This window comes from Rothia sp. HMSC069C03 (assembly GCF_001811075.1).
Lineage (GTDB): Bacteria > Actinomycetota > Actinomycetes > Actinomycetales > Micrococcaceae > Rothia > Rothia mucilaginosa.
Map to the genome: position 1 here is coordinate 132811 of NZ_KZ627137.1, position 57671 is coordinate 190481.

The 57671-nt window shown below is 58.7% G+C and carries 45 protein-coding genes and 1 tRNA gene (2 of these 46 only partly in view); 32 read left to right on the top strand and 14 right to left on the bottom strand.

Annotated features, from left to right (window positions below):
- Nucleotides 1–191 carry the 3' end of a PGPGW domain-containing protein gene (locus tag HMPREF2779_RS04720; protein WP_105360962.1) on the top strand. It extends 199 nt beyond the left edge of the window, so only the last 191 of its 390 coding nucleotides appear in the window; its start codon lies beyond the left edge, outside the window; the stop codon is at nt 189–191.
- Between the two features lie 107 nt (nt 192–298).
- Here the strand turns inward: HMPREF2779_RS04720 and asd are convergent, their stop codons facing one another.
- The 7 genes from asd to HMPREF2779_RS04755 all read right to left on the bottom strand — a co-directional run bounded on the left by asd (nt 299) and on the right by HMPREF2779_RS04755 (nt 8892).
- The gene (gene asd, locus HMPREF2779_RS04725; protein WP_049338058.1) at nt 299–1438 is read right to left on the bottom strand and encodes an aspartate-semialdehyde dehydrogenase; all 1140 of its coding nucleotides are present in this window, start codon (nt 1436–1438) and stop codon (nt 299–301) included.
- 222 nt (nt 1439–1660) lie between these two features.
- Nucleotides 1661–2314: a dihydrofolate reductase gene (locus tag HMPREF2779_RS04730; protein ID WP_105360963.1), complete on the bottom strand. Its 654-nt coding sequence runs from the start codon at nt 2312–2314 to the stop codon at nt 1661–1663.
- Between the two features lie 22 nt (nt 2315–2336).
- Nucleotides 2337–3218: a thymidylate synthase gene (locus tag HMPREF2779_RS04735; RefSeq protein ID WP_105360964.1), complete on the bottom strand. Its 882-nt coding sequence runs from the start codon at nt 3216–3218 to the stop codon at nt 2337–2339.
- A gap of 153 nt (nt 3219–3371) precedes the next feature.
- Nucleotides 3372–4379: an NUDIX hydrolase gene (locus HMPREF2779_RS04740; protein WP_105360965.1), complete on the bottom strand. Its 1008-nt coding sequence runs from the start codon at nt 4377–4379 to the stop codon at nt 3372–3374.
- A gap of 251 nt (nt 4380–4630) precedes the next feature.
- Nucleotides 4631–6904: an RNA degradosome polyphosphate kinase gene (locus tag HMPREF2779_RS04745; protein ID WP_105360966.1), complete on the bottom strand. Its 2274-nt coding sequence runs from the start codon at nt 6902–6904 to the stop codon at nt 4631–4633.
- A 66-nt stretch (nt 6905–6970) separates the two neighbouring features.
- Entirely contained in the window at nt 6971–8035 is a 1065-nt protein-coding gene (gene mshD / locus HMPREF2779_RS04750) for a mycothiol synthase (RefSeq protein WP_070685726.1), read from the bottom strand.
- A gap of 179 nt (nt 8036–8214) precedes the next feature.
- Nucleotides 8215–8892 carry a winged helix-turn-helix transcriptional regulator gene (locus HMPREF2779_RS04755; protein ID WP_083311166.1) on the bottom strand — a complete coding sequence of 226 codons (678 nt, stop codon included), beginning with the start codon at nt 8890–8892 and terminating at the stop codon, nt 8215–8217.
- 557 nt (nt 8893–9449) lie between these two features.
- Between HMPREF2779_RS04755 and HMPREF2779_RS04760 the strand changes: the two genes are divergently transcribed.
- A complete protein-coding gene (locus HMPREF2779_RS04760; protein WP_070685724.1) occupies nt 9450–10139 on the top strand; it encodes a nitrobindin family protein in 690 nt (229 codons plus the stop codon).
- A gap of 65 nt (nt 10140–10204) precedes the next feature.
- On the top strand, nt 10205–11440 hold the full coding sequence (locus HMPREF2779_RS04765; protein WP_070685721.1) for a CAF17-like 4Fe-4S cluster assembly/insertion protein YgfZ: 1236 nt from the start codon (nt 10205–10207) through the stop codon (nt 11438–11440).
- Nucleotides 11441–11564: 124 nt separating this feature from the next.
- Here HMPREF2779_RS04765 and HMPREF2779_RS04770 read toward each other — a convergent pair whose 3' ends face one another.
- Nucleotides 11565–12596: a 6-phosphofructokinase gene (locus HMPREF2779_RS04770; protein WP_005504866.1), complete on the bottom strand. Its 1032-nt coding sequence runs from the start codon at nt 12594–12596 to the stop codon at nt 11565–11567.
- 472 nt (nt 12597–13068) lie between these two features.
- The gene (locus HMPREF2779_RS04775; RefSeq protein WP_070685718.1) at nt 13069–14271 is read right to left on the bottom strand and encodes a pyridoxal phosphate-dependent aminotransferase; all 1203 of its coding nucleotides are present in this window, start codon (nt 14269–14271) and stop codon (nt 13069–13071) included.
- Between the two features lie 353 nt (nt 14272–14624).
- On the opposite strand from HMPREF2779_RS04775, the gene HMPREF2779_RS04780 reads away from it, so the two are divergent.
- The 12 genes from HMPREF2779_RS04780 (at nt 14625) to HMPREF2779_RS04835 (ending at nt 26489) form a co-directional block, all read left to right on the top strand.
- Nucleotides 14625–14697, top strand: a tRNA-Trp gene (locus tag HMPREF2779_RS04780).
- 77 nt (nt 14698–14774) lie between these two features.
- Nucleotides 14775–15053 (top strand): preprotein translocase subunit SecE, encoded by a 279-nt coding sequence (secE, locus tag HMPREF2779_RS04785; RefSeq protein WP_070685715.1) that lies wholly within the window; start codon nt 14775–14777, stop codon nt 15051–15053.
- Between the two features lie 105 nt (nt 15054–15158).
- On the top strand, nt 15159–15905 hold the full coding sequence (gene nusG, locus HMPREF2779_RS04790; RefSeq protein ID WP_070685712.1) for a transcription termination/antitermination protein NusG: 747 nt from the start codon (nt 15159–15161) through the stop codon (nt 15903–15905).
- A 266-nt stretch (nt 15906–16171) separates the two neighbouring features.
- Nucleotides 16172–16600: a 50S ribosomal protein L11 gene (gene rplK, locus HMPREF2779_RS04795; RefSeq protein ID WP_005504870.1), complete on the top strand. Its 429-nt coding sequence runs from the start codon at nt 16172–16174 to the stop codon at nt 16598–16600.
- Nucleotides 16601–16737: 137 nt separating this feature from the next.
- Nucleotides 16738–17433, top strand: coding sequence for a 50S ribosomal protein L1 (gene rplA, locus HMPREF2779_RS04800; protein WP_070685709.1), 696 nt, complete (start codon nt 16738–16740; stop codon nt 17431–17433).
- A gap of 218 nt (nt 17434–17651) precedes the next feature.
- Nucleotides 17652–18641: a TDT family transporter gene (locus tag HMPREF2779_RS04805; protein ID WP_070685706.1), complete on the top strand. Its 990-nt coding sequence runs from the start codon at nt 17652–17654 to the stop codon at nt 18639–18641.
- Nucleotides 18642–18853: 212 nt separating this feature from the next.
- Entirely contained in the window at nt 18854–19996 is a 1143-nt protein-coding gene (locus HMPREF2779_RS04810; RefSeq protein ID WP_070685703.1) for an ABC transporter ATP-binding protein, read from the top strand.
- A 399-nt stretch (nt 19997–20395) separates the two neighbouring features.
- Nucleotides 20396–20926: a 50S ribosomal protein L10 gene (gene rplJ, locus HMPREF2779_RS04815; RefSeq protein WP_005504882.1), complete on the top strand. Its 531-nt coding sequence runs from the start codon at nt 20396–20398 to the stop codon at nt 20924–20926.
- A 155-nt stretch (nt 20927–21081) separates the two neighbouring features.
- Nucleotides 21082–21456, top strand: a complete 375-nt coding sequence (gene rplL, locus HMPREF2779_RS04820; protein WP_070685701.1) for a 50S ribosomal protein L7/L12 — start codon at nt 21082–21084, stop codon at nt 21454–21456.
- Between the two features lie 324 nt (nt 21457–21780).
- Nucleotides 21781–23322 (top strand): glycoside hydrolase family 32 protein, encoded by a 1542-nt coding sequence (locus tag HMPREF2779_RS04825; RefSeq protein ID WP_070685698.1) that lies wholly within the window; start codon nt 21781–21783, stop codon nt 23320–23322.
- Nucleotides 23323–23563: 241 nt separating this feature from the next.
- Nucleotides 23564–25561, top strand: coding sequence for a PTS sucrose transporter subunit IIABC (locus HMPREF2779_RS04830; protein ID WP_105360967.1), 1998 nt, complete (start codon nt 23564–23566; stop codon nt 25559–25561).
- Nucleotides 25562–25835: 274 nt separating this feature from the next.
- Entirely contained in the window at nt 25836–26489 is a 654-nt protein-coding gene (locus tag HMPREF2779_RS04835; protein ID WP_105360968.1) for a GNAT family N-acetyltransferase, read from the top strand.
- Between the two features lie 103 nt (nt 26490–26592).
- Here the strand turns inward: HMPREF2779_RS04835 and HMPREF2779_RS04840 are convergent, their stop codons facing one another.
- The 5 genes from HMPREF2779_RS04840 to moaA form a co-directional block, all read right to left on the bottom strand.
- The gene (locus tag HMPREF2779_RS04840; RefSeq protein WP_070685690.1) at nt 26593–27669 is read right to left on the bottom strand and encodes a LacI family DNA-binding transcriptional regulator; all 1077 of its coding nucleotides are present in this window, start codon (nt 27667–27669) and stop codon (nt 26593–26595) included.
- A gap of 168 nt (nt 27670–27837) precedes the next feature.
- Nucleotides 27838–29151, bottom strand: a complete 1314-nt coding sequence (locus HMPREF2779_RS04845; RefSeq protein WP_070685688.1) for a molybdopterin molybdotransferase MoeA — start codon at nt 29149–29151, stop codon at nt 27838–27840.
- A 138-nt stretch (nt 29152–29289) separates the two neighbouring features.
- Nucleotides 29290–29967, bottom strand: a complete 678-nt coding sequence (locus HMPREF2779_RS04850; protein ID WP_369825415.1) for a molybdenum cofactor guanylyltransferase — start codon at nt 29965–29967, stop codon at nt 29290–29292.
- Between the two features lie 14 nt (nt 29968–29981).
- On the bottom strand, nt 29982–30248 hold the full coding sequence (locus HMPREF2779_RS04855) for a MoaD/ThiS family protein (RefSeq protein WP_070685682.1): 267 nt from the start codon (nt 30246–30248) through the stop codon (nt 29982–29984).
- 127 nt (nt 30249–30375) lie between these two features.
- Nucleotides 30376–31587, bottom strand: coding sequence for a GTP 3',8-cyclase MoaA (gene moaA / locus HMPREF2779_RS04860; RefSeq protein WP_070685679.1), 1212 nt, complete (start codon nt 31585–31587; stop codon nt 30376–30378).
- 228 nt (nt 31588–31815) lie between these two features.
- On the opposite strand from moaA, the gene modA reads away from it, so the two are divergent.
- The 17 genes from modA to HMPREF2779_RS04945 all read left to right on the top strand — a co-directional run.
- Nucleotides 31816–32622, top strand: a complete 807-nt coding sequence (gene modA, locus HMPREF2779_RS04865) for a molybdate ABC transporter substrate-binding protein (protein WP_070685675.1) — start codon at nt 31816–31818, stop codon at nt 32620–32622.
- A 37-nt stretch (nt 32623–32659) separates the two neighbouring features.
- On the top strand, nt 32660–33532 hold the full coding sequence (locus HMPREF2779_RS04870) for an ABC transporter permease (protein WP_105360969.1): 873 nt from the start codon (nt 32660–32662) through the stop codon (nt 33530–33532).
- Between the two features lie 122 nt (nt 33533–33654).
- Entirely contained in the window at nt 33655–35034 is a 1380-nt protein-coding gene (locus HMPREF2779_RS04875) for a molybdopterin molybdotransferase MoeA (protein ID WP_105360970.1), read from the top strand.
- Nucleotides 35035–35142: 108 nt separating this feature from the next.
- Nucleotides 35143–35643 (top strand): cyclic pyranopterin monophosphate synthase MoaC, encoded by a 501-nt coding sequence (gene moaC, locus HMPREF2779_RS04880; RefSeq protein ID WP_049341109.1) that lies wholly within the window; start codon nt 35143–35145, stop codon nt 35641–35643.
- Between the two features lie 66 nt (nt 35644–35709).
- On the top strand, nt 35710–36228 hold the full coding sequence (locus tag HMPREF2779_RS04885) for a MogA/MoaB family molybdenum cofactor biosynthesis protein (RefSeq protein ID WP_049341111.1): 519 nt from the start codon (nt 35710–35712) through the stop codon (nt 36226–36228).
- Nucleotides 36218–36724, top strand: coding sequence for a molybdenum cofactor biosynthesis protein MoaE (locus HMPREF2779_RS04890; protein ID WP_049341113.1), 507 nt, complete (start codon nt 36218–36220; stop codon nt 36722–36724). The genes HMPREF2779_RS04885 and HMPREF2779_RS04890 overlap by 11 nt, the downstream gene beginning before the upstream one ends.
- 113 nt (nt 36725–36837) lie before the next feature.
- On the top strand, nt 36838–38031 hold the full coding sequence (locus HMPREF2779_RS04895) for a ThiF family adenylyltransferase (protein ID WP_105360971.1): 1194 nt from the start codon (nt 36838–36840) through the stop codon (nt 38029–38031).
- A 78-nt stretch (nt 38032–38109) separates the two neighbouring features.
- Nucleotides 38110–41829, top strand: a complete 3720-nt coding sequence (locus HMPREF2779_RS04900) for a nitrate reductase subunit alpha (protein WP_105360972.1) — start codon at nt 38110–38112, stop codon at nt 41827–41829.
- Nucleotides 41829–43442 carry a nitrate reductase subunit beta gene (gene narH, locus HMPREF2779_RS04905; protein ID WP_005504921.1) on the top strand — a complete coding sequence of 538 codons (1614 nt, stop codon included), beginning with the start codon at nt 41829–41831 and terminating at the stop codon, nt 43440–43442. Before HMPREF2779_RS04900 ends, narH begins: the two co-directional genes overlap by 1 nt.
- 3 nt (nt 43443–43445) lie before the next feature.
- Nucleotides 43446–44186, top strand: a complete 741-nt coding sequence (gene narJ, locus HMPREF2779_RS04910; RefSeq protein WP_005504922.1) for a nitrate reductase molybdenum cofactor assembly chaperone — start codon at nt 43446–43448, stop codon at nt 44184–44186.
- Between the two features lie 26 nt (nt 44187–44212).
- Nucleotides 44213–45046: a respiratory nitrate reductase subunit gamma gene (narI, locus tag HMPREF2779_RS04915; RefSeq protein ID WP_105360973.1), complete on the top strand. Its 834-nt coding sequence runs from the start codon at nt 44213–44215 to the stop codon at nt 45044–45046.
- 30 nt (nt 45047–45076) lie between these two features.
- Nucleotides 45077–46297, top strand: coding sequence for an MFS transporter (locus HMPREF2779_RS04920; protein WP_070690944.1), 1221 nt, complete (start codon nt 45077–45079; stop codon nt 46295–46297).
- Nucleotides 46298–46581: 284 nt separating this feature from the next.
- Complete coding sequence (gene gcvP, locus HMPREF2779_RS04925) at nt 46582–49422, top strand: aminomethyl-transferring glycine dehydrogenase (RefSeq protein ID WP_105360974.1); 2841 nt, start codon at nt 46582–46584, stop codon at nt 49420–49422.
- A 172-nt stretch (nt 49423–49594) separates the two neighbouring features.
- Nucleotides 49595–50713, top strand: coding sequence for a glycine cleavage system aminomethyltransferase GcvT (gene gcvT, locus HMPREF2779_RS04930; protein WP_049353778.1), 1119 nt, complete (start codon nt 49595–49597; stop codon nt 50711–50713).
- Between the two features lie 275 nt (nt 50714–50988).
- The gene (locus HMPREF2779_RS04935; protein ID WP_070685652.1) at nt 50989–52485 is read left to right on the top strand and encodes an L-serine ammonia-lyase; all 1497 of its coding nucleotides are present in this window, start codon (nt 50989–50991) and stop codon (nt 52483–52485) included.
- A 257-nt stretch (nt 52486–52742) separates the two neighbouring features.
- Nucleotides 52743–56249, top strand: coding sequence for a DNA-directed RNA polymerase subunit beta (gene rpoB / locus HMPREF2779_RS04940; RefSeq protein ID WP_105360975.1), 3507 nt, complete (start codon nt 52743–52745; stop codon nt 56247–56249).
- 110 nt (nt 56250–56359) lie between these two features.
- On the top strand, nt 56360–57671 hold the 5' portion of the coding sequence (locus tag HMPREF2779_RS04945) for a DNA-directed RNA polymerase subunit beta' (RefSeq protein WP_105360976.1). 2591 nt of this gene lie beyond the right edge of the window; the window shows 1312 of its 3903 coding nt (coding positions 1–1312); its start codon is at nt 56360–56362; its stop codon lies beyond the right edge, outside the window.

Below are 57671 nucleotides of genomic sequence, written 5' to 3' on the forward strand. Positions count from 1 at the left end.
GCTGGCTGTTCATCTTCATAGGCCTGGGCATTTGGGGTACCGAATTCACCTGGGCACGCCGCGCCAATATTTTCATGAAGCATGTGGTGCTCACCGCCTGGTACCGCTACCGCGCCTGGCGACAGCAACGCAAGGAACGCAAAGCCACACGCAAGGCAGAACGCAAAGCCACCGCCGCAAACCAGCGCTAACCTGGCTTGCACTAAGCCCACACGAGCTATACGCAGACACAAAAAAGCCCTCGCCCCCATCCGATAAGAATGGTAGCGAGGGCTTTCTTATAGCGTGTCAGTGAGCTTTAGAGCTTGCCAACAGCAATCTGCAGCATGCGGCGAATCGGCTCAGCAGCACCCCAGAGCAGCTGGTCACCCACGGTGAACGCGCTAATGTACTCGGGGCCCATCGCAAGCTTACGCACGCGACCAACCGGAATCTCCAGAGAACCGGAAGCAGCCACGGGGGTCAGCTGCTCCATGGACTCCTCACGCTGGTTCGGGACGAAGCGAACCCAGGGGTTGTCCTCAGCGATGATGCGCTCGATCTCCTCGATCGGCAGGTCCTTCTTGAGCTTGATGGTCAGCGCCTGAGAGTGCGAGCGCATCGCAGCGATGCGGACGCACAGACCGTCCATGGTGATCTTGTCATCTTCGGAGCGGCCCAGAATCTTGTTGGTCTCAACCTCAGCCTTCCACTCTTCGCGGGACTGGCCGTTACCCAGGTCAGAGTCAATCCAGGGAATCAGGGAGCCGGCGAGCGGCACACCGAACTGGGAGGAATCCAGCTCACCGGAGCGCTGCTTAGCAAGGATCTTGCGGTCGATGTCCAGAATTGCGGATGCGGGGTCGTTCAGTTCCTCGGAAACCTCGTTGCCCAGGTCGCGGAACTGTGCGAGCACCTCGCGCATGTGGCGGGCACCGCCGCCGGATGCAGCCTGGTAGGTCATGGAGGTAGCCCACTCGACCAGGTCGTTCTTGAAGAGGCCGCCCAGGCCCATCAGCAGGCAGGAGACGGTGCAGTTACCGCCGACGAAGTCCTTCACACCGGATGCCAGGCCGCGGTCGATGACGTCGCGGTTAATGGGGTCCAGCACGATGATGGAGTCATCGTTCATGCGCAGGGTGGAAGCGGCATCAATCCACAGGCCGTCCCAGCCGGCTGCACGCAGCTTCGGGTGCACGGCCTCGGTGTAGCCACCGCCCTGAGCGGTCACAATAATCGAGTGCTTACGCAGCTCATCAATGTCGTATGCGTCCTTCAGCTCGGACGGCTCAATTACGCCGTCGAAGGTGGGCGCAGCGCCACCAACATTAGAGGTGGTGAAGAAGACGGGGGTAATGCCCTCGAAGTCGCCTTCCTCAACCATGCGCTTCATGAGGACGGAGCCCACCATGCCGCGCCAGCCAACAAAACCTACAGAGTCACCGGGATTAAAGTTCATGGTTCCAAGTGTACTCGTAGCTTGGCGGGTGCGGACTAACACCGTACAAAAAATTTGATATTCGGAACGGGACATTCCGCGCAGGCGCTAGGCTCGGTATCCGACTCGGCGCCGGGTACTGCACCTGGGCTACGTTAAACGCTCAAGCCCGCGGCACTCCGGCAGGGGAGTAGCCGCAGGCTTGAACTGTCAGTTTGGGGTTTTATCTATGGGAGGTGCTCTTTAGGAGAGACGTTCCAGGCACTGGAACGAGAAGTACATGGGGTTCTTCGTGCCCGACTCATCGAGCAAGTAGCCGTTCTCGCTATTCTCCCAAGCACTCTCGGAGGTGACCCGCCAGCATCCGTTCGGGGAGCTGACCTCGCAGTTACCCGCAGAATTTGCAAGCTGCAGTTCGGGCGCTCGCGTATCGCCGGTAATCTCGTTGCCTTCCTGGCAGTAGAAGAGGGTCCGCTCCACCGTCTCTACCCGACCGAAAGCGGGCAGGTCAGTGCGGGAGAGCGCCTCCGCGTAGACGGAGCCGCCACCAATAATCCAAGCATCAACCGCGGCCGTATCTGCCGGGGTAGCTTCGACCGGCGCGCCCGCAGCGTCACGAGCCGCGTACAGCGCCGCATCCAGCGAAGGAACCCACAGCGCACCGTCGCGTTCTTCCGCCTCGGTAGCCGAACGACTAATCACAATATTCATACGGCCCGGCAGAGGACGAAAACGCGGCGGGAACGACTCCCAGGTGCGGCGACCCATAATCACCGGAGCGCCCAGCGTCACCTTCTTGAAGTGCGCCAAATCCTCCGGAGCGTACCAGGGCATATCCCCGTCACGACCAATGATGCCAGCATCAGTTTGAGCCCAAATAGCGCCCAGACGAAACATCATTCCTCCTCGTTACCTGCTGTTAGACCGCAATCGGGGCGGCAATACCGGGGTGGTGCTTGTAATCCACCAGCTCAAAGTCTTCATACTCGTAATCAAAAATAGAAGGCTTCTTGGTCTTAATAACCAACTTCGGGTACGGGTACGGTTCGCGCGGCGGGTAGGGGTTGCCGTCCGGGTCGGTGCCGTAGCCCAGCTGCTTCTTCACCTGCTCCAGGTGGTTTGAGTAGATGTGGCAGTCGCCGCCGGTCCACACGAACTCGCCCGGCTCCATGCCCACCTCCTGCGCAATCAGGTAGGTCAGCAGCGCGTACGAGGCGATATTGAAGGGCACGCCCAGGAACATGTCCGCGCTACGCTGGTACAGCTGGCAGGACAGCTCCTTCACACCGTCCGCGCGTTCGTGTACGTAGAACTGGAAGAGTGCGTGGCAGGGCGGAAGCGCCATGTTGTCCACCTCGGCAGGGTTCCACGCCGAAACAATGTGGCGGCGAGAGCTCGGGTTATTCTTCAACGACTCAATGACCTTCGCAATCTGGTCAATCGTGCCACCGTCGGGGGTCGGCCACGAACGCCACTGCACGCCGTACACCGGGCCCAAATCGCCGTTCTCATCAGCCCACTCATCCCAAATGGTCACGCCGCGCTCTTGCAACCAGCGCACATTTGAGGAACCGCGCAAGAACCACAGCAGCTCAATGGCAACAGACTTGAAGTGCACGCGCTTGGTGGTAATCAGCGGGAACGACTCACGCAGGTCAAAACGCATCTGACGGCCAAACACGCCGAAAGTGCCGGTGCCGGTACGGTCGGAACGCTGCGCATCCGCCGCGATGGCATCTTTGTTCTCCTCGAGGATTTCGCGCAGAAGATCTTCATAGGGAGTGGGGATTGCGTGAGTCATAAGAAAAACCTTGAATCCTGTCAGTAGACGTGAGAGACGGTCACAAATCAACCGCCCCTCTATTGTAAAACTCCCGAATGGGCGCAGGTAGAGCAAACGCGCTGAGCATAAAGCCCAGCGCGCTCGCCGTTAGAAGATCAAAGTATATGGATGCTAGTCCAGAGCCGCGCGTACACGCTCTACCGAGACAATACGCGGGTTATCGCCCTCAGTCACCTGCAGAACCAGGGCATCGCCAGGCTCCAGGTACGGGTCCTCGGTCGGAAGAACCTCCGCGGAACTCTCAAACAGGTACTCACACAGAACTTCCATCACCTGGGGCAGAACCGGGCGGTGAGTGCACAGCAACGAGGAAGAATCCTTATCGAACAGCGATGCCACGGTGCGGGCAACACGCGCCGGGTGACGCTGAGCGCCAGCCTCAGACAGGGACTTCTTCTCCTTCACCGACACACCATAATCAACCGAGTACGGGGTCACGGTCTGAACGCAACGCAGCCACGGGGAAGAAATAATACGGCTCGGAGCCCACGCCGCAAAGAGACGGCTAGAAGCCAACGCCTGACGCTTGCCGGTAGCCGCAAGCGGGCGGTCATCCTCAGCGGCAGCCCAGTTCGAACGCGGCTTCGCCTTCGCGTGGCGGGCAATGAGAATCGGGCGGGTACGCAGCGCATCCGCCTCAGCCAGAGCCTCCAGGGATTCCAATGGTGCCAGGTCATCCTGGTTAGTCAGCAGCGCGCGAGCAACCTCGGTGGTCACCCAACGCAGCTCATCCACTTCACCCTCATCCGCCAGGGCGCGGGAACCCTCGGGAAGCTCAGCAGCCCAGTAGAAAACATCCTTCGGACGGCCGCCCACCGGGTAGGAAGTCACCGCCAGGGGCACACCCAGAACAACCTGCAGACCGACCTCTTCGCGAATCTCACGAATAGCGGTCTCAGCCAGGGACTCGCCCGGATCCTGCTTGCCCTTAGGCCAGGACCAGTCATCGTAGCGGGGGCGGTGAATGATGAGGACCTCAAGCGCACCGTCGCGCATGCGCCAAATCAGTGCGCCAGAAGCAACAATATCCGCAGTGTTTGCGGGGGCGCGGTCAATGCTGTTGACCGCGTCAAAACGTCGTGCCGAGTAGTAGATGGAGGGGGAATCCAGCGGTGCCATATCTCTCTCAGATCCTCTTCGCTAGGCTGTGCACAATGCCAGAGGGCACCATGCTCCGCGTCTAATTGTAGGGGAGAGAAGCGTCAAGTTGTAATCTCAACGTAACCTGTTGTTCACTTTTGCTCTAAGTGCACTAGTCCACCGCACGTTTTTGCACGACACGCGGAAAACCCCGCCTGCCCTCACACCAAAAAGCGTGAGAACAGACGGGGTTCACAACCAGAAATCACCGCTAGGTCAACGGCAAATCCTTAGACCTTATCCACTACGTTCTTACGGGAACGCGAGCTCAGGTAGTACGACTGAACATCCTGCAGCGGGTTGCCCTGGTCGTCGGTGTCGTGGCGGGTCCAGTTGCCCTCAGAATCCAGGTGCCAGGTACGCGAAGAATCACTCATGTAGATGGTGAACATGTCACGCAGGTACTTCACGTGGCGCGGATCCTTCACCGGTACCAGAGCCTCAATGCGGCGGTCCAGGTTGCGGTGCATCATATCGGCAGAGCCAATGTAGACAATCGGATTGCCACCATTCTCAAAAGCAAACACGCGCGAATGCTCCAAGAAGCGGCCCAGCACCGAACGGACGCGGATATTCTCACTCAGACCCTTAACACCCGGGCGCAGCGCGCAGATACCGCGAACCACCACATCCACCGGCACGCCAGCCTGCGAAGCGCGGTACAGCGAATCGATGACGGCCTCATCCACCATGGAGTTGCACTTGAACTGAATCTTCGCCGGACGGCCCGCCTTGTGGTTCTCAATCTCCTGGTCGATGCACTCAATCAGGCCGCTACGCAGAGTACGCGGCGCTACCAGCAGCGACTGGTAGTTAGTCTTCGGCGCGTAACCGGACAGCTGGTTGAACAGGCGGGAGACATCCTCACAAACCTGCTCATCGCAGGTAATCAGACCCAAGTCCTCGTAGAAACGAGCGGTCGACGGGTGGTAGTTACCGGTACCAATATGCGCGTAACGACGCAGGTGGTTACCCTCGCGGCGCACTACCAGAGATAGCTTGCAGTGAGTCTTCAGACCCACGATGCCGTACACCACGTGCACGCCCGCGCGCTCCAGCTTACGAGCCCACGAAATGTTGGCTTCCTCATCAAAGCGAGCCTTAATCTCGACCAGCGCCACAACCTGCTTGCCCGCCTCAGCTGCCTCAATCAGCGCATCCACAATGGGGGAGTCACCACTGGTGCGGTACAGGGTCTGCTTAATCGCCTGAACACGCGGGTCAGCGGCAGCCTGCGCCAAGAACGCCTGCACACTGGTCGCAAACGAATCGTACGGGTGGTGCAGCAGCACGTCGTGGTCGCGGGCGGCAGCGAACACATCCGCAGCCTTTGCAGTCTCGGTAGCGTTGAGCCAACGGGAAGTGTGCGCAATGTGCTTGGGGTAGTGCAGCGCCGGACGGTTCGCACGAACAATCGCACTCATACCGCGCAGATCCAGCGGAGCCGGCAGACGGTACACTTCAGACTCGTTGATGTTCAACTCAGAAATCAGCAGATCCAAGATGGTCGGGTTGATGGTGTCCTCAACCTCCAGACGGACCGGCGGACCGAAACGACGGCGCAGAAGCTCCTTCTCCAGAGCCTTCAGCAGGTTCTCTGCATCGTCCTCTTCCACCTCAAGATCCTCATTACGGGTCACGCGGAAGACGTGGTGCTCCACAACCTCCATACCCGGGAAGAGGGTATCCAAGTGCTCAGCAATGATGTCTTCGAGCGCAATGTAGCGGCTCTCACGGCCCGCAGTGTTGGCGGCGCGCGAACCATCCACAGAGACCATACGGTCCAGCTGATCGGGCACCTTCACGCGAGCGAACAGCTCCTTGCCGGTCTGCGGGTTACGCACCAGCACCGCAAGGTTCAGCGACAGACCCGAAATGTACGGGAAGGGGTGCGCCGGGTCAACAGCCAGAGGAGTCAGAATCGGGAAAATATCGCGCATGAACTCCTCGCGCAGACGCTGCTTAGCGTCCGCATCCAGGTCGTTCCAACCCACAATGCGGATGTTCTGCTCCTCCAAAGCCGGAAGAACCTGGTTTTGGAACACATCAGCGTGGCGAGTCTGCAACTGGTGAGCGCGCTCAGCGATCTCTTCCATCTGCTCCTCGGGGCTCAGACCTGCTGCCGAAGGCACCGCCAGACCGGTCGCAATGCGGCGCTTCAGACCCGCCACACGCACCATGAAGAACTCATCCAGGTTAGACGCCACAATCGACAGGAAGTTCAGACGCTCCAGCAGGAATAGGTTCGGGTCCTCCGCCAGCTCCAGCACGCGGGTGTTGAAGTCCAGCCAGCTGCTCTCACGGTCGAAGAAACGCTCCGGGCCGAACTCCTCTTCCAGACTGAAGTAGGAGCGCTTCTCGCCCTTCTCAATGCGGTCGCCGCGAGACTCGGCACGCTCAATCTTCGAAATATCGTGGCCGATATGAATGACACCGGTCATGGGTGCCGGCTCAGACGGCTTAGGCTTAGGCGCCTTATTCAGGCCATTGGGGGCGGGTACCATACTGTACTTGCCTTTCTGATCGGGGATAAGTCGTGAAGAAGCACGCCAACTGTGGCGCACCAAAAGCTAGGCGGCAGGTGCGTCCTGCTGGGCGGGGGCGTACATGCGGTCAACCGTCGCTACGCCGAAACCCAACGAAGTGTAGAGGGAATATGCGGTGGTGTTATCGGCATCCACGTACAGGTCGATGGCGCGCAGCGGCTCGCCATTCTCGTCCTCAGCGCATGCCAGGTATGCCAGCGCGCGCAGGGTGAGGGTTCGGCCCAGGCCGCCTCCCTGCGCCTGCGGGTTCACGCCCACCACGTAAATCTCCCCTGAGGGGGACAGCTCTCCCTGCTCCTGACCGGTCGGGATCTTCGTCCAGGTGAATGCCGCAATGGCGGAGTCATCATCCACCTCGGAGGCGATGAAGAAACCCTCGGGACGGAACCAGGGGGAGCCGGTGCGCTCGCGCAAATCGGCAAGGGTGAGCTTGCCCTGCTCCGGGTGGTGCGCAAAAGCTGCGGCGTTCACGCGCAACCAGGGGAACTCATCCGCGCCGGTGAAGGTGCGCATCCGCAGGTTCTCCGGCAGAGTGCGCGCGTCGGAGCGTTCCACGAGCTCTTCGCGGGTCTGAGCGTCCAGGGGCAGAACCATCTTGTACAGCACGCGCACCGGCTCGAAACCGTGCAGGGTCGCGAACGCGTGGGCGGGGCTTTCAATGCCGGTGTCGGTGGCGCTGCCGTGAACCCAGAGTCGGTATCGTACGGCGTCTTCTCCCAGCTGGCGGACGGCGTGGTCGAAGAATGTGCTGCCGGCGCCTCGTCCGCGGTATTCGGGGGCGACGGCTGCCTCAATCACGCCGGTGTCTTCGTTGCTGGCGGGGGTGAGCGCCACAAAGATAGTGGCGAGGGTGCCGTTATCCTCGGCGACAAAGAAACGCGGAGGAGTGAGGGCGCTTTCGCGCAATGCCTTGCTCAGCTCAACGCGGGTCTGCTCAGAGAACGCCGAGACGCCGTCATGGCGGGCAACCTTCTGCGCAAAGGAATCGAATCGTTCCAGCAGCTCTTCGGTGAGCTGCGGTTCCGCGTAAACAAGGGAGCTTTCAGCGGGCAGGGTGGAGGGATTGGGTGTCTGACTGTGTACCATCATCGCCTTCTTTCGTAGCCTTCTGATTCAACTCTACCGGGGATAGTTGCTCTTTGAAGAGTTTGTTCTTCGTCCTGGGCGAATATGACAAGAACCGGAACATTTACACATTCTGGTACTCGGCTCAGCGGCGAGGCTACTTCATAACGGGTACACCAAAACAGGGGTTGGAACCCCAAAATTTAGCGGGTGCTGTTGAAGGAATAGCCCACGTTACGCACGGTCGAAATCATCTGCTCGTATTCGGTGCCGAGCTTGGAACGCAGACGACGCACGTGCACGTCCACGGTGCGGGTGCCACCGTAGTAGGAGTCGTAACCCCACACCTCGGAGAGCAGCTGGGCGCGGGAGAAGACGCGTCCGGGGTGCTGAGCCATGAACTTGAGCAGTTCAAACTCTTTGAAGGTCAGGTTCAGAGCGGTGCCGGAGAGGTGCGCCGAGTACGCCTGGGTGTCAATGATGAGGTTGCCCGCGCGCACGATGCGCTCTTCGGAGTTCTCTTCTTCTGCGGCTGCGTCGCTCTTGATGGCGAGGCGCAGGCGCGCATCCATTTCGGAGGGGGACGCCTGGTCAGAAACAATATCGTCAACCTGCCAGGAGGCTGCAACCGCCGCCATACCGCCTTCATTCAGGAGCGCGATGAGCGGCAACTGTACGCCGGTGGCGCGCAATAGCTGGGCGCATTGGCGTGCTTTGACGAGTGCGGTGCGGGCGTCGACCATGAGCAGGTCGAAAGTCTCAGATTCGAGGGTGGTGTGGGCAGTGTCGAGGGGGAAGACGTGTACCTTGTGGCTGAGGAGGCTCAGCGAGGGGATCATATCCTGCGCGGCGGTATCGCTCAGAAGCACAATACGGTACACACCCTCTCCTTTCCCGGTAAAATATTAGGCTCTTTCTAGTGTACTCGCCCGCCTATGGTGCAGCTGTGGAGGCGGTAAAGAGCAGATGCAGATATCGTATACCGGACTGTTTACTCGCCCGTCTGCGCAGGTCGCTGCCGATAGCTCTGTCCAGTATGTCTTTAGCACCGATTCTGCACCCTTTTCAGAGGGAGTCTATGGTAGGTTTAAGGCATGGAAAACAATCTTATGGCTCTTGAAGCTCTCTTCATGTCGCTGATGGCTATTATCTCCGTGTGCATCGGTATCGGTGCATTCGCAGTGTTGCGTGGCCTCTTCAGCGGCCAGAAGTAGTCTTCCCGCACAGAGCAGAAGCATCGCCCACACAGGGCTTTAGGCGGTCGTACGGTTCGCACCGCCTCGCCAATGACGGCGTGAACCCCCACCCGGTCCCCTCCGGTTGGGGGTTTTCTTTATGCTGCCCGCCGTACCGTTTACTCGGCAGGAGGCGGCGCTACCCCGTGCCGTGAGCGAACGAACAGGCTACTGTTGTACGCACGGGTACTAAAATAGAAAGTATGGCTATTGAAATCCCTACCAACCTAACCCCTGAACTTGTTCCCTTCGCATGGCTGCTCGGCACCTGGGAAGGCACCGGAACCATGTGGTACGAAGGCCAGGAAAACACCCCCTTCGGCCAGATTGTTACTTTTGAGCAGGATGGTCTGCCCTTCATCGAATACCGCGCTGAGTCTTTCCTGCTCGATGACGAGGGTCAGAAGCTGCGCCCCATCACCGTTGAAACCGGTTTCTGGCAGATTGACCGCCCCCTGACCGACGCCGACGGCGGCTTCGGCATTGTCCCCAAGGACGTTGTACCCGCCTTCCCCAGCGCCGAGAGCGTTGAGACCCTGCGCAACGCGGACGACGGCTTCTCTCTGCTGGCAACCATTGCGCACCCCGGCGGTATTAGCGAAAACTACGTGGGCATGGTCAAGGGCCCGGTTATTCGCATGCAGACCGGCAACCTGCTACGCGATGATATTTCCCACGACTACGCCGGCTCCGTGCGCCTGTGGGGCCTGGTCAACGGCAACCTCATGTGGGACTGGGAGATCGCAGACGCTGAGGGTAAGCTGCACAAGCACGCCTCCGCTGAACTGCGCAAGACCTCCTCGATGACCGGCGATTCCCTGGGCACCTCGATGTTCGGTTCCCTGGATGGCGAAGAGCCCACCGGCGAGCCCGGCTCCGAGCCCACCGCCTAATAAATAACTTGTGTCTGCCCCGCCGGTCGGCGGGGCAGACTCTTTGCGTGAAAGGTGCACCTTCCGTGACTGAATCTTCGCTTGAAGCGCCTCAGGCTGAGGTACCCCAGCCCGATGCCGCCCGCCCGGTGAGCCCCCTGCTGGGCCTGCACGGCGCTTTTGCCGCCTCCGGGCTGGATGCCGGCGTCGCCGCACACTACGGCAACCCCATGCTGGAGCAGCGCACCCTCAGCTTCGACCGCTCCGCCGAGGCAAGCGAACCGCTGGTGCTAGTGGACCGCTCCTCCCTGGGGGTGGTGCGTGTTGAGGGGCCGGACCGCCAGACCTGGCTGACCTCCATTGCCTCGCAGATTCTGACCGGCATGACCGCCGGGGAGAGCCGCGAGTTCCTGCTGCTTTCCCCTCAGGGCCGCGTGGAGTACGCACCCGCCGCAATTGAAGACGGCGAGGCACTCTGGCTGATCGTTGAGGGCAACCAGGCACAGCCGCTGACCGATTACCTAAACCGCATGAAGTTCATGATGCGCGTTGAGGTGCAGAACCTCAGCGACGAGTACGCGGTACTGGAGAGTGCCCGCAACCCGATCCTGCAGAACGGTTCGGTGCATCCGGCGCTCGCTGAGTGCAAGCCGCTGGTGTGGGAGGACCCTTGGCACACTCCGGCACCGGGTAGCTACCGCTACGATGAGGCGGGCGATGCTCACCCGGGTGCGGACTACGTGCGTTTCTTGAGCATCGTGCCGCGCTCTGTTCTGCCCGCCCTGGCTGAGTCTTCGGACGCGCGTTTTGCGGGTCTGTGGGCTGCGGAGGCTCTGCGTATTGAGGCGTGGCGCCCGCGCTACGGCACTGAGGCTGACGATAAGACCATCCCGCAGGAGCTGGATTACACCCGTACGGCTGTGCATTTCGATAAGGGCTGCTACAAGGGCCAGGAGACGGTGGCTCGCGTGCATAACCTGGGCCGCCCGCCGCGCCGCCTGGTGTTCTTGGATATTGACGGTTCGGAGCACACCCTGCCGGCGGCAGGTAGCGAGCTGTTAGTGGAGGGCAAGTCCCGCCCGGTCGGTCGTATTACCTCGGTGGCGTTGCATCATGAGGCGGGCCCGATTGCTCTGGCTGTGATTAAGCGCGGCGTTGACCCGCAGGTGCCTTTGCGTGCGGTTGATGGCGGCGACTTCCTGCCCGATGGTTCGCCGGCACCGGCGACCGAGTACGCGGTGGCTCAGACGACGGTGGTTTCACCGGAGTCCGGTGAGGTGGCGCGTCGTTCTTTGGCGGGTCAGGACTTCCTGAAGCGCTAGAGCATCTGGCTACGCAATAGCATCTGACGACCAATATAAAACCGCGGAGGCGGGCACCCGTTACGAGTGCCCGCCTCCGCGGTTTAAGTATGAGTGCTTAGCGAGCTTGCTGAGCTTGCGGGGTTTAGCGGCCGAAGAGGACGGCTGCTTCTTCCCAGCGTTCCTGAGGTACGGACTTCAGGCCGTCCAGTGCCTCTTCGAGGGGTACGTACTTGATCTCGGTGCCCTGCACGGAGACCATCTTGCCCCACTGCTTCTGAGCGACCATGTCGACTGCGCCCATGCCCAGGCGGGTTGCGAGCACGCGGTCGTAGCCGGTGGGTGCGCCACCGCGCTGGATGTGGCCCAGGATGGTGTTACGGGTCTCGACGCCGGTCATCTTCTCGATCTCGTGGGTGATGTACTCACCAATGCCACCGAGGCGGGGACGACCGTCCTTTTCGGTACCCTTGTTTGCCATGACGTCGTCGAAGCCTTCGGGGATGAAGCCTTCAGCAACGACAACCAGGGGAGAACGGCCGCGGTCGTGTACTTCCTTGACCCATTCAGCGACCTGTTCCATAGAGACCTTAACCTCGGGGATTAGGATTGCGTGTGCGCCTGCTGCCATACCGGAGTGCAGTGCAATCCAGCCGACGTGGCGGCCCATGACCTCTGCAACCATGCAGCGGTGGTGCGATTCACCGGTGGTGCGGATGCGGTCCATAGCCTCGGTTGCGATGGACACTGCGGTGTCGAAGCCGAAGGTGTAGTCGGTTGCGCGCAGGTCGTTGTCAATGGTCTTGGGGACACCGATGACGGGCAGGCCTGCGTCTGCCAGGCGCTTTGCGCCTGCGAGGGTGCCTTCACCGCCGATAGCGACGATTGCGTCGATGCCGTGGCGTTCCATCATGATTTCGATGTTTTCGGGGCCACCGTTGGGGCCGTCGAAGGGGTTGGTGCGGGAGGTACCGATGATGGTGCCGCCCTGGGCTGCCAGGCCGCGGACCTTCTGACGGGGCAGGTCCATGTAGTCGCCTTCAACGACGCCGCGCCAGCCATCACGGAAGCCGACGAACTCGTAGCCGTACTTCTTGACGCCGTTGAGGACAGCGCCGCGGATGACAGCGTTCAGGCCGGGGCAGTCGCCGCCGGAAGTAAGCAGACCGATCTTCATAGTTGGCTCCTAATGTCTGCGCGTTTTAGGTGTTGTGCGCGCGTGTATATAACTATGACCTCCACGAATTCGGCACGCGAATGTTCGCCGGTCGGGAGGTCGTTCTCTTGGTCTCTATTTTAGCGATGTTTGGGTTATGTGGGTAGTGGTGGAAAGCCGTGGGAACGCCCGTTTCGGTGCTGAAAAGTTCAGGTTTTTAGTACCTGTATGTTTGGGTTTGAAACACAAATAGCCGCCCTTTCCCACCTATGGCACCGAAGAAGCGAATGAGGCTTCCTCACATCTGTAAAGATGCGGGAAGCCTCATTCGTTTTAAAAATATTTTTAAATATTTGTGGGATTCTCCGTTTTTAGGACAAAAAACGGTCAATAGTCCTGTGATTGATCGTTTCGCACCGGTTTATCCCACGTCTGAACCGCTTCCCACGGGGTGAGTTGCAGGTTCAGCAGGCGCGCTCAGAGGGGGACGGAACTAGTCGCGTGCCTGACCGAGGAACTTCTGCAGGCGTGCCAGACCCTCCGCCAGGTCCTCGTCGCTCAGGGCGTAGGAGAGGCGCAGGTAGCCACTGGGGCCGAATGCCTCGCCGGGAACTACGGCGACCTCAGCCTTTTCGAGGATGAGCTCAGCCAGCTCTGCGGTGGTCTGCGGGCGTACGCCTTCAATTTCCTTGCCGAGCAGTTCGCGTACGTCCGGGTAGGCGTAGAACGCGCCGGTGGGTATGGGGCAGCGCACGCCTTCAATAGCGTTCAGGCCGTCGACGATGGTGCGGCGGCGGCGGTCGAACGCGGCGTGCATGATTTCCACGTCGTCCTGCGGACCGGTCAGAGCGGCAAGAGCTGCGCGCTGGGCGATGTTGTTGACGTTGGAGGTCATGTGGGACTGCAGGTTGGAGGCTGCGGCGATGACATCGCGCGGGCCAATCATCCAGCCCACACGCCAACCGGTCATGGCGTAGGTCTTTGCCACGCCGTTGAGGATGACGCACAGGTCAGCGAGCTCGGGTACTGCCTTCAGGATGGAGACTGCCTGAACACCGTCATAGGTGAGGTGTTCGTAGATCTCGTCGGTCAGCACGAAAATGCCCTTGGACAGAGCCCATTCGCCGATAGCGCGGGTTTCCTCTTCGGTGTAGACAGCACCGGTCGGGTTGGAAGGGGAGACGAAGATGAGCGCCTTGGTTGCGGGGGTGTAGGCGGCTTCGAGCTGCTCGACGGTGACCTTGTAGTGCTGGTCGCTACCGGCGAACACCTCGATGGGGTTGCCGCCTGCCAGGCGGATGCACTCGGGGTAGGTGGTCCAGTAGGGTGCGGGCAACAGGACGTCGTCGCCTTCGTCAATGACGGTTGCGAATGCCTGGTAGACCGCCTGCTTGCCGCCGTTGGTGATGACAACCTGGGAGGGGTCAATCTCTACGCCGGAGTCGCGCAGGGTCTTTTCCGCGATTGCCTTCTTCAGTTCGGGAAGACCGGACGCGGGGGAGTAGCGGAAGTTCTTGGGGTCGTTGAGCGCTTCGCGTGCTGCGTCCACAATATGCGCGGGGGTGGGGAAGTCCGGTTCGCCTGCGCCGAAACCGATGACGGGGCGTCCCTGAGCCTTGAGTGCTTTTGCCTTTGCGTCGACGGCAAGGGTTGCGGAGGGTGCGATGGCACCGATGCGGCTTGAAATACGCGCCATGGGGCTCTCTTCTCTTTCTTCTTGTGCGCTGCCGGCGTGAAGTCGACAAGGAAATAGGTGATGGGAATGCGCGTGTGGGACCAATCCGCGCGTGATGGGCGCGGGTGTGTGCGGCGTTCCTTGTAATAGGATACGGTCCACTAGTAGCGATACGGAACCCTTCGTCAAGGTATCTCAAGAGGTTTTTCGAAAAATATTACATTTTGAAGTTGCATCGGCCCCGAAAGATGGTTTACAGTTAGTTCTGCACCCGCAAGGGTGTAATTGTTTGCCCCTCTAAAGCCACGGCTTAGGAGGCAATGGAGGAGTAGACACGTGAGAAGCAACTCTCACACCTGAAGTTAACGCTTCAAAGGGTGGTGGCTCAATTGGTAGAGCAGCGGTCTCCAAAACCGCAGGTTGCAGGTTCGAGTCCTGTCCGCCCTGCTTTTATTGCCTCAATAACATCTTTGTACGCCCGTTCCCCGGGCGTACTTTTTTAGACTCAGAAAGGGGCAGAAGAAATGGCATCGTCTGCTACCGCCGAGAAGGTTGTTAAGCCCGGCGCATCGTCGAAGAGCGATAAGAAGCTCGGTTTCTTCGGCCGTATTTTTGCATTCCTCCGTGAAGTTATTGCGGAGTTGAAGAAGGTTACTACTCCCACCGGACGCGAACTGGTTGGCTACTTCTTTGCTGTTCTGTTCTTCGTCGTGGTGATGCTCTTGCTCATTTCTGGTCTGGATTATCTTTTCGGCCAGGGAGCATTCTGGATTTTCGGTAACGGAACGATTCAGCGTAACTAGTACTGGCTGCATCCTAATTCTGGGGTGCCCCATCAGTGATTTCCCTCAGCGCATTGGCGAGTGGGAGTCCCCTCTAGATGATTAACGATAGAAAGTAGGAGCGACGTGTCCGAGCAGGAACTGGTATCCGAGATTGAAGAGGTCGAGGTAGCCGCTGCTGAGGCTACTGAGGAGTCTGCGGCTATTGAGCAGCAGGCTGAGGAAGCTACCGAGGCTGTCGAGGTAGCTGAAGCAGCTGCTGAGGCGGCTGAGGAAGTCGACGCTCTGGAAGAATTCAAGTCCAAGCTGCGCCGTCAGATGGGCGACTGGTACGTGGTGCACACCTACTCCGGTTACGAGAACAAGGTGAAGACCGGTATCGAGACCCGTATCCAGAACCTGGAAGCTGAAGATGAGATCTTCGAGGTTCAGGTTCCCATGGAGACCGTGGTTGAGTTCAAGAACACCGTGAAGAAGACCGTCCGCCGCGTGCGCGTTCCCGGTTACGTTCTGGTGCGTATGGAACTGACCGACCACTCGTGGGGTGTTGTCCGCCACACCCCCGGTGTGACTGGCTTCGTGGGTCAGGATGCGTACAACCCGGTCCCGCTGCGCATGGACGAGGTTTTCGACATGCTCCTGCCGGTCTTCGAAGAGCAGCAGCAGAGCCAGGGCCTGCCTGTTTCCAAGCCCGTTATCGAGTCCGACTACACGGTGGGCGAGAACGTCCGCGTGAAGTCCGGTGCTTTCGAGGGTATGGACGCTACCGTTTCGGAGATTAAGGGCGAGTCCCAGCAGATTGTCGTGATGATTTCCGTCTTCGGCCGCGACACCCCGGTGACCTTGAGCTTCACCGAAATCGAAAAGATTTAACGTTTTTAGCGTGTGAATATGAGCCTCGCACTTCGGTGTGGGGCTCATATTTTGTAGCGGCTGTATAGCCGGCGGCGGCTGTGCAGGTGAGGTTTACTCTTTCTGCTAGCTGGCGCTGGATTAAGTCGCTGATTAACGCTAGAATGTTGGTTTGTGTATGCGCATGTCACGCTTTCATGCGGATGCACGGGTGACCGCGCCACGGTCACCGTCTTGCCGGCGTACGCTCCTGTGCGTCGGTTCCCAGCTAAGAAAAGGACCCTACATTGGCTCCCAAGAAGAAGGTCACTGGCCTCATCAAGCTGCAGATCCAGGCAGGCGCCGCTAACCCGGCTCCCCCCGTTGGCCCCGCACTGGGCTCGCACGGTGTGAATATCATGGAGTTCTGCAAGGCATACAACGCTGCAACCGAGTCGCAGCGCGGTAACATCATCCCCGTTGAGATTACCGTCTACGAGGATCGCTCCTTCACCTTCATCACCAAGACCCCTCCGGCTTCCCAGCTGATCAAGAAGGCTGCTGGCGTTGCTAAGGGCTCCGCTGTTCCTCACACCACCAAGGTTGGTTCGCTGACCGAGGCTCAGGTGCGCGAGATCGCTGAGACCAAGATGCCCGACCTGAACGCAAACGACCTGGATGCTGCTTCCAAGATCATCGCAGGTACCGCTCGTTCCATGGGTATCACCGTCGAGTAATTTCGGTTCGCCGAATAGCCGAGTAATCGGCACCGTAGATTTTTCTACACAGAACTTGTAAATGCCCGTCGTATGGACGGGATGTGGCAGAGCCGAGCGCGGCTCACGAGACCACAACTGCATAAGGAGAAAAGCAGATGGCAAAGCGCAGCAAGGCGTACAAGGCAGCTGTAGCCAAGATTGAAGAGGGTAAGCTCTACACCCCCGCTGAGGCAGTTGCCCTGGCGAAGGAAACCTCTTCCACCAACACCGACGCAACCGTTGAGGTTGCAATGCGTCTGTCCGTTGACCCCCGTAAGGCAGACCAGATGGTTCGCGGTACCGTGAACCTGCCCCACGGCACCGGTAAGACCGCTCGCGTGGTCGTTATCGCAGCAGGCCCCAAGGCTGCTGAGGCTGAGGCAGCTGGCGCTGACTACGTTGGTTCCGACGAGCTGATCGCAAAGATCGCTGGCGGCTGGACTGACTTCGACGCAGCGGTTGCAACCCCCGACATGATGGGCAAGGTCGGCCGCCTGGGTAAGATCCTGGGTCCCCGTAACCTGATGCCGAACCCCAAGACCGGTACCGTGACCATGGATGTTGCAAAGGCTGTTGCAGACATCAAGGGCGGTAAGATCGACTTCCGCGTTGACCGTAACTCCAACCTGCACTTCATCATCGGTAAGGCTTCCTTCACCGCTGAGCAGCTCGAGGAGAACTTCCAGGCAGCTCTGGAAGAGGTTAACCGTCTGAAGCCCTCTTCGGCTAAGGGCCGTTACATCTCCAAGGCAACCGTTGCTACCACCTTCGGCCCCGGCATCCCCGTTGATCCGGCTGCCGTTGCTGCCTAAGGTATGCACCTGTAGCTTCTAGCATGAGCTAGTAGTCGCCCCCGGCGTTTAGGCGTCGGGGGTGATTTTTTATGCCTGCTCTTCTGCATCTCTGTCTGTATGTTCTGGAATATATCTGCGGCGAGCCCGTTAGAATAAACAGCGCACACACTTCGTTCTTATCAGCCTAGTTCAGCTCGCCTGATGCGCGGGCTCAAGCAGACCTCAAGGATTTATCCATGACTCAGCCTTTATCGGCTTCTTCGACTCCCTCGGCGCAGGCTACCGCCCGTCCCTTCCCGATTCCCGTCAACTACTTCGCGATGGCACTGGGTACCGGTGCCCTGGGTGCGGCATGGCGTGCCGCCGCCTCCGCGGATATGGCTTCCGCCTGGGTGGGTGAGGCGATTCTTGCCTTCGCCACTGTGGTGTGGCTGATTCTGATTGCCGCTATGGTTGTTGCGGTGTTGAATTTCCGCCCGTGGTTGCGGGAGCAGTGGGCACATCCGGTACGATGCTGCTTCTTTTCGTTGATTCCGGCGACGACCGCGCAGATGGGCGCGACGGTCTTCCCGTACCTGTCCTACCTGGGTTACGCCCTGGCGGTTCTTGGTGCTCTGGGGCAGCTGTACTTTGCCTCCCACCGCATTGCGGGTATGTGGCGCGGTACCCACGTGGCGGAGGCGACCACCCCGGTACTGTACCTGCCGACGGTTGCGACGAACTTTGCGACGGCAACCGCGATGGGCATGATGGGTTGGAAGGACGCAGCGATGCTTTTCTTCGGCGCGGGCCTGATTTCGTGGTTTAGCGTGGAGTCTGCAATTTTGAATCGTCTGCGTAACCTGGCTCCGATGAACGTTGGTGAGCGCGGCCTGATGGGTGTGCAGCTGGCTCCGCCGTTTGTGGGAGGTAACGCGTACCTGGCGGCTAATGGTGGCACGGTGGACTGGTTCTTCCTCATCATGACCGGTTACGGCATTTTGCAGCTGATTTTCCTGATGCGCCTGCTGCCCTGGATTATGGAGGGCGGCTTCTCCATGAGCCTGTGGGGTTTCTCCTTCGGTATGGGTGCAATGGTTTCTACCGGCGTGCATTTGAGCGCCGCGAACGTGCTGAACCCGCTGGGTATTGTGCTGATGGTGATTGGTACCGGTTTCTTGGTCTTCCTGTGGGGCGGTGTGGCGTATGTGGCGTCACAGGGGCGTCTGCTGGTGGGTCGGCGCTAGGGTCCTCTTGCTGCTTGAGGCATTTTTAGGCATATGGTGTGAGCCCCGGATGCGTGGTCCGGGGCTTTGCCATGCCTAATCTTTCTTGTTGGGGGGGGGCTTTCCTGTGTGGTCTTTCTCCAGACAGGCGGCGTGCAGGCTGAGGCGTTTGTTTATGACGGCGCTTATCTTCTGAACCCGTGCAGGGCACAAGTTTCGGCGATAATGGGGGAATGACTTCTGCATCCTACTCTTCTGCCGCGGCGGAGCCTTTTGAAGACCTGCGTATTCGAGGTGTCGCTAAGACCTTCGGCACCGATACGACGGTTCTGAATGAGATTGACTTGGACGTGCACCCCGGTGAGTTGATTTCTCTGGTTGGTTCTTCGGGCACGGGTAAGTCGACCCTGCTGCGTATTATTGCCGGCCTTGAGGAGCCGAGCGCCGGTCGGGTGACCTACGCCGGTCAGCCTCTGGAACGCGGCTCGGTGGGGGTGGTGTTTCAGCGCCCTATTCTGTACCCGCACCTGAGCGTGAAGGACAATATTCTGTTTCCGACCCGGCTGGGCGCGTTCGCCGGTCGGGTTGATATGGACTACTACCGTGAGCTGCTGGAGGCTTTGAAACTTGAGGGGCTGGAGTCCCGTAAGCCTTCGCAACTGTCGGGTGGTCAGGCTCAGCGTGTGGGTATTGCGCGTGCTTTGATTCGTCGTGCCCCGGTGGTTCTTTTTGATGAGCCGCTGGCGAGTGTGGATGAGCAGATGAGTGCGAGTATTCGTGCCGATATTGTGCGCCTGCATGAGCGTTACGGTTTTACGGGCCTGTACGTGACCCATGATCAGAATGAGGCGCTCATGCTGGGGCAACGGGTGGCGGTCATGGATTCTGGCTACCTGGTGCAGGTAGACACTCCGGAGCGACTGCTGGCGCATCCGCATACTCTGCAGGTGGCGAAGCTTTTGGCGGCACCTGCGCTGAACCTTTTGGCCCTTGAGGATTCGGAGTCGCTTCCTGTTGGGTGCGAGTTGGCGATTCGTGCGACCGCTCTGTGCCCTGTGGCGGCAGACGCTGCTCATGCTCTGCCGGTGCAAGTGCTCGGCAGCCGCCATCTGGTGGGTGGCATGCTGTACCGTGCGCGTCTGGTGGAAGCTGTGTCCCTGCCTCTGGAATCTCGGCGGGCTTCGGCGGATTCTGAGCTGAGTGCCCGAGTGCGTGCCGGTCAGGAGCTTGAGTTCTTTATCTCGGATGCGCAGGGCGGCTCCTTGAGCGGCACCTCCCCGAACAGTACCTTCCTGGGTGCAGGTGAGCGGGTGCACCTGGGGGTGGCGGCGGAGCGCTGCTTCTTGTTCTCGGGCGGAAAGCGCTTTTACCTCTAGAACACGGTTTCTGGGCCTTTCAATCGGGCCTTTTAGGTGGGAGAAAGAGCGGTTATTTGGCTTAAAAGGGGTCTTTAAGTGATTAATCCCGCTTAATCACGTTTTTAACTTGCGACTCGGGCTTTAACCTGAGATGATGAATGAACCAAAGACCGCCGGTCTAGAACTATGTCCTTTATCGCCACCTCGGTGGAGACGAAGAACAGAGTTCTGATAAGAGCAGATTTCACTAGAAATCGCCGCCCGCGTAGGTAACTCGAAGTGAATAGTCGTTGCCCTGATTTAGGGTGCCGTCTATCGTGCCTCGTACGCCTACGCGTCGGGGCATTTTTTATTGCTTGTAATAAATGCTTCGAGGCTCTACCGGCGACCTTACAAGAATCGGAAGAAGGAACTACCATGGCGACTCAGGAAAAGATCGCTGCAGTATCCGAGCTGAAGGAACTCTTCGAAGCTTCGAACGCAGTCATCCTGACCGAATACCGCGGTCTCACTGTTGCACAGCTCAAGGAGCTGCGCCGCGCACTCGGTGCAGAGACCGAATACGCCGTGGTGAAGAACACGCTGGCTGCTATCGCAGCTAAGGAAGCTGGCATCGACGCATTCGAAGGCCACCTCCAGGGTCCCTCCGCACTGGCATTCATCAAGGGCGACCTGATTGATGCTGCTAAGGGCCTGCGTGACTTTGCCAAGGCTAACCCCCAGCTGATTGTGAAGAACGGTTACTACGAAGGTGCCGCTCTGACCGAGGACGACGTCAAGCGCTACGCTGACCTGGAATCCCGCGAGGTTCTGCTGTCCAAGGTTGCAGGTGGTGCAAAGGCTACCATCGCACGCATCGCACAGGTTGTGGACGCACTGCGCGTCAAGCTGGAGGAGCAGGAAGGCGCAGCTCCCGCTGCTGCCGAGGAGGCTTCGGAAGAGGCATAAGCCCCTTTCGTGCTACTGCACCAGCGCTGAGATACTCAGCAGCGTGAACGCGAATAGCGTGTAACGCACCCTAAATTTGACCGACCCTCTCGGGTAGGTACTGAAGATTTACACCGCGGGCGTCAGCCCGCACCAGATAGTGAAGGAGCCAAACAATGGCTAAGCTGTCCATCGAAGAACTCATTGCAGCATTCAAGGAACTGTCCCTCGTTGAGGTTTCCGAGTTCGTCAAGGCATTCGAGGAAGAGTTCGACGTCACCGCAGCTGCTCCCGTTGCAGTTGTAGCAGGCGGCGCAGCAGGCGAGGCTGCTGAAGAGAAGTCCGAGTTCGACGTTGTCCTGGAGTCCGCTGGCGACAAGAAGATCGCAGTGATCAAGGAAGTTCGTGCCCTGACCTCCCTCGGCCTGAAGGAAGCAAAGGACCTGGTTGACAGCGCTCCCAAGACTCTGCTCGAGGGCGTTTCCAAGGAAGACGCTGAGAAGGCTAAGGAGCAGCTCGAGGCTGCTGGCGCAACCATCACCCTCAAGTAATCGACTTCTTCTCGATTCTTACGCGGGCGGTGCATCTTATGGATGCGCCGCCCCGCGGCATTTAACGGCACCCGCCGCCTCGCCCCACTATGCTGGGTGAGGCGGCGGGTTTTGCCGTATCAGCCCTTTTTCTCCTGTAGCAAACGGGGTATGTGCCATATACTCGGCGGACGGCGGTATAAGCCGCTGTGACCGCACTGTGCCCCGGATGAGAGAGGCTGAGAGCATTGTGGTTCCTCTCTCCTAGAGCCCGGCAACGGGTCAGAGGTGCCGTATGATGGGATGAGACAACCCAGACATTCCTTTGCACGAAAGCGGATAGACATGAGCGAGCAGAAGAAAAAGAAGAAGAGCGCGACCGAGCGACCCGCCCGCGATCTGGCGGCTGAAGCACAGCAGATTCTGGACGCTTTCGGCGCCGGTGTTCGTGAAGATCGCGATTACCCGGCACTGCACCTGGCGCCTCCCGTGGGTCGCCTGAACGACCCGAACGGCCTGGTCTTCGACGGTAAGCGCTACCACGCCTTCTACCAGTACTCGCCCCTGCATCCGGAGCGTATGGTCTACTGGCGTCATGCGGTGAGCGAGGACCTGACCCACTGGACTGATGAGGGTACCGCCCTGGTGCCCGATAGCCGCTACGATTCGCACGGCTGCTACTCCGGCTCGGGTATTAAGGTTCCCGGCGGTTTTGAGTTCTTCTACACCGGTAACGTGAAGGACGAAAAGGGCAACCGCGAAACCTACCAGATCCTTGCAACTGCGGGTGAGGACGCGAAGCCGACCCGTCAGCTGCCCCCGCTGATTTCTGGTCCAGAGAAGGGCTACACCGCGCACTACCGTGACCCGCACGTCTTTGAACGTAACGGCGAATGGTGGATGGTTATTGGCGCTCAGCGTGAGGACCTGACCGGCGCTGTGGTCGTGTACACCTCCAAGGATCGCCGCGAGTGGACCTTCCGCGGCGAGCTGGGCATCAAGGACAAGACCCTCAAGGGCACCTACATGTACGAGTGCCCCTCCCTGCTGAGCATGCGCGATGAGCTGACCGGCGAGATCCGCGACGTGCTGATTTTCAGCCCGCAGGGCATGGAGCCCCTCGGCGAGAAGTACAACAACATTTTCCAGAGCGGCTACATTGTTGGTTCGTTGGATAACGAGACCCTCAAGTTCACCGTGGAGACCCCCTTCACCGAGCTAGATGCAGGTTTCGAGTTCTACGCTCCGCAGACTATCTCCGGTACCGGCCTGACTGCTGACCCGAAGGCACCGCACACCGTGAGCGGCGATGCCCCGGTGATGATCGCGTGGCTGGGCAACGCAGCCCAGGACGACCTGCCCTCGTGGACTCACCGCTGGGTGCACATGTTCACCTACCCGCGTGAGCTGCACCTGCGTAACGGCAAGATTTTCCAGCGTCCGGTTCCGCAGCTGAATGACGCGATGGAGATGAAGCCTCTGTACCGTGAGGAGGAGAAGGGCAAGCTCGTGGAGCTGAAGAACGCCCTGACCTTCCGTCTGCGCGGCCGTGTGAACGTCTCTGATGAGCGCGTGAAGCTGAAGATTAAGGACACTCACGGCGTGGCTCTGAGCATTGTCCTGGATAAGGACTTTGTGCAGATGGACCGTGGCGGTACTCGCTACACCGAGGGTGGTAGCCTGCGTCGCCGCACCCTGAAGCGTTCGAAGATTCGCGAGTTTGATCTGCTGGTGGATGGCTCGGCTACCGAACTGTACGTGGGCGGCAAGTTGGTCGCGTCCATGGGTGCTGAGGTTATGACCGCTCGCACCTTCTTCAAGGGTGATAAGCGTCGCGTCCGCCTGACCGGTGGCGAGGTGCTGTCCCTGGAGTATGGTCGTCTCTAAGTCGTTTTCTAAGCGTTAGGAGCCGCCCGCGCGGGTGGTTTCCGGTAATTTCTGAATATGTCTGAGTGCTCACTCTCCGTGTGGAGGGTGAGCCCTCGCTTTTAAGAACTTTCCCGTGATAGGATGTTTTACATCCAATATGTCAAACGTATGACATACACATGACATACACGCACAGACATATGCCCCACCCCATTCACAAAGCATCATACGGTGGTGCTCCAAACAAAGGAGAGCGAGCGTGGACCACAAGTCAGTGGCACAGCGCGTGCTGAAGGACGTCGGTGGCGCCGGCAACATTGTTGCAGCCGCACACTGCGCAACCCGCCTTCGCCTCGTCCTGAAGAACCAGGACAAGGTCGATCAGGCAGCAATCGACAACGACGAAGACCTCAAGGGTAGCTTCCTCAACGCTGGCCAGTTCCAGATCATCGTCGGCCCCGGCGACGTCAACGAGGTGCATAAGCACCTCATCGCTGCTGGCGCACCCGAGGCATCCAAGGACGAGCTCAAGGAAATTGCCTCCAAGCAGGGCAACATTGTCTCCCGCTTCATCAAGACCATTGCTGACATCTTCGTGCCGCTCATCCCGGTGCTGGTTGGTGGCGGTATGCTGATGGCGCTCAATAGCCTCCTGACCTCTAAGGGTATTTTTGGCCCCCAGGCAGTTATTGAACTTTTCCCTGAGTGGGCTGACTTCGCGGATATCGTCAACCTGCTCTCCGCAGCTCCCTTCGCCTTCCTGCCCGTGCTGGTCGGCTTCTCCGCCACCAAGGTCTTCGGCGGTAACCCCTACCTGGGTATGACCATGGGTGCCGCAATGGTATCCCCGGCCCTGATGAATGGCTACAACGTCGCAGCATCCCTGGCGGGTGCTGAAGGCACCGACCCGATGAAGTACTGGAACCTCTTCGGTCTGCAGGTTCAGCAGGCGGGCTACCAGGGCACCGTGCTGCCCATCATGCTGGTTGCCTTCATCCTCTCCCACATTGAGAAGTTCTTCCACAAGGTCCTCAAGGGAACCATCGACTTCATCTTCACCCCGACCCTCACCATCCTTATTACCGGCTTCCTGACCTTCCTGCTGGTTGGTCCGCCGATGTTCCAGCTGGGTACCTGGCTGGGTGAAGGTATTAACTGGCTCTACACCGTTGCTGGCCCGCTCGGCGGTCTGATCTTCGGTACTTTCTACGCATTCATCGTGATGACCGGTATGCACCAGGCATTCCCGCCCATCGAGATGAGCCTGTGGGCAACCGGCGGTTCCTTCATCTTCGTCGTTGCCTCCATGTCTAACGTGGCGCAGGGTGCTGCCGCAGCCGGTGTCGCACTGACCACCAAGAACAAGAAGATCAAGGGTATTGCTTCGGCATCTGCACCCTCCGCATTCCTCGGCATTACCGAGCCCGCAATGTTTGGTGTGAACCTGGCTCTGCGCTGGCCCTTCTACATTGCAATCGTTTCCGCGGGTATTGGTTCGATGGTTACTTCTATTCTTGGAATTAAGGCGGGTAAGCTGGGCGCTGCTGGTTACCTTGGCTTCCCCTCGATTGAACCGACTGTTGGCGCTGGTATTCCTGGCTTCTTCGGCTGCCTCATCCTGACCACCGTCATCGCTTTCGTTGCCTCCTTCATCTGGGGTAAGAAGGTTGAGGCTGGCAACACTGAGGAGGCTGAGGCACCCGCCGCTCCTGTTCCCGCTACTCCCGCAGCAGCAGCTGCAGCTCCCGCTGCCGCTGTAGCAACTGAGGCTGGCGAGAGCGTCGAAATCGGCTCCCATATGGTCGGTTCCGTGGTTCTGCTGGCTGACGTCAAGGATCCCACCTTCTCCTCCGGCGCACTGGGTGCAGGCACCGCAGTGGAGCCCACCGAAGGTAAGCTCTACGCGCCGGCTGACGGCAAGATTACCGTTGCATTCCCCACCGGCCACGCATACGGTCTGCGCACCGAGGATGGCCTGGATCTGCTGATGCACATCGGCATGGACACCGTTGAGCTCGACGGCAAGCACTTCGAGCCCAAGGTTGCTAAGGGCGACACCGTTAAGCGCGGCGACGTCATCGCCGAGTTCGATATTCCCGCCATCAAGGCGGCAGGCTACCCGCTGGCAACCCCCATGGTGATTACCAATGCCAAGAAGGCAGCTGCCTCGGTTGAGGATGTCCAGGCTTCGGGCACATCTGTCACCAGCGCAGATTCACTCCTGAAGGTTGCACTGAAGGCAAAGGCTAACGCATAGTCTGCACTCTTAGTGAGTAGATAACCTCAACGTGATGTACACCCCGTACCGCTCTTCCTAGAGCTGGTGCGGGGTGTTCAAATTTTCCTGCAAAGTAATGCAAAAATAACATGAATAAATATTCGTAAAATTTATGCATATTGGTGCAATATAAGCTGGCACACATTCGATGCATGGCTATGAAAAATGTCTTGATAAGGCAGAATTTATTAGCCAGGAGTGAATAATCCAGCTAATATTTATGTATAGTTTCAAGCTTTTGTAAAGGGTGAATATGACCTCAGCTTCCTATACCGTCCGCACCGCCGAGTCTCATGAATATGCAGATGCGCTCGAGGTGCTGATTGCCGCATTCGACGGAGATCCCGCCATGATGGCAGTCATCGCAGGCGGTAGCCGCCGACAGGAACTTGCCAAGCTCCGCGCAATCATGACCCTGCAGGTCTACGGCAACTTCCAGGGCCGCGGACGTATCGACATTGCTATTGACGACACCACCGGAAAAATCGTGGGTGTCTGCCTCTGGAACACCCCCGAATCCCACGAAGGTTCCTTCGCTAACGAACTCAAGCAGATTGGCGCCTACTACAAGGCGCTCGGCTGCAAGACTCTGCTGAAGGCGACCCTAATGGAGCTGCATCTGCTCAAGTACCGTCCCGCGTACAAGCACTGGTACCTCTTCAACATTGGTGTTCTCGAAGAGTATCGTGGCCGGGGCATTGGCTCCCAGCTACTCGACTACGGTACCGAACGCATCGGCGACTACCCCGCCTACCTCGAAGCATCGACCTACGACAGTGCACGCCTCTACGAGCGCCGCGGATTCTTCTCCCTCGGCCCGCTCCACGGCATCTTCTCCAAGGCGCACGCCGTTGGCATGGTCTACCCCGGAATCGGCCCGACCGAGATTGTGCAGCGCAACTCCTAAAACTTCCGGACGCTCACAAAACCGATAAATGTATATACAAAATCCGCCCCACCGTGAGCACTCGCACGGTGGGGCGGATTTTTATTCTCAGAAGACGAGTTTCTTATTGGAGCTCATCCGGAGCAGACATATCAGGCTGAATCTGATCCAGATCTGGGATGGAACGCACCGTAGCCCCCAGATGGAGCTCAACGGGGAGTACATCCTCAGGTTGGCTCATCGGGGGAGTAGTTTCCTCGGCGGATTCTCCCTGCCGTAGCTCAATCAACTCCAGCAGACGCTGCGCGGTACGCTCTGCCATGCCCTCAATCGGCTGAACCACGGTCGCCAACTCCGGCATGAGCAGCTGAACGCTCTGCGTGCCATCGTAACCAATCACCTGGAAATCCTCCGGAACACGAATAGCGCGTGCGCGCGCCCAGCCCAGCGCCAACGCGGCGTAATTATCGTTGGAGGCAAAGACCGCATCCACCGGCTCCGGACTATCGGCGCGTTCATCAAGGTAGCGGTAGAGCACCTCACGTTTAATACCCAGTGAAGGACGGAAGCCCAGCTCCAGGAACTCCGGCATGAGTCCGGCTTCGAGCATTGCCTCACGGTATCCGCGCTGACGCTCATTGTGCTCACCCAGGGTTGATGTCACGTGCACAATATTCTGCGCACCCGTGGCGATGAGGTGCTCCGTGGCGGCGCGAGCGCCTCCGTAATTATCGGAGCGGACATTCGGGTAAAAGCCGCTTTCGAGGCGGTCCACGGTCACCAGGGGAGCCTGGGCGTGCGGAATATTCACCAGCGCGTCAGAGTGCGCGCCGCTGATAATGCCGTCCACCTGGTTGGAGAAAAGCATCTCCAGGTAGCGCTTCTCTTGTTCGGGGTGGTCATCGCTATTGCAGAGAATGACCCGGTAGCCTGCTTCGGCAAGGTAACTTTCGAGGCGGTACACCATCTCCCCGTAGAAGGGGTTTGCGACCGTGGGGAAGATGAGGCCCACCATCTGCGAGCGCTGGCCCTGCAGGCTGCGGGCGATGGCGTTGGGGCGGTAGCCGAGTTCCCGCATTGCCTCGTGGACCTTGGTGCGGGTGCTTTCGCTCAGGTAGCCGCGGTTGTTGAGCACGCGGGAGACCGTGGTGGGGGAGACTCCCGCCAGGGCTGCAACGTCGCTGAGTTTGGGCTTAGCCACGGGGGCTCCCTTCGGTATGCTAAACGATTGACATATCTCTCTACTATACCTTCTTCACCGGGGCTAACGTGGCCTCAAAAACCAGACGTGGCCTCAAAACCAGAAAAAGCGCTTTTCCCCTGTGCTGTCTCCCCTGCGCTGTCAAACGCACCGATTCGCCGTGCCGGTCTACAGCACCGGAATAATCGGAACGCGAGCCCCCACCTCATGCGCAGAACCCCGCACCGAAGAATCATCCAACACCGCGCAGTGAGTAGCCGCCGCCAACGAGGACAACATATGCGACGCCGACTTCGGCAGAGGATACGCCACACCATCACGCACCGACACCGGAAGCAGACGAGCCCCCGCCGGCTTACGCAAAGCATCCACTGGATCACCCAGAACCGCCGAATCCAGCTCAGGAAGAGGCATATCCCTCATACCAGCCAAAAGCGGCGGCAAATACGAATACAAAGCCGTGTACGCAGCCAAAGGATTACCCGGAAGACCCAACACAAAACGCTCACGACCCGAATTCGGACCCGTCTCCGGAACCGGCAAACGCGCAGCCAACGCAGGATGACCCGGACGCACATCCACCGACTCAAACAGGTACGTCGCACCCATATCGTTGAGCACCTTACGCACCAAATCAACACCCGAAGTGCTCGACCCGCCCGTAAACACCAACACGCGAGCCGTCGACGTAGACAAAAATGTGCGGAACTCAGACTCAACATCCGCCAAGCGAATCGAAGGGCGCGCCTCGCAACCAGCAGAAATAATCGCATGCTCCATAAAGCCGCCAAACGCATCACGCACCTGACCCGGCGCAGGCACACCAAACGTAATGACCTCATTACCCGTAAACGCGCAACGCACCGGAATCGGAGTATACACCGGCAACTCATCAAAACCATTCGTGCCCAAAAACGCCGCCATACGAGCAGACACACGGTCACCGTGGCGCGCCAACAGCTCGCCACGCTCCAGCTCAGCACCAGCATGGCGAATATCAGCACCCGGTGCCGGAGGCTCAAAACCCTCCGCCATATCCAGGTAATGAATGCTCGCCTGAGTCTCCAAATGGGAACCCATGCCCGGACGAGAAGAACCCTCCGCACCCTCATACAGGCGGGAATGCTCCTCACGCACAATCGCCTCGGCACCCTCAGGGAGCAAACCACCCGTCAGAATCGGAGTCGCCTCACCCGGAACAATCGGCACCGTCAGACGGTGAATATTCGCGCGAGAATCCTCCGGATACGCCGGCGTCACCAGACGCCACGGAGGCGCACCCGCCACAGCGTAACCGTCCATCGCGGAAGAGCTGTAATGGGGCACCGGCATCATCGAATAAACATCATCCGCCAAATAGTGGCCAATCGTCGCCAACAGGGGCAAAGACTCTGTCTTCACATGATGCGCAATGTCCAGGCCCTGCTCATGCAGAATCTGGCGGGCCTGCTGCCACGAAACAGAAGGAATATGGTGAGACATCGTACCTCGTAAAAGTGTGTGCGGGACGCGCAACAGCGCGCGAGCTCAAAAATGCTACCGAATGCGGTGCCCAGAGCCCTAACCTACTACCTAGGTTACTCGTAGCTTGGCAACTAGCGCTCCTGGGCGCCTCAGATGCTAATAACTCGACCAGAGCGAAGTCGTATAACCGAGAGACTGCGCCTGCTCCCACGTATCAACATCGGCTGTGTCAGCGGCAGACATCTGAACCGCCACCGGGTTCAAACGGCGCAAAAAAGAACGAACAGAAGCGTCGGTGGTGCCGGTCGAAAAGACCGATCGGATCGCATCAAAACGGTAAATACCCACCAGGGGCTGATAGATGCCCTCAGCAACACCCCAGAAACCTGCAGATGATTCAGAATCGGTGGGGGCTGACTGCCCTACAGAAGCCTGTTCGGCAGCCCGCGCGGTGGCAATCAACTGCTGAACCGCCGGGGCAATACGCGGAGTATCCACACCCAAAATCAGACACCATTCAGGCAGAGGCACCTGCGAGCGCTCGCAATCGGCCGCAATACACTCCAAGCCGGCATGAATCGCCGCAGCAGGACCCGAAAACGGCGGATCCTCACGAGTGCGCAACACCCGGGACGGCAACGGCAAGCTCTCAGGACCCACGACCACGCGCGGGGATGCGGCGGCCACCGCCTCCAGGGCACAACCCAGCAGGGTATTCGTGCCATCAGACAGAGACGCCTTCGGAACGTGGTTCAGGCGGCGAGAAGCGCCTCCGGCAACAATGACCGCGGCGCACGAAAAATCACCCTCAGCGGGAAGCTCAGAACTGGGCATCTTATCCGTCCGCATTATCCACCCGCAAAGGGAGGCAGAACGTCCACACGATCGGTATCCTGCAGCGGAGCCTGCGCATCAGAACGGGCACCGTTGATCAGGAACGAGCACTGCTCCATGACCTGCGCAAGAGTCAGACCTGAAGGGGTCGTACCCTCCAAACTCTGACCCAGATGCTCAATCAGCACGCCAAGAGTTGCAGACGACAGCTCAGCCAGGGGCACCGACAGCTGCGCGGTACCCGCCGCAGAACGCGCGGCAGCGAAAAAATGAACCTGCATAATGCTCCTCAATCCTTGATTAAACTCTGAGCAGGGTAGCCGAAAGCCAGGGGTGTAAGGTGCCAGTAAAAGACCTTGTCCCACGCATATTTGGCTGTATATCCGGCTAATAAATAGGGTAGCTTCTTTAGCCACCAATAGCGCTCATCGAGCGGCTCGCCTTGGCGAACTCCTCAATATCGAAGTCAGCGTCTTCCTTGCCGTGAGCGCGCGGCTTAAACCACATGCCCTCACGCCAACGCAGAGCCAGCTGCTGATCGTCAGCGCCGGAACGTAGAAGCTGCATCAGGTCAGTCTCAGTGTCAGAGAACAGGCACGAGCGAATCTTGCCGTCCGCCGTCAGACGGGTGCGGGTGCACGCATTGCAGAACGACTCGGTCACCGAAGCGATAATGCCCACACGGCCCAGCGACTCGGTGCCGTCAGCCGGGAAGCCCGCCTCATCCAGGGCAGTACCGAGCGGGTACACCTCCCACAGCTGAGCGGGGGAGTCGCCGCGAGCCTCAGCCACCGAACCCAAAACGTACTCAGCCGACAGTTTCTCACGAATCTCAGCGGCAGTAATCGTGCCCTCACGGGTCCAACGGTTATCGGCATCCAGCGGCATCTGCTCAATAAAACGCAGCTGATAGCCACCCGCCAACGCCCAGCGCAGAAGCTCCGGAGCCTGATCATCATTCAGGCCCGGCATCAGCACAGCATTAATCTTGATGGGCCACAGGCCAGCCTCGGCAGCACCGTCAATACCCTTGAGTACGGCATCGAGCTTGTCGCGGCGAGCCAGAGCCGCGAAAGTCTCACGGCAAATCGTATCCAGAGAAACATTGATGCGGGTCAGACCAGCCTCCGCCAGGGCTGCGGCACGCTTCTCCAAGCCAATACCGTTCGTCGTAATAGCAAGCGGAACATCCGGATGCGCCTGATGGATACGGGAAATAATGTCCACCAAATCGGCGCGCACCAGCGGCTCGCCACCGGTAAAGCGGATCTCCTCCACGCCCAGCTCAGTAATCGCAATATCGGCAAGGCGCGCGATCTCCTCGGCGGAGAGCAGATTCTCCTTGGGAAGCCACTGCAAACCATCCGCCGGCATGCAATAAATGCAACGAAGATTACATTTATCGGTCAGAGAGATACGCAGATCCGTCGCCACGCGACCCCAACGGTCCAAGAGCGGACCGCTATTCGTAATATTCGGGAGTTTACGCTGGGTCTTTGCGCTACTTTCAGATTTTTGGGGCGTCACAAAAGCAGCCCCATTACCCTCCGCAGAAGATAAGGTGCTTAACATTGGGCCCGCAATGAGCTCAGAAGAAGCCGAATTTGCCGTGTACGCCATGTAAAACCTATGTGGAAAATTTGCATATTTCAGGTGACAATATGATTATTCCATGTTCCGGTGCCCCGCACATAGTGTGTGCAGGGTAAGTTACAACTGCGCCACCGCAGACCACCATGACGAAAACAACGTGTACAAGCTAGGGACGTACACAAAACGTCACACAAAGCCCGGACAGGGAAACACCTCACCACCGCAAGAGTACGAACCACAAAGGAAACAAATTTCATGAAGAGCCCCCTCGCAGCCCTCAGCGCGCTCGCCGCAGCAACCCTCGCCCTCACCGGTTGTGGCGCCACCCAGAGCTCCTCTTCGTCCACTGCCTCCGCATCGAGTAGTCAGGCTGCCTCCGGCAAGGTCGAAGTCTTCGCTGCAGCCTCCCTGAACAACGCCGGCGCAGACCTCGAAAAGGCATACGAAGCCGCCAACCCCGGCGTGGACGTTACCTTCGTCTACGAAGGCTCCGCAAAGCTCGTCAACCAGATTGAGCAGGGCGCAACCCCCGACCTGCTCATCACCGCAGACACCAAGAACATGGACAAAGCAAAGAAGCTCGACCAGTTCTCGGCTTCTGAAACCAACGTTCTGGTCACCAACAAGCTCGTGCTTGTCACCGCCGAAGGAAACCCCGGCAAAATCAACAGCCTCGACGACCTCAAGACCACCGACGGCGTCGTCGCAGTCTGCAAAGAAGAAGTCCCCTGCGGCACCATCGCCCACCAGGAACTGAAGAAGCACGACATCACCCTCAAGAACGCAACCACCGAAAGCAAGGTCACCGACGTAGCAACCAAGGTCACCACCGGTAACGCCGATGCGGGCTTCATCTACACCACCGACCTCGCCGCCGCCAAGAAAAAGGGCGTCAACCTCGGCTCCGTCGAACTGACCGACGTGGAACGCAACGAATACCCCGCAGCGCTCAGCAAGACCGGCTCCTCCTCCGAGACCGCGAAGAAGTTCAACGAATGGCTGAAGAACTCCGATGAGGCGAAGAAGATTCTCACCGAGTACGGCTTCAGCACCGCAAAGTAATTCAACACAGTAGGGAACAACCCGCGTCTCACCACCCATGACAGACACTACCGCTACCCGCCGCAACGCCGGAACCTCACGCACACCCGGAAACAGACTCTTCGCCTCCGTGCCCGTGCTCTTCTTGGTTCCGGCGTCGCTGGGTATTTTCCTCATTGCCGGACCCCTCCTCGGGCTATTCCTCAACATCCCCTGGAACCAGCTCGGCAGCATCTTCACCCCGCAGGTGCTCGGGGCGGCGAACCTCTCACTCAGCACCGCCACCGTCTCCACCCTCATCTGCGGGCTTCTCGGTGCACCCCTGGCGCTCGTGCTCTCCAAAGTGCTCAACCGCTCGCGGCTACACCGATTCGGGTCAGTTCTCTACGCCATCATCTACACCCCGGTGATTCTCTCCCCGGTTGTCTCCGGCCTCGGGCTGCTCTTCTTCTGGGGACGCAAAGGCATGATCGGCACCTACCTCTACCAGGCAGGAATCTCCATCCCCTTCACCCCCAACGCAGTGATTGTCGCCCAGGTTTTCGTCGCCCTACCCTTCTTCGTTGCCACCGCGGTCACCACCCTGCAGGCTATTCCCCGTGAATACGAAGAAATCGCCCTCGTCGAAGGCGCTAAACCCGCAGAAATCACCTTCAAAGTGCTCCTGCCCCTCGCCGCGCCCGGCCTCGCCACCGCCTTCCTGCTCTCCTTCGCCCGCGCCCTCGGCGAATACGGCGCAACCGTCACCTTCGCCGGCAACGTGCAAGGCAAAACCCAAACCATACCCCTCGCCATCGACCTAGCCATCAACAGCAGCGACATCCCCAGCGCCCTCGGAAGCGCCCTGATACTCATCAGCCTCTACCTAGGAATCTTCGGGGTCCTCGGCCTAATCCGCGCCCTCAAAAAACTACGCGAAAGCACCCGATAAGCTACCCCGCCGCTCACCCCACCCACCCTGGCATGCAGAGAGCCTTAGGACAAGCTCCATTTACCAGCCCACAAACACACACATACACTAGTCATAACCGCCGCCGCACGATTGGAACCGCCATGATTTCCCCCGAATTCAACGGAACCCCCAGCACCGAAGAATACCGCGCCTACCTGGCGCTACTGCTACGCGAAGTCTTTATTGGCACAGCAGAAACGGTTCCCCTCTACCACGCGGCAGGACGCATCCTCGCCCAAGATGTCACCGCACGCATGGACGTACCAAGCTTCGACAACTCCCAAATGGACGGCTACGCCCTCACCGCCGAAGCCGCAGAACGCGAAGACCGCATCTTTACCGTCGGACGTGAAATCCCCGCAGGCCGACCTCTCCAGCGTTCCCGCTCCTCCGACGACCTGACCTACCCCATCATGACCGGCGCGCCCATGCCCAAGGGCTACAACGCCGTCATCCCCGTCGAACAGTCCGAACGCATCGAATACCCTGACCTACCCGAATCCTTCGGCCGTCCCAGCGAAAAGGTCAAACTCGCCCCCGGCAAGCCCGGACAGTTCGTCCGTCGCCGCGGCGAGGACGTCGTCACCGGACAGGTCCTTGCACGTGCTGGTGAACGCATCACCCCCGCCCTGCTTGGTGCGCTCGCCTCCCAGGGCTATGCGCGCCTGACCGTCGCGGCGGGTCCCCGCGTGCTCGTGTGCACCGGCGGCGACGAGATCCTCTCCGGCGTTGAAGAAGACGGAAGCGCCACCACTCAGGAACTCGCTCAGGGCCAGATTTTTGACGCCAACGGCCCCATGCTCACCGCCATGCTCCGAGAAGACGGAGCGGAGGTGCGACGCATCGCTATCGGTGACGATCCTATCGAGCTACTGCACCGCCTCACGGCAGAATACGAGAGCTTCAAACCGGGCATCATCATCACCTCGGGCGGTATCAGCCACGGTAAATACGAGGTGGTCCGCAACGCCATCGCCAAGGCACACGAAGCCGATATCCTGGTGCCCGTCTCCTGGTTCGGCCACGTCAGCCAGCAGCCCGGCGGCCCCCAGGGCGTGAACCTGCTCGACTTCAAGGGCCACCGCGTGCCCATGATTTCCTTCCCCGGAAACCCTGTAAGCACGCTCATCTCGTACGCATTAATTCTGCGCCCCTACCTGCGTGCTGGCGGCCCCTACGGCGTGCCCTACGCGGTCGCCTCCGAACAGGCAACCCTGAACAATGCACCGCGAGGCGTGCTCGTCACCGACACCCCGCTCACCGCACCGGCGACCAAGCGCCAGTTCCTGCGTGGCACCCTCGCCATGGTCGAGGTGGAACCCGGAACCTACCGGGTGGAGCTCTACCCGGACATCCTCTCAGGCTCGCACTTACTGCACCGCGCCGCTCAGGCGGATGTGCTCATCGAGCTGGCGCCCGGAACCACCTACACCGGGGGAGAGGCGGTACCCTACCACCGCATTCGCCTCACCGATAACTAGGGGCAACATCCCCGCATTGTTCCTTGGTCGAACGACAAGGAATAATTGAGACTCACACTAAGTAACGATTCGCGGCAGAAGAATACCGCGCAGAAGCCAGGAGAAACGATGACCTCTACCTCGCAGCCCAACCAGGAACTGACCCACGTGCGCGCCGACGGCTCAGCACACATGGTGGACGTTACGGAGAAGTCGGTCACCACCCGAACCGCCCTGGCTGAGGCGACCGTGCGCACCCGCGAAGACGTGATTGCCATGATTTTTGACGCTGACCTGCCCAAGGGTGACGCCCTTCCCGTCGCACGCGTTGCGGGCATTATGGGTGCTAAGCGCACTCCGGAAATCATTCCCCTCTGCCACCCGCTGCCCCTGGGCAAGATTACGGTGGACTTTGAGCGCGGCACCGACTTTGTGCGTATTGAAGCCTCCGTGAAGACCCGCGGCGTCACCGGTGTAGAGATGGAGGCGCTCACCGCCGTCTCCTCGGCGGCACTGACCGTTTTCGACATGATCAAGGCAGTCGATAAGTACGCCGTCATTACCGATATCCGTGTTCTGGAGAAGAGCGGCGGCAAGTCCGGCGACTGGTCCGTCCGCGAGGAATCTTAAGCTACGGCGGCACACCGCCCCCCACCGATCCCACCGTCACCTGATAGATACAGAAAAGGAAAGCCAATGAGTAGCGAAGACTACACCATGCCCGAGAACCTCACCGGTCTGGTTATTGTCGCCTCCACCCGCGCAGCCCGCGGCGTGTACGAGGATAAGTCCGGCCCCATCGCCGTGGAGTGGCTGCGCTCGCGCGGCTTCGACACCCCGGATGCCGTGGTCATTGAAGACCGCGATATTGTCGAGTACTTCAACACCCTGGTGACCGAAGGTAAGAAGAACGGTAACCTGCCGACCTTCATCCTGACCAGCGGTGGTACCGGTCTGAACTCTGACGACCAGACCGTGGAGGCGGTTCGCCCCCACCTGGACAAGGAAGTTCCCGGCGTTATGCATGCCTTCTGGATGAACGGTCTGAAGAACATTCCCGCGGCGGTGCTTTCACGCGGCGTGGCGGGCGTCATTGACCGCACCTTCGTGATGACCCTGCCCGGTTCGCGCGGTGGCGTGAAGGACGGCGTGGCAACCCTCGACCCGCTTGTTGAGCACATTTGCCGTCAGATGGAGGACTACCATGACCACTAAGCCGCAGAACGAAGAATCCCTGGACCATTCGGGTGCGCACGGTGTTGAGCCGAGCGGCTCGACCGTGGTGTTCACCGATATTACGGAGGCGCCCCTGGAGCCGCTGTACGCTGCGGCTAAGGCTGAGGTCATGACCGACGCCATGGGTGCCCTGGTAATTTTTGACGGCATTGTACGTAACCATGATCACGGTAGTGCGGTTCGCGGGCTGTCCTATAGCGCGCATCCGCAGGCTCGTGAGTATATTGCTGAGGTTGCCGCCGAGGTTGCCGCCGAGCTGGACGGTGTGCGTCTGTGGGCTGTGCATCGTGTGGGTCCGATTGCTATTGGTGAGTCGGCTCTGACCGTGATGGCGGCGGCTGCTCACCGCGGCCGCGCGTTTGATGCCTGTGAGCTGGTGGCTGACCGGGTGAAGGCTCGTGTGCCGATTTGGAAGGAACAGGAACTGCTCGATGGAAGCATCGAGTGGGTTGGTGTGGACACTTCGCCTGCTTAGCCTTCTGAATATTCTGATATCTCTATATAAGCCTGTCAGGGGGATTTCTCTTGGGCAGGCTTATTCTCCTTGAAAGCTCAAGTCACCTCTACTACTAGACGCGAGGAATCCCTATGTCTTCTCAGCCTTCAACCGGCACGGGCGAGCTCTCTGCCGCTGAGCGTGCGTTCTATTCTCGTCAGCTGATTCTGCCCGAAATGGGCTACGAGGCTCAGCTGGCGCTCAAGAGCGCACGCGTGGTGGTGCTGGGTGCTGGCGGTTTGGGTGCTCCCGCGCTGCTGTACCTGGCGGGTGCCGGGGTCGGTCAGATTGTGGTGGTTGATGATGACGTCGTGGATGCCTCGAATCTGCACCGCCAGGTGATTCATACGCACGCCAGAGTGGGTAATTCTAAGGCTGAGTCTGCCGCAGAGTCTTTGCGCTCGCTGAATCCTTTTATTGAGGTTGTGCCTGTGCGTGAGCGTTTGACGGAGGCGAATGTTGATGAGCTTCTGTCTGGTGCTGACCTGGTGCTGGATGGTAGCGATAATTTCGAGTCGCGTTATGTGGTGTCTGCGGCGGCTGCGCGTGCTGGGATTGCGCATGTGTGGGCTGCAATTCTTGGTTTTGATGCGCAGCTGAGTGTGTTTTGGGCTGGTCGTGGTCCGGTGTACGAGGATTTGTATCCGCAGGCTCCTGCTGCCGGTAGTGTGCCCTCGTGTAGTACTGCTGGCGTGGTGGGTGCTATGGCTGGCGTGGTGGGTGCTGCGATGGCCATGGAGGCGGTGAAGCTGCTGACTGGGGTGGGGGAGCCACTCATGGGTGAGGTTGGCCTATACTCGGCATTAAGCGGAAGGTGGGAATATATACCTCTTGTAGCTAGCGTGCAAGCTGTACCTAAGAAAAGTGCTGTTTTGCCCCAAGAAATGAGTCATAAGCTCAAAAACCATGTAACAATTCGTAATATTTCTCAGGACTTTACAAGCTATTCTGCCAACTCGAAGCCCCGCTCGATGAGCGCTCAGGACCTTAAAAAGATGTCATCGGGTGAAAATATTGCCCTTTTGGATGTCCGTGAGCAGGTGGAGTTCAATGCCTTTGCGATTGACGGTGCCATTAACCTGCCCCTCACTGAATTGCTTGAAGCGGCTCGAAATGACTCTCTCAAAGCCCTGATTGAGCGTAAAATCCCCGCAAATGCCCAGAAAATCGTTATTTACTGCACCGGATACACCCGAACGGTTGAGGCGGCTCGTGAAATAGCGCCCCTGGAGGAGCGTTCTGTGTACATGCTTGAGGGTGGAATTTCCGCCTGGCTTACGGTCTAAAGCACCCTTATTTCGTATGAATTAGGCAAGGTTTTTATCTCGTATTTTCCATGCCAAATTTCCGATATATTGGGCAGTATGGAACAAGCATCACAGATTAAGGGCCCGGACGGCCCCCTTACCGATCAGCTGATCAAGTTCGGTAAGTTCTTCTCCCGCTGGGATGAGACTGAAGACGGCCGCGCCGTCTTCCGTGAAGGCGGCCGCGAAGGTGACGCCTTCTACCGCGACCGTTGGAGCCACGATAAGGAAGTTCGCTCTACCCACGGCGTGAACTGCACCGGCTCCTGCTCCTGGAAGGTGTACGTCAAGGACGGCATTATCACCTGGGAAGCACAGGAAACCGATTACCCCTCGGTTGGTCCCGACCGCCCCGAGTACGAGCCCCGCGGTTGCCCCCGCGGTGCAGCATTCTCGTGGTACACCTACTCTCCCACTCGCGTTAAGTACCCCTACGTTCGCGGTCTCCTGCTGGAGATGTACCGCGAAGCGAAGGCAATCCACAACGATCCCGTGGACGCCTTCCACTCCATCGTGTCCGACCCCGCCAAGCGTGCACGCTACGTGAACGCACGCGGTAAGGGTGGTCTGGTGCGCTCGACCTGGGCTGAGGCTCTCGAGCTGATGGCTGCTGCTCACGTGCACACCATCAAGTACTACGGCCCCGACCGTAACACCGGCTTCACCCCGATTCCGGCAATGTCCATGGCGTCCTTCAGCGCGGGTGTTCGATACATCCAGCTGGCCGGTGGCGTCATGACCAGCTTCTACGACTGGTACGCTGACCTCCCCGTGGCTTCCCCGCAGGTCTTCGGCGACCAGACCGACGTTCCCGAGTCCGGCGACTGGTGGGACGCTGCATACCTCATCATGTGGGGTGCAAACGTTCCGCTGACCCGTACCCCGGATGCTCACTGGGTCTCCGAGGTCCGCTACCGCGGTACCAAGGTTGTCACCGTGAGCCCCGACTACGCCGACAACACCAAGTTCGCTGACGAGTGGCTGCCCGCCCAGGCAGGTACCGACGCGGCACTGGCAATGGCGATGGGCCACGTCATCCTTAAGGAGAACTACGTCGACCAGCGTGTCGAGTTCTTCGAGGACTTCTCCCTGACCTACACCGACCTTCCTTTCCTGGTCACCCTGGAAACCCGTGAAGACGGCATTAAGGTTCCCTCCAAGTTCCTGACTGCAGCTAAGCTCGCTGGCGAGGCTGAGCAGCCGAACGCTGACTTCAAGCCCGTCCTGATGGACCGCGAGACTGGCGAGGTCTTCGTGCCCAACGGCACCATGGGTCACCGTTACGCTCAGGAAGACCAGGGCAAGTGGAACCTGGATTTGCAGGGTCGTAAGCCGATTCTGTCGATTCGCGACCTGCCTCAGGGCCAGTCCGCAGCGGTTGAGATTAAGATGCCGACCTTCGATAACCCGAAGGGCCACGGCGACGTCATTACCCGCGGCGTGCCCGTAACCTACGTTGATGGTCACGAAGTTACTACCGTCTTCGACATCATGCTGGCACAGTACGGTGTGGGCCGTGAGGGTCTGCCCGGTACCTGGGCTAAGGACTACGAGGACTGGAACGTTCAGAATACCCCGGCATGGCAGGAGCAGATTACTTCTGTCCCCGCCGAGGCTGTTATTCGCGTTGCCCGCGAGTTCGCCAAGAGCGCCCTGGATTCCGGCGGTCGCTCCATGGTCATCTTCGGTGCAGGTATTTGCCAGTGGTACCACGCTGACACCACCTACCGCGCTATCCTCGCTCTGCTGAACCTGACCGGTTGCCAGGGCCGTAACGGTGGCGGTTGGGCTCACTACGTGGGCCAGGAGAAGGCACGTCCTCTGACCGGTCTGACCAACATTGCGAACGCTCTGGACTGGAGCCGCCCGCCGCGTCACATGATCGGTACCGGCTTCTGGTACATGCACACTGACCAGTTCCGTCAGGACGCATACTCCACCGACTACCTGCAGTCCCCGCTGGCTAAGGGCGAGCTGCGCGATGTTCACACTGCTGACGTTGTGGCACGTTCTACCCGTATGGGCTGGATGCCGTTCTACCCGCAGTTCCCCGAGAACTCGCTGGATCTGGCAGACAAGGCAGAGCAGGCAGTGGCACGCGGCGAGGCTTCCTCGAACGCGGACTACATTGCACAGCGCCTGAACTCCGGTGACCTGGAGTTCTCCGTTGAGGACGTTGACAACCCCGTCAACTGGCCTCGTACCCTGACCCTGTGGCGTTCGAACCTGTTCGGTTCCTCCGCTAAGGGTGAGAGCTACTTCCTGAAGCACCTGGTCGGTAGCATGGACAACGTCCAGGGCTCCGACTCGGAGAAGCTGCCGAACGAAGTGAAGTGGGTTGAGGACGCGCCTCAGGGCAAGCTGGATCTGCTGGTCACCTCGGACTTCCGTATGACCTCCACGACCCTGCTGTCTGACATCGTTCTGCCGACTGCTACCTGGTACGAGAAGCACGATATCTCCTCGACCGATATGCACCCGTTCCTGCACGCGTTCTCCCCGGCAATTGACCCGCCGTGGGAGGCAAAGACCGACCACGAGACCTTCAAGGCACTGGCGTTTGAGTTCAGCCGCCTGGCTAAGAAGCACCTCGGCGTCCGTAAGGACATCGTTTCGGTCCCGCTGTTGCACGACACCCCCGGCCAGATTGCTCAGCCCGGCGGTCACGCACCCGACTGGAAGAACACCCCCGGTATGGTGGGCGTACCCGGCAAGAACATGCCGAACTTCGTCACCGTCGAGCGCGACTACGGCGCACTGTACGACATGTACACCACCGTTGGCCCGCTGTTCGATAAGCTCGGTGCAACCACCAAGTTCATCACTTACGACCTGAAGGACGAAGTCGCGAAGATGGCTAAGGAATTCGGCGTGATGGACTCCGGTAAGGGCGCAGGCCGTCCGGCACTGGATACCGACGTGAAGATTTCTGAAGCAATCCTCATGATTTCCGGTACCTCCAACGGTGAGGTCGCTGTCAAGGGCTTCAAGGAGCTTGAGAAGCAGACCGGTCTGCACCTGATGGACCTGGCAGAAGGTAACGAGGAACGTCGTATCACCTTCCCTATGACCCAGGCCGCACCGCAGCCCGTGATGACCTCCCCCGAGTGGTCCGGTTCGGAGACCGGTGGTCGCCGTTACGCTCCGTTCACCGTCAACATCGAGAAGAAGAAGCCGTTCCACACCCTGACCGGCCGTATGCACTTCTTCCTCGACCACGACTGGATGCACGAAATGGGCGAGGCTCTGCCGATTTACCGTCCGCCGCTGGATATGACCGGCCTGTACAACGAGCCTGAGCTCGGTACTACCGATGGTGTTTCGGTTGCTGTCCGCTACCTGACCCCGCACAACAAGTGGGCAATTCACTCGCAGTACTTCGATAACCACTACATGCTGAGCATGTTCCGTGGTGGTCCGACTGCGTGGATGAGCCCGCAGGATGCTGACAAGATTGGCGTCAAGGACGGCGAGTGGATTGAGTGTGTGAACACCAACGGTGTCTTCGTGGGCCGTGCGGTTGTATCTCACCGTATGCCTGAGGGCGTCTGCTTCGTCTACCACGCTCAGGAGCGTATGGTTAGCCCGAAGTCTGAAGTCACCGGTAAGCGCGGTGGTATTCACAACTCGGTGACCCGTATTCTTCTGAAGCCCACCCACATGATTGGTGGCTACGCTCACCAGGCGTTCGCCTTCAACTATCTTGGACCGACCGGTAACCAGCGAGACATCGTCTCGTACATCCGTCGCCGTAAGTCCCAGGAGGTAACTTTCTAATGCGCGTTATGGCACAAGTTGCTATGGTGATGGCGCTCGATAAGTGCATCGGCTGCCACACCTGCTCCGTGACCTGTAAGCAGGCATGGACGAACCGAGCCGGTACCGAGTACGTCTGGTTCAACAACGTTGAGACTCGTCCCGGCCAGGGTTACCCCCGCCGTTACGAGGATCAGGAGAAGTGGAAGGGCGGCTGGGTGCTGAACAAGCGCGGTCGTCTGGAGCTCAAGAGCGGTAACCGCTTCCAGAAGCTCTTCACGATTTTCGCTTCCCCGATTCAGCCCGAGCTGAACGACTACTACGAGCCCTGGACCTACGATTACCAGAACCTGACCAGTGCTCCTCTGGGTGATGACTTCCCGGCTGCTAAGCCGGTCTCCCTCATCACCGGTGAGGACACCAAGGTCGAGTGGGGTATGAACTGGGACGACAACCTGGCTGGTGCGACCGAGTACGGTCACCTGGACCCGCTGGTTGAGAAGGTTCGCAAGAAGGCTGAGGACAAGATTAAGTTCGAGTTCGAGCAGACCTTCATGTTCTACCTGCCTCGTATTTGTGAGCACTGCTTGAACCCCTCCTGCATGGCTTCCTGCCCCTCCGGCGCTATCTACAAGCGCGCTGAGGACGGTATCGTGCTGGTTGACCAGGACCGTTGCCGTGGTTGGCGTCAGTGCATCACCGGTTGCCCCTACAAGAAGGTGTACTTCAACCACAAGACGGGTAAGGCTGAGAAGTGTACCTTCTGCTACCCCCGTATTGAGGCTGGTATTCCGACCGTGTGTGCTGAGACCTGTGTTGGTCGTATGCGCTACATCGGTATCTTCCTCTACGATGCAGACCGCGTGACTGAGGCTGCTTCGGTTGAGGACGAGAAGGATCTCTACGAGGCTCAGCTGTCGCTGATGCTTGATCCTTCGGATCCGGCTGTGATTGAGCAGGCTCGTAAGAACGACATCCCCGATGCGTGGATTACTGCAGCTCAGAAGTCGCCCGTGTACAAGCTGGCGAAGGAGTGGAAGGTGGCTCTGCCCCTGCACCCCGAGTACCGCACCATGCCGATGGTTTGGTACGTGCCGCCGCTGTCTCCGATTGTTGACCTGCTCAAGGAGCAGGGCCACGATGCAGAGAACAGCAACAACCTGTTCGGCGCTATTGAGTCTCTCCGTATTCCGGTTGAGTACCTGGCTGAGCTGTTCACCGCTGGTGACACTGAGGTTGTTACTAACGTTCTGCGCCGCCTGGCTGCGATGCGTTCGTACATGCGTGACATCAACCTCGGTGGCGAAGGCAACGAGGAGATTGCTCAGGCAGTTGGCATGACTGGTCAGCAGGTGTACGAGATGTACCGCCTGATGGCTATCGCTAAGTACAACGAGCGTTACGTCATTCCGAAGGCTCACATGGAAGACGCCCACAACCTTGAGGAAATGGGCTGCTCCCTGAGCGTGGATGGCGGACCCGGCATGTACGGCGATGCGTTCAACGACATGGAGGGTCGCCCGACCCCCGTGTCCACCGGTGTCTACGAGGCTAACAACAAGGTCAGCTTGTTCAGCTGGGACGGTTCTTCCCGTCCTGACGGCCTCTTCCCGAATACCACCGGAAAGAAGTAATAAGTGGCTGGATTCTTTTCCAAGCTCATGGGTAAGGCCGGTTCCGAGGCTACTGTCTCGGAGCCGGCTCAGCCGGAGAACCCGTTTGATATCGATTACGGTCCCGGCGAGGATAAGGACTCGGTGATCTACCAGGTGAGCGGTATGCTCCTGGGCTACCCCGATGAGGAGACTCTGAAGGTTCTGCCTGAACTGGTGGAGATTACCGCTTCCACCCAGGATGAGGCTTTCATTGCTGCCGTTGATGCGGTTCAGCAGTGGCTGACTTCTAAGGACCTGGAGGATGTGCAGTCCGAGTACGTGCAGGAGTACGACCTTTCGCGTCGTCATTCTCTACATCTGTCCTACTGGACCGATGGTGATACCCGCCGCCGTGGTGAGACTCTTCTGCGTTTCAAGCAGATGTACCGCGACTCCGGTATGTTGACCGTTTTGAATGGTGAGCTTCCGGACTACCTGCCGTTGGTGCTGGAGTTCTGTGCGTTGGTGGATCGCCGTAAGGGCCGTTCCGCTTTGCAGGCGTACCGTCCGTCCCTTGAGCTTCTTCGTCTGTCCATGAAGGACGGAAATCTGCCCCACTACGGGTTGTTGCAGAGCATCTGCGATACCCTTCCTGGCGTCTCTCCGCAGACTCAGGAGGAGGTCCAGAAGATGGCTGGCTACGGCCCTCCCGTCGAGACTGTTGGCCTGAATGGCTACGCTGATCATCAGCTGCTCCAGCAGGCTTCGGCTCGTTCTAACTAGTTTTATCCCTTGTGAGGAGACAACACGTGTACGTACTTGCTTCTGAGAACGCAGGACATGCTGCACAGGCTGTAGTCGATCCGGGTATTGTTGACATCCTGCTGTGGGGCGTTCTGCCCTATGTTGCACTGGTCATTCTGATTGGTGGCACCATTTGGCGTTACCGTACTGACCAGTTCGGATGGACTACCCGCTCGTCCCAGGTCTATGAATCGAAGCTGTTGCGCATCGCTTCGCCCCTGTTCCATTACGGTCTTGCGGCCGTTTTCCTTGGCCACGTTGGTGGTCTGGTGGTGCCTAAGGCATTCACCGACCTGGTCGTTTCGGAAGACACTTACCACATTGTGGCGCTGGTTGGCGGTTCTGTTGCTGCGGTCGCAACCATTGTTGGTATGTTCGTTCTGATTGGTCGCCGCGCTTCGAACTCTCGTGTGCGTTCGGCTACCACTCGTAATGACGTTTTCATGTATATCGTTTTGGTTCTGGTGATTCTCGCCGGTACTGCGGCTACTCTAATTTCGGCAGTGAACCCCTCGGGTGGTTTGCCTCCGGTGAATGGTCACGAGGTTCACTTCAACTACCGTGAGACCATTTCTGTGTGGTTCCGTTCGCTGTTCTACTTCCACCCTGAGGTGGCTCTGATGGTGAATATTCCTGTGGCTTTCAAGATTCACATCGTGGTGGCTATGGTTCTGTTCATCATTTGGCCGTTTACCCGCCTGGTGCATGCACTGACTGTGCCCCTGCACTACCTCTTCCGCCCCTACACCGTGTACCGCTCTCGTGGCGGCCAGCGTGTTGGTGCACGTCGAGGTTGGGATCCGGTTGGTACTCTCCCGCGTGAGCGCGCCGACCGCTAATACACATATCCATATTGCAAAAGAGGAAATATGAGCACCCCTGCTGCACCGAGCTACGACCTAAAGAATGGTCAGCTCCGTAACGTTCTGCTGGCTACCTTCGTCTCTACCATTGGTTTCTGGGCATGGACCATCGTTGGCCCGCTGGCGAAGATGTACGCAAAGCAGATGCACCTGGACGCTGGTATGACCAGCCTTCTGGTTGCTATGCCGATTTTCATCGGCGCTATCGGCCGTATTCCCGTTGGTGGTCTGACTGACCGCTACGGTGGTCGTATTATGTTCACCGCTGTTCTGGCGATTAGCGCACCCCTGGTCTTCCTGGTTGGTGTTGCTGGTCAGATGAACTCGCTGCCCATGTTGCTTGTTGTGGCATTCTTCCTGGGTATTGCGGGTACCGTGTTCGCTGTGGGTATTCCCTTCAGTTCCGCATGGTATGACGCTTCCAAGAAGGGTTTTGCGACCGGTGTGTTCGGTGCCGGCATGGTGGGTACTGCAATTTCTGCATTCGCTACCCCCCGCCTGGTGCAGGGTATTGGTTACTTCCAGACTCACGTTCTGATTGCTGTTATCTGTGCTGTAACCGCTGCTATCTCTTTCTTCTTCTTGAAGGATTCCCCGGCAACCATCGGCCGTGAGGTTACTCCGCTGATGCCGAAGATTGTTCAGGCATTCAAGGTGAAGACCACTTGGCAGCTGTGCTTCCTCTACGCTGTTGTGTTCGGTGCGTTCGTGGCATTCTCGAACTACCTGCCTACTTACCTGAGCAACATCTACAACTTCAACGCTAACGACGCTGGTATGCGTGCGGCTGGCTTTGCGGTTGCTGCTGTGATTGCTCGTCCCTTCGGTGGTGTGCTGGCTGATAAGTTCGGTCCGAAGATTATCACCCTCATCTCCCTGGGTGGTGTGGTGATCCTGGCAGTTATTACCGCGTTCCAGCCTGATGCTGAGCACGTGTATGGTGCTGTTTTCATCCTGATGGCTGCTCTTCTGGGTCTGGGCCACGGCTCGGTCTTCGGCTGGGTGGCTCGTGCGGCTGATCCGAAGAACGTTGGTGCGGTGTCCGGTGTGGTTGCTGCTGCTGGCGCTCTGGGTGGTTTCTTCCCGCCGCTGGTGATGGGTGCAACCTACAACCAGGCTGAGAACAACTACTTCATCGGTCTGATGCTGCTGGCCGTGACCGCGTTCCTCGCCTTTCTGTCGGCATTCCTCGTGCCGCACGGTGGCAAGCCCAACCACGCTAAGTAGGGTCTTCTAATACATCCTTCTGCGGGATGTATGTGAAGTTTGCTTTGACTGAGTCCGGCTCGTTTTCTCTTCGGAGAGGACGAGCCGGGCTTTGTGCTTTTCTACTGTTTTTCGTCTAACAGGGGTGAGCTTTGTCGGGGCAGAAGAGTCTGATGTTTGGGCATGTCAAATGTTGGTAAAGCTAGCGAAACTTTGCGGAGATGTGGGACACTTAAAGCGTTCGACTCGTCGCAATAACGCGACGTGACCCCTCTACGGTTTGCGCCGACCAATAGGAGAATCCTATGTCCTTTATTGATCGTCATCTCGGCCCCCGTTCCGCAGACGCAGAGCAGATGCTCGAAACCCTGGGATACTCTTCCCTGGATGCGCTGATGGACGCTGTCGTCCCCTCCCAGATTCGCCTTGACGGCGAATTGCAGTTGCCTGCTCCGCTGTCGGAGCATGAGGCTCAGGCAAAGATTGCCGGCTATGCTGCGAAGAATAAGGTTCTCGCCCAGATGATTGGTGCCGGATACTACGATGCAGTAACTCCCGCGGTTCTGCGCCGTAACATTCTGGAAAACCCCGGTTTCTACACTTCTTACACCCCGTACCAGGCTGAGATTTCTCAGGGCCGTCTGGAGGCTCTGCTGAACTTCCAGAACACCGTGATGGAGCTGACCGGCCTGGAGATTGCAAACTCCTCCCTGCTGGATGAGGCGTCCGCAGTGGCTGAAGCAGCTGTCATGATGCACCGTGCGAACCGCAAGGTGAAGAACGGCTTCTTTGCTATTGACTCCCGTTGCCTGCCTCAGGTTATTTCGGTGACTCGCGGTCGTGCAGAGATGCTCGGCATTCCCTTCGTCATTACTGATTTCTCTGAGGGCCTGCCCGAGGGCGACCTGTACGGTATCGTCCTGGCGTACCCCGGCAATGAAGGCGATATTCGCGATATTGAGCCGCTGATTAAGGTTGCTAAGGAGCGTAACGCCCTGGTCACTGTGGTCGCTGACCTGTTGGCTCTGACCCTGCTGAAGTCCCCGGGTGAGCTGGGTGCTGATATTGCTGTGGGTAACACTCAGCGTTTCGGTCTGCCTTTCTTCTTCGGTGGCCCCCACGCTGCGTACATGGCTGTTCACAAGGGTATGGAGCGCACCATGCCTGGCCGTCTGGTGGGTGTTTCTAAGGACTCTGCCGGTAAGCCTGCGTACCGTCTGGCTCTGCAGACTCGTGAGCAGCACATCCGCCGTGAGAAGGCTACTTCCAATATTTGTACTGCTCAGGCTCTGCTGGCGATTGTTGCTGGCGCTTACGCGATGTACCACGGTCCTGAGGGTCTGCGCGCTATCGCGAACCGCCTGCACACTAACGCCGCTCGTGTTGCTACCGCGCTGAAGGCTGCGGGTTACGGTATCGCTCACGATACTTTCTTCGATACCGTCGTGGTGGAGGCTGCTGGCCGTGCCGACGAGCTGGTTGCGAAGGCTCTGGAAGCTGGCGTGAACATCCGCCGCTTCGACGAGAACCGCGTCGGTATTTCCGTGGGTGAGTCTCACGGTGAGGAACTGCTCAAGGGCCTGGTCGAGGCTCTGGGCGGCACCCTGGGCGAGGCAGATGCACAGTACGATCTGCCCGCTGAGCTGCTGCGTACCGATGAGTACATGCAGCACCCGATTTTCCACAAGTACCGCTCCGAGACGGAGATGATGCGCTACCTGCGTCACCTCGCTGATAAGGACCTGGCGCTTGACCGCACCATGATTCCGCTGGGTTCGTGCACCATGAAGCTGAACGCGGCTGCTGAGATGGAGCCCATCTCCTGGCCTGAGTTCGCGAACATTCACCCGCTGGTCCCGGAGGATCAGGCTGAGGGCTGGCACGAGCTGATTAAGGATTTGAGTGAGTGGCTGGTTGCTATTACCGGTTACGATGCTATCTCGCTGCAGCCGAACTCGGGTGCGACCGGTGAGTACGCTGGTCTGCGCGCTATCCGTTCCTACCATGAGGCTAACGGTGACCACGAGCGCGATACCGTCCTGATTCCGCTGTCTGCTCACGGCACCAACGCGGCATCTGCTGCTCTGGCTGGTCTGAAGGTTGCCGGTGTGGCAACTGCGGCTGACGGTTCGATTGACGTTGACGACCTGAAGGTAAAGATCGAGAAGTACGGTCCCAAGGTTGCCGGCATCATGATTACCTACCCCTCCACTCACGGTGTGTTTGAGGAACAGGTTGCTGAGGTGTGCCAGCTGGTTCACGAGGCCGGCGGCCAGGTGTACCTGGATGGTGCGAACCTGAACGCTCAGATGGGCTTCGCTCAGCCCGGTAAGTTCGGCGGCGACGTTTCGCACCTGAACCTGCACAAGACCTTCTCCATTCCTCACGGCGGTGGCGGCCCCGGTGTTGGCCCGCTGGCTGTTCGTGAGCACCTGGCGAAGTTCCTGCCCGGTGACGCATACCGCGCTGATGCTGAGGGTAAGCTCCCCAACGATGCTGCACTGCCGATTTCGCAGGCGTTCTTCGGTTCTGCCGGTGTTCTGCCGATTAGCTGGATGTACATTGCGATGACTGGTGCTCAGGGTCTGAAGGATTCCTCGCAGTACGCGGTTCTGAACGCTAACTACATTGCGAAGAAGCTCAACGACAAGTACCCGGTGCTGTACACCGGCCCCGGAGGTCTGGTCGCTCACGAGTGCATCCTGGACCTGCGTCAGCTGACCGATCAGTCTCACGTGACTGCTGAGGATGTCTGCAAGCGTCTGATGGACTTCGGCTTCCACGCTCCGACCTTGGCATTCCCGGTTCCGGGCACCCTGATGGTTGAGCCGACCGAGTCTGAGTCGAAGGAAGAGCTGGACCGCTTCATTGAGGCAATGGAGACCATCTACGACGAGATTATTGAGGTGGCTGAGGGGAAGGTCGCTGTGGAGGATTCGGTTCTGCGCAACGCACCGCACACCGTTGATGTGGTGAGCGCTGATGAGTGGGATCGCCCCTACAGCCGTACTCAGGCGGCTTTCCCTGTCCCGAGCCTGCGCGCTAACAAGTACTTCACCTCGGTGGGTCGTATTGATGGCGCTGGCGGTGACCGTAACTTCGTGTGCGAATGCCCCCCGATGGAGGCTTTCGACCTGGAAGCATAAGGAGCCTGTAACGCTCCTGGGTGGGCTGTAACGGTCTGCCTGCCCCGTCCGTCCTCAGGTTCCTGGGGGCGGGTGGGGACCGCCTCCGCAGCGTATCTCGTGTCTGTGGGGGTGAACTAAATCTACGACGATTGAACGATAACAGCACAAGGCTGTGCGTGAGGAGAATCTAATGTCCCCCAAGAAGACCTCTTTGTACTCTGTCCACGAGAAGCTTGGCGCTTCTTTCACCGACTTCGGCGGCTGGGATATGCCCCTGAAGTACGCTAATGACGTTGCTGAGCATGAGGCTGTCCGTACTCGTGCCGGTATTTTCGACCTGTCCCACATGGGTGAGTTCCGTGTGACCGGCCCGGATGCGGGCGCGTTCCTGGATTATGCTCTGGTGTCGAACATGTCCATCCTGAAGGTCGGTAAGGCAAAGTACTCGATCCTGGTCAACGACAAGGGCGGCGTGATTGACGACCTGATTACTTACCGTCTGGGCGATGAGGAGTTCATGGTCGTTCCGAACGCTTCGAACATTGACACTGACTTCGCTGCGATGAGCGAGCGCCTGGGTGATTTCAACGTTGAGTTCGTGAATGAGTCGGATCAGACTTCCCTGGTGGCTGTTCAGGGTCCTCGTGCTGAGGAGATTCTGCTGGCTGCTGGTGTTTCTGATGAGGAGGCTGTCCGCGAGCTGAAGTACTACGCTTCGGTGCCGCTGACTGTTGCTGGCGTTGATGTTCTGCTGGCTCGTACCGGTTACACCGGTGAGGACGGCTTCGAACTGTTCGTTCCGAATGAGAACGCTGTTGAGCTGTGGGATAAGCTGGCTGCTGCTGGTGAGCCTTTCGGTATGATTCCTGCTGGCCTGGCTTCTCGTGATTCCTTGCGTCTTGAGGCTGGTATGCCGCTGTACGGTCATGAGCTGGGTCTTGAGATTACTCCGTTTGAGTCCGGTCTGGGCCGTCTGGTTGAGATCGCTCTGGAGAAGAAAGCGGCTGACTTCGTTGGTCGTGAGGCTCTGACTGAGCTGGCTAAGAGCGAGTCGAAGCGCATCCTGGTTGGTTTGAAGGCTCAGGCGAAGCGTCCTGCTCGTGCCGGTTCTAAGCTGGTTGATGCTGAGGGTAATGAGATCGGTGAGGTTACCTCCGGTATTCCTTCCCCGACTCTGGGCTTCCCGATTGCTATGGCGCTGGTGAACCGTGAATTCTCTGAGGTTGGTTCTACTGTGGATGTTGATATCCGCGGTAAGCGTGCTCCGTTTGATGTTGTGGCTCTGCCGTTCTACAAGCGTGAGAAGTAAGAGTTTTTCTGCAGGTAATCTGTAGGGCAGAGGCGTCGTGTCCTGTGTGGGCACGGCGCCTTTTCTGCGCCGTGAGGTGGGCGTTGAGCGGCGGGGGAGTGTGTGAGGTGTTCTGAGCCTTAGTTTGTGCTGGTTCTGAAGTGCGTTAGGATTAGAGCGGCCAGTCAAAGGTGATTGTCCGCACTTATAGACCGTAGCTTGGTGGGCGGCTCCTCTGTTGAAGGGCGCATATCTTTTGGCGCGGTGCACAGACATTTTTATTTGAAGGACAGAACGTGGCTATTACCCAGAGCGCGCCCAGCAGCGTGCAGAAGAAGGCAGAGGCTCTGCCGTATGACATCAGTGTTTTTGAGATGTTCAGCATTGGCGTGGGTCCTTCGAGCTCGCATACGGTCGGTCCGATGCGTGCTTCGAATCGTTTTGTGGCGGAGCTGATCGATGAGGACCTGCTGAATCGTGTGACGGGTGTGCACGTGGATCTGTATGGTTCGTTGGCGGCTACGGGTGCCGGTCACGGCACGATGAGCGCGGCGTTGAAGGGTCTGTGCGGTTTTGTGCCTGAGACGATCAATATTGCTGATTCTGAGGCGTTGATGGAGCGCAATAGCGTGGATGGTACTTTGCCGCTTGCTGGTTACCCGTCCTCTGCTTACGGTGTGACTGCGCCCGGTGGTGAGGAGCAGAAGGTGTACGGCCCGGTGGTGAAGTACCGTGAGCTGGATATGACTCTGCGTCCTTTGACTGTTTTGCCGCGCCATACGAACGGTATGAAGATTGCGGCATTTGAGGGCGAGCAGCTGCTGTTGGAGCGCACCTACTATTCGATTGGTGGCGGCTTCATTGTTGAGGGTGATGAGGAGGCGACCGGTGGTGCGTCGCTGATGAACCCTCCGTATCCGTTTGGTTCGGCTGCTGAGCTGCTGGAGATGGCGAATGAGTCTGGTCTGTCGATTGCTCAGTTGAAGATGGCGAATGAGTGTTCTCTGCGTTCTGAGCAGGAGGTCCGTGACGGTATCTTGCATATCTACCGTGTGATGAAGGAGTGCATTGGCTCTTCTCTGGCGCGTGTGGGTTATTTGCCGGGGCCTTTGAAGGTGCGTTGCCGTGCGGGTGCGTGGCATCGCGATTTGATGGTGGAGGACCCTTCGAAGTCTCCTGAGTTCGCTATTGACTGGGTGAATCTGATTGCTTTGGCGGTCAATGAGGAGAATGCTTTTGGCGGTCGTGTGGTGACTGCTCCGACGAATGGTGCTGCGGGTATTATTCCTGCGGTGTTGCATTACGCGATGAATTACACGCAGGGTATTCGCCATTGCGGTCAGGCTGCTCGTGATCAGGCGGTTGTTGATTTCTTCTTGGCGTCTGCTGCTGTGGGTGTGCTGTATAAGAAGCGCGCGTCGATTTCTGGTGCTGAGGTGGGTTGCCAGGGTGAGGTGGGTAGCGCCTCCTCGATGGCTGCTGCTGGTTTGGCGCAGGTGATGGGTGGTACTCCCGAGCAGGTTGAGAATGCGGCTGAGATTGCGATGGAACACAACCTGGGTCTGACGTGTGACCCGGTGGGTGGTTTGGTGCAGATTCCGTGTATTGAGCGTAATGCGATGGCTGCGTCGAATGCTGTGACGGCGGCTCGTATGGCGTTGCGTGGTGATGGTACGCACCGTGTGTCGTTGGATCAGGTGATTGAGACGATGCGTCAGACCGGTTTGGATATGTCTCACCGTTATAAGGAGACGTCCATGGGTGGTTTGGCTGTGAATGTGGTGGAATGCTAGGTGCACGCTGTGGCAGGTTTGCACTCCTGATGAGGGTGTGGTAGACAGAAGGGCTTTCTTCCTGTATCGTTAGTATTTACGCTTTCCCTAACCTTTGTGCCTTCATATAGCGGTGGGCACGGGCTGAAGGTGACGTTTTTCCGTCCGACTCTATAGCTTCGAGCACCGTTTTATTCGGGGGCTGAGGTTGTCGTGTCGCCGGTAATGTCGCCGGGAGGCTGATTGCTAACAGACATGTCTGTGGAAGGATCCCCATTTTGGTCGCTTCGAGCACCTCTAACCATGACGCCGCTAACGGCGCAGAGAACGTCTCGCGCCGAATTTCATTCGCGAAGATTAACGAACCGCTGAAGGTTCCCAACCTGCTTGCTATCCAGACCGATAGCTTCGACCGCCTCGTTGGTAACGAGCGCTGGGCGGAGCGTCTGGAGAAGGCGCAGGCTGCTGGTGACACTTCTGTCCCCGCTCAGTCCGGTCTGGCTGAGATTTTTGAAGAAATCTCCCCGATTCGTGACTTCCAGGAGACTATGCAGCTCTCCTTCTCTGAGCCTGAGTTTGCTGACCCCAAGTACTCTGTTGAGGAGTGCAAGGACCGCGACGCAACCTACTCGGCTCCGCTGTACATTAAGGCTGAATTCATGAACCTCGCTACCGGCGAGGTCAAGCAGCAGACCCTGTTCATGGGTGACTTCCCCCTGATGACCGAGGCCGGTACCTTCGTTATTAACGGTACTGAGCGTGTGGTCGTTTCTCAGCTGGTGCGTTCCCCCGGTGCTTACTTCGAGAAGGCTCCGGACCGTACCTCCGATAAGGACATTTACTCTGCCCGCGTGATTCCTTCCCGCGGTGCATGGTTCGAGCTTGAGATTGATAAGCGCGACCAGGTTGGCGTGCGTCTGGACCGCAAGCGTAAGCAGTCCGTGACTGTTCTGCTGAAGGCTCTGGGCTGGACCGAGTCCAAGATCCTGGCTGAGTTTGGTCAGTACGACTCCATCCGCGCAACCCTGGAGAAGGACTCCGTCAAGGACCGCGACGAGGCTCTGCTGGATATCTACCGCAAGCTGCGTCCGGGTGAGCCCCCGACGGTTGAAGCTGCCCAGGCTCTGCTGGACAACATGTACTTCACCCCGCGACGCTACGACCTGGCGAAGGTTGGCCGTTACAAGCTGAACCGTAAGCTCGGTGTGGACGTTCCCATGGATTCCCCCGAGGCTTCCGTTCTGAGCCAGGACGACATCGCTCAGATGATTCGTTACCTCTGCGCTCTGCACGCAGGCGAGACCAGCATCCCCGGCGTCCGTGACGGCGAGGAGATCTCCCTCAAGATTGATATCGACGACATCGACCACTTCGGTAACCGTCGTATCCGCACCGTGGGCGAGCTGATTGAGAACCAGATCCGTACCGGTCTGTCCCGTATGGAGCGCGTGGTTCGCGAGCGCATGACCACCCAGGACGTGGACGCTATCACCCCGCAGTCCCTGGTGAACATCCGCCCCGTCGTGGCGGCTATCAAGGAGTTCTTCGGTACTTCTCAGCTGTCGCAGTTCATGGACCAGAACAACCCGCTGGCAGGTCTGACCCACAAGCGTCGTCTGTCCGCACTGGGCCCGGGCGGTCTGTCCCGTGACCGTGCAGGTATGGAAGTTCGAGACGTCCACCCCTCGCACTACGGTCGTATGTGCCCCATTGAAACCCCTGAAGGCCCGAACATTGGTCTGATTGGTTCGCTGGCAACCTACGGTCGTATCAACTCCTTCGGTTTCATTGAGACCCCCTACCGCGTGGTGACTGACGGTCGCGTGACCGATGAGGTCCGCTACCTGACCGCTGACGACGAGAAGTCTGTTGTTATCGCACAGGCAAACGCACCGCTGAACGCTGACCGCACTTTCGCTGAGAACGAGGTTCTCTGCCGTGCGGGCGATGGTTCTGGCGAAGCTGTTCTGGTTGCTCCCGGCGCCGTTCAGTACATGGACGTCTCCCCGCGCCAGATGGTGTCTGTTGCTACCGCTCTGATTCCTTACCTGGAGCACGACGACGCTAACCGAGCACTGATGGGTGCTAACATGCAGCGTCAGGCTGTGCCCCTGCTGGAGTCTGAGGCTCCCGTGGTTGGTACCGGTATGGAGAAGTACGCAGCGCTGGACTCCGGTGACTCCGTGCTCGCGAAGAAGCCCGGTGTGGTTTCCTCCGTGGACGCTAAGACCGTTATCGTCCGTAACGACGACGGCTCTGTATCCACCTACCCGATCATGAAGTTCTCCCGATCGAACCCGGGTAACTGCTACAACCAGCGCGTTGTGGTGAAGGAAGGCCAGCGCGTCGAGTACCGCGACGTTATTGCTGATGGCCCCTCCACCGACGGCGGCGAGCTGGCACTGGGTAAGAACCTGCTCGTGGCATACATGCCGTGGGAAGGCCTGAACTACGAGGATGCGATCATCCTCTCCCAGCGCATGGTTTCTGAGGACGTGCTGACCTCGATTCACATTGAGGAGCACGAGATTGACGCCCGCGACACCAAGCTGGGCCCCGAGGAGATTACCCGCGACATTCCGAACGTGTCCGAGGATGTTCTCTCGGCTCTGGACGAGCGCGGCATCATCCACATCGGTGCTGAGGTTGAGGCTGGCGACATCCTCGTTGGTAAGGTCACCCCCAAGGGTGAGACCGAGCTGACCCCCGAGGAGCGCCTGCTGCGCGCAATCTTCGGTGAGAAGTCTCGCGAGGTTCGTGACACCTCCCTGAAGGTTCCTCACGGTGAGTCCGGTACCGTCATCGGTATCCGCATCTTCGACCGCGAGAGCAACGATGAGGACGATCTGCCCCCGGGCGTGAACCAGCTGGTCCGCGTGTACGTGGCACAGAAGCGTAAGATTACCGACGGCGACAAGCTTGCAGGCCGCCACGGTAACAAGGGTGTTATTTCCAAGATCCTGCCGATCGAGGATATGCCCTTCCTGGAAGACGGTACCCCCGTGGACGTCATCCTGAACCCGCTGGGCGTGCCCGGTCGTATGAACATTGGTCAGGTTCTGGAAGTCCACACCGGTTGGCTGGCTAAGCAGGGTTGGAAGATTGAGGGCGAGCCCGAGTGGCTTAAGCACATGCCGAACTTCCCGAAGGAATCCGGCCCGACCCGCCTGGCAACCCCGGTGTTCGACGGTGCCCACGAGGACGAACTGTTCGACCTTATGGACCACTCGAACCCGAACCGCGATGGTGACCGTCTGATCAACCGTTCCGGTAAGGCACGTCTGATTGACGGCCGTTCCGGTGAGCCGTTCCCGGACCCGATTTCGGTTGGTTACCAGTACATCCTGAAACTGCACCACCTGGTGGATGACAAGATTCACGCTCGTTCCACCGGTCCGTACTCGATGATTACCCAGCAGCCTCTGGGTGGTAAGGCGCAGTTCGGTGGTCAGCGCTTCGGTGAGATGGAAGTGTGGGCGCTGGAAGCATACGGCGCCGCGTACACCCTGCAGGAAATCCTGACCGTCAAGTCCGATGACGTGGCGGGCCGTGTGAAGGTTTACGAGGCTATCGTGAAGGGCGAGAACATCCCTGAGCCGGGTATCCCCGAATCCTTCAAGGTTCTTATCAAGGAAATGCAGTCTCTGTGCCTGAACGTCGAGGTGCTCTCCACCGACGGCAAGATTATTGAGATGAGCGACTCGGAGGAAGAAGGCTTCCGGGCAGCAGAAGATATGGGCGTGAGCCTGACCCACGACGAGCCTAGCTCCGTCGACGAGGTATAAGCACCGCCTCCTTCTAGGGTGGGGAACCCCGCATGCGCTCGCGTGCGTTGTGGGGTTCCCGCCCGCTAACCCAAGTCTTCAGAAACTTACAGAAAGAGATTAGGACCGATATGTCCAACGAATCTTCGCTTGGTTTGATGCGAATTGGCCTCGCCACCGCCGACGACATCCGTCGTTGGTCTTTTGGTGAGGTTAAGAAGCCCGAGACCATCAACTACCGTACCCTGAAGCCCGAGAAGGACGGTCTCTTCGACGAGCGTATCTTCGGCCCCACCAAGGACTGGGAGTGCTACTGCGGTAAGTACAAGCGCGTGCGCTTCAAGGGCATTGTGTGTGAGCGCTGTGGTGTTGAGGTGACCCGCTCTAAGGTACGTCGTGAGCGTATGGGTCACATTGAGCTGGCTGCTCCTGTTACCCACATTTGGTACTTCAAGGGTGTTCCTTCCCGTCTGGGTTACCTGCTGGATCTGGCTCCGAAGGACCTGGAGAAGGTCATTTACTTCGCTGCGTACATGATCACTAAGGTTGATGAGGAAGCTCGTCACGAGGATCTGCCGATGCTGCAGGCTGCTCACGACCGTGAGAAGCAGGAGCTTGAGGCTGCTCTGAACGCTGATGTGAACGCTATTAGCCGTGAGGTTGAGGCGGAGCTGGCTCGTATTGAGGCAGAGGGCGGCAAAGCTGCTGAGAAGCGTAAGCTGCGTGATAACGCTGAGCGTCAGCTCGCGTCAGTGCGTAAGCGTTACGAGCGTGAGGCTGAGCACCTGGATCGTGTGTGGGATCGCTTCAAGAACCTGAAAGTCGCTGACCTTGAAGGTGATGAGGCTCTGTACCGTTCCATGATTGATAAGTACGGCCTGTACTTTGAGGGTGCGATGGGCGCAGAGGCTATTAAGAAGCGTCTGGAGTCCTTCGACCTGGAGGCTGAGTCTGAGGCTCTGAAGGAGATCATTCAGACCGGTAAGGGTCAGAAGAAGACCCGCGCTCTGAAGCGTCTGAAGGTTGTTAACGCCTTCCTGACCACTAACAACTCCCCGCTGGGTATGGTCCTGGATGTTGTTCCGGTTATTCCGCCGGAACTGCGCCCGATGGTTCAGCTGGACGGTGGCCGCTTCGCGACCTCCGACCTGAACGACCTGTACCGTCGTGTGATTAACCGTAACAACCGTTTGAAGCGTCTGCTGGAGCTGGGTGCTCCCGAGATTATCGTGAACAACGAGAAGCGTATGCTACAGGAAGCTGTGGACTCGCTGTTCGATAACGGTCGTCGCGGTCGCCCGGTGACCGGCCCCGGTAACCGCCCCCTGAAGTCTCTGTCTGACATGCTGAAGGGTAAGCAGGGTCGTTTCCGTCAGAACCTGCTCGGTAAGCGTGTTGACTACTCGGGTCGTTCCGTGATTGTGGTTGGTCCTCAGCTGCAGA

Coding starts and splice junctions, on each gene's coding strand:
- asd (WP_049338058.1), bottom strand. CDS start 1,438: ATGAACTTTAATCCCGGTGACTCTGTAGGTTTTGTTGGCTGGCGCGGC.
- HMPREF2779_RS04730 (WP_105360963.1), bottom strand. CDS start 2,314: ATGTTTCGTCTGGGCGCTATTTGGGCTCAAACTGATGCTGGCATCATT.
- HMPREF2779_RS04735 (WP_105360964.1), bottom strand. CDS start 3,218: ATGACTCACGCAATCCCCACTCCCTATGAAGATCTTCTGCGCGAAATC.
- HMPREF2779_RS04740 (WP_105360965.1), bottom strand. CDS start 4,379: ATGGCACCGCTGGATTCCCCCTCCATCTACTACTCGGCACGACGTTTT.
- HMPREF2779_RS04745 (WP_105360966.1), bottom strand. CDS start 6,904: ATGGTACCCGCCCCCAATGGCCTGAATAAGGCGCCTAAGCCTAAGCCG.
- mshD (WP_070685726.1), bottom strand. CDS start 8,035: ATGATGGTACACAGTCAGACACCCAATCCCTCCACCCTGCCCGCTGAA.
- HMPREF2779_RS04760 (WP_070685724.1), top strand. CDS start 9,450: ATGGCTATTGAAATCCCTACCAACCTAACCCCTGAACTTGTTCCCTTC.
- HMPREF2779_RS04770 (WP_005504866.1), bottom strand. CDS start 12,596: ATGAAGATCGGTCTGCTTACTTCCGGCGGCGACTGCCCCGGCCTGAAC.
- HMPREF2779_RS04775 (WP_070685718.1), bottom strand. CDS start 14,271: ATGGCGCGTATTTCAAGCCGCATCGGTGCCATCGCACCCTCCGCAACC.
- secE (WP_070685715.1), top strand. CDS start 14,775: ATGGCATCGTCTGCTACCGCCGAGAAGGTTGTTAAGCCCGGCGCATCG.
- rplA (WP_070685709.1), top strand. CDS start 16,738: ATGGCAAAGCGCAGCAAGGCGTACAAGGCAGCTGTAGCCAAGATTGAA.
- HMPREF2779_RS04805 (WP_070685706.1), top strand. CDS start 17,652: ATGACTCAGCCTTTATCGGCTTCTTCGACTCCCTCGGCGCAGGCTACC.
- HMPREF2779_RS04810 (WP_070685703.1), top strand. CDS start 18,854: ATGACTTCTGCATCCTACTCTTCTGCCGCGGCGGAGCCTTTTGAAGAC.
- rplJ (WP_005504882.1), top strand. CDS start 20,396: ATGGCGACTCAGGAAAAGATCGCTGCAGTATCCGAGCTGAAGGAACTC.
- rplL (WP_070685701.1), top strand. CDS start 21,082: ATGGCTAAGCTGTCCATCGAAGAACTCATTGCAGCATTCAAGGAACTG.
- HMPREF2779_RS04825 (WP_070685698.1), top strand. CDS start 21,781: ATGAGCGAGCAGAAGAAAAAGAAGAAGAGCGCGACCGAGCGACCCGCC.
- HMPREF2779_RS04835 (WP_105360968.1), top strand. CDS start 25,836: ATGACCTCAGCTTCCTATACCGTCCGCACCGCCGAGTCTCATGAATAT.
- HMPREF2779_RS04845 (WP_070685688.1), bottom strand. CDS start 29,151: ATGTCTCACCATATTCCTTCTGTTTCGTGGCAGCAGGCCCGCCAGATT.
- HMPREF2779_RS04850 (WP_369825415.1), bottom strand. CDS start 29,967: ATGCCCAGTTCTGAGCTTCCCGCTGAGGGTGATTTTTCGTGCGCCGCG.
- HMPREF2779_RS04855 (WP_070685682.1), bottom strand. CDS start 30,248: ATGCAGGTTCATTTTTTCGCTGCCGCGCGTTCTGCGGCGGGTACCGCG.
- moaA (WP_070685679.1), bottom strand. CDS start 31,587: ATGGCGTACACGGCAAATTCGGCTTCTTCTGAGCTCATTGCGGGCCCA.
- modA (WP_070685675.1), top strand. CDS start 31,816: ATGAAGAGCCCCCTCGCAGCCCTCAGCGCGCTCGCCGCAGCAACCCTC.
- HMPREF2779_RS04870 (WP_105360969.1), top strand. CDS start 32,660: ATGACAGACACTACCGCTACCCGCCGCAACGCCGGAACCTCACGCACA.
- HMPREF2779_RS04875 (WP_105360970.1), top strand. CDS start 33,655: ATGATTTCCCCCGAATTCAACGGAACCCCCAGCACCGAAGAATACCGC.
- moaC (WP_049341109.1), top strand. CDS start 35,143: ATGACCTCTACCTCGCAGCCCAACCAGGAACTGACCCACGTGCGCGCC.
- HMPREF2779_RS04885 (WP_049341111.1), top strand. CDS start 35,710: ATGAGTAGCGAAGACTACACCATGCCCGAGAACCTCACCGGTCTGGTT.
- HMPREF2779_RS04890 (WP_049341113.1), top strand. CDS start 36,218: ATGACCACTAAGCCGCAGAACGAAGAATCCCTGGACCATTCGGGTGCG.
- HMPREF2779_RS04895 (WP_105360971.1), top strand. CDS start 36,838: ATGTCTTCTCAGCCTTCAACCGGCACGGGCGAGCTCTCTGCCGCTGAG.
- HMPREF2779_RS04900 (WP_105360972.1), top strand. CDS start 38,110: ATGGAACAAGCATCACAGATTAAGGGCCCGGACGGCCCCCTTACCGAT.
- narH (WP_005504921.1), top strand. CDS start 41,829: ATGCGCGTTATGGCACAAGTTGCTATGGTGATGGCGCTCGATAAGTGC.
- HMPREF2779_RS04920 (WP_070690944.1), top strand. CDS start 45,077: ATGAGCACCCCTGCTGCACCGAGCTACGACCTAAAGAATGGTCAGCTC.
- gcvP (WP_105360974.1), top strand. CDS start 46,582: ATGTCCTTTATTGATCGTCATCTCGGCCCCCGTTCCGCAGACGCAGAG.
- gcvT (WP_049353778.1), top strand. CDS start 49,595: ATGTCCCCCAAGAAGACCTCTTTGTACTCTGTCCACGAGAAGCTTGGC.